The sequence below is a fragment of the Faecalicatena orotica genome, assembly GCF_003149245.1.
GTDB lineage: Bacteria > Bacillota > Clostridia > Lachnospirales > Lachnospiraceae > Faecalicatena_A > Faecalicatena_A orotica.
The window spans coordinates 288,357-346,027 of record NZ_QGDL01000002.1 but is presented as its reverse complement, the minus strand read 5'-3'; the positions used below and the strand labels follow the sequence as shown (position 1 = coordinate 346,027).

Annotated in this window: 48 protein-coding genes, 1 pseudogene and 1 riboswitch (2 of these 50 cut by a window edge); of the genes and pseudogenes, 12 read left to right on the top strand and 37 right to left on the bottom strand. The window is 43.8% G+C overall.

What is annotated here, in order from left to right; all coding sequences use genetic code 11:
* From A8806_RS05395 to thiS, 6 genes are all read right to left on the bottom strand, one after another.
* Positions 1-370: the 5' end (the start) of an alanine/glycine:cation symporter family protein gene (locus A8806_RS05395; RefSeq protein WP_109730150.1), read on the bottom strand. It extends 1,013 nt beyond the left edge of the window; the window shows 370 of its 1,383 coding nt (coding positions 1-370); its start codon is at positions 368-370; its stop codon lies off the left edge, out of view.
* A 242-nt stretch (positions 371-612) separates the two neighbouring features.
* The gene (locus tag A8806_RS05390) at positions 613-1,212 is read right to left on the bottom strand and encodes a thiamine phosphate synthase (RefSeq protein WP_109730149.1); all 600 of its coding nucleotides are present in this window, start codon (positions 1,210-1,212) and stop codon (positions 613-615) included.
* A complete protein-coding gene (gene thiH / locus A8806_RS05385) occupies positions 1,205-2,422 on the bottom strand; it encodes a 2-iminoacetate synthase ThiH (protein WP_109730148.1) in 1,218 nt (405 codons plus the stop codon). Before thiH ends, A8806_RS05390 begins: the two co-directional genes overlap by 8 nt.
* Before the next feature lie 8 nt (positions 2,423-2,430).
* Positions 2,431-3,204, bottom strand: coding sequence for a thiazole synthase (locus tag A8806_RS05380; RefSeq protein ID WP_109730147.1), 774 nt, complete (start codon positions 3,202-3,204; stop codon positions 2,431-2,433).
* Entirely contained in the window at positions 3,204-3,833 is a 630-nt protein-coding gene (gene thiF / locus A8806_RS05375; protein ID WP_109730146.1) for a sulfur carrier protein ThiS adenylyltransferase ThiF, read from the bottom strand. The genes A8806_RS05380 and thiF overlap by 1 nt, the downstream gene beginning before the upstream one ends.
* Before the next feature lie 4 nt (positions 3,834-3,837).
* Positions 3,838-4,035: a sulfur carrier protein ThiS gene (thiS, locus tag A8806_RS05370; protein ID WP_109730145.1), complete on the bottom strand. Its 198-nt coding sequence runs from the start codon at positions 4,033-4,035 to the stop codon at positions 3,838-3,840.
* A gap of 176 nt (positions 4,036-4,211) precedes the next feature.
* Positions 4,212-4,318: riboswitch (TPP riboswitch) on the bottom strand.
* Positions 4,319-4,535: 217 nt separating this feature from the next.
* Here thiS and A8806_RS05365 point away from each other — a divergent pair.
* Both A8806_RS05365 and A8806_RS05360 read left to right on the top strand, forming a co-directional pair.
* On the top strand, positions 4,536-5,807 hold the full coding sequence (locus tag A8806_RS05365) for a DNA methyltransferase (RefSeq protein WP_207657850.1): 1,272 nt from the start codon (positions 4,536-4,538) through the stop codon (positions 5,805-5,807).
* Between the two features lie 2 nt (positions 5,808-5,809).
* Positions 5,810-6,679, top strand: coding sequence for a DNA methylase (locus A8806_RS05360; protein WP_109730144.1), 870 nt, complete (start codon positions 5,810-5,812; stop codon positions 6,677-6,679).
* Between the two features lie 6 nt (positions 6,680-6,685).
* Here the strand turns inward: A8806_RS05360 and A8806_RS05355 are convergent, their stop codons facing one another.
* The 11 genes from A8806_RS05355 to A8806_RS05310 form a co-directional block, all read right to left on the bottom strand.
* Entirely contained in the window at positions 6,686-8,059 is a 1,374-nt protein-coding gene (locus A8806_RS05355) for a dicarboxylate/amino acid:cation symporter (protein ID WP_109730143.1), read from the bottom strand.
* Positions 8,060-8,322: 263 nt separating this feature from the next.
* Entirely contained in the window at positions 8,323-9,198 is an 876-nt protein-coding gene (locus A8806_RS05350; protein ID WP_109730142.1) for an AraC family transcriptional regulator, read from the bottom strand.
* Between the two features lie 16 nt (positions 9,199-9,214).
* Positions 9,215-10,753, bottom strand: a complete 1,539-nt coding sequence (asnB, locus tag A8806_RS05345; RefSeq protein ID WP_109730141.1) for an asparagine synthase (glutamine-hydrolyzing) — start codon at positions 10,751-10,753, stop codon at positions 9,215-9,217.
* A 343-nt stretch (positions 10,754-11,096) separates the two neighbouring features.
* Positions 11,097-11,189 carry a putative holin-like toxin gene (locus tag A8806_RS26550; protein ID WP_242995956.1) on the bottom strand — a complete coding sequence of 31 codons (93 nt, stop codon included), beginning with the start codon at positions 11,187-11,189 and terminating at the stop codon, positions 11,097-11,099.
* A gap of 278 nt (positions 11,190-11,467) precedes the next feature.
* Complete coding sequence (locus tag A8806_RS05340) at positions 11,468-12,154, bottom strand: D-lyxose/D-mannose family sugar isomerase (RefSeq protein WP_109730140.1); 687 nt, start codon at positions 12,152-12,154, stop codon at positions 11,468-11,470.
* A 94-nt stretch (positions 12,155-12,248) separates the two neighbouring features.
* Complete coding sequence (locus tag A8806_RS05335; protein WP_242995955.1) at positions 12,249-13,094, bottom strand: MurR/RpiR family transcriptional regulator; 846 nt, start codon at positions 13,092-13,094, stop codon at positions 12,249-12,251.
* Between the two features lie 29 nt (positions 13,095-13,123).
* Positions 13,124-13,987 (bottom strand): ketose-bisphosphate aldolase, encoded by an 864-nt coding sequence (locus A8806_RS05330; protein ID WP_109730139.1) that lies wholly within the window; start codon positions 13,985-13,987, stop codon positions 13,124-13,126.
* A 98-nt stretch (positions 13,988-14,085) separates the two neighbouring features.
* A complete protein-coding gene (locus A8806_RS05325; RefSeq protein ID WP_109730138.1) occupies positions 14,086-15,402 on the bottom strand; it encodes an ADP-dependent glucokinase/phosphofructokinase in 1,317 nt (438 codons plus the stop codon).
* A gap of 28 nt (positions 15,403-15,430) precedes the next feature.
* Positions 15,431-16,267: a carbohydrate ABC transporter permease gene (locus A8806_RS05320; protein WP_109730137.1), complete on the bottom strand. Its 837-nt coding sequence runs from the start codon at positions 16,265-16,267 to the stop codon at positions 15,431-15,433.
* Between the two features lie 2 nt (positions 16,268-16,269).
* Entirely contained in the window at positions 16,270-17,175 is a 906-nt protein-coding gene (locus tag A8806_RS05315) for a carbohydrate ABC transporter permease (protein ID WP_109730136.1), read from the bottom strand.
* 107 nt (positions 17,176-17,282) lie between these two features.
* Positions 17,283-18,581 carry an ABC transporter substrate-binding protein gene (locus tag A8806_RS05310; protein WP_109730135.1) on the bottom strand — a complete coding sequence of 433 codons (1,299 nt, stop codon included), beginning with the start codon at positions 18,579-18,581 and terminating at the stop codon, positions 17,283-17,285.
* Between the two features lie 506 nt (positions 18,582-19,087).
* Here A8806_RS05310 and cas3 point away from each other — a divergent pair.
* Genes cas3 through cas7c form a run of 4 tightly spaced genes read left to right on the top strand, consistent with a single transcriptional unit; the run spans position 19,088 to position 24,724 of the window.
* The gene (cas3, locus tag A8806_RS05305) at positions 19,088-21,358 is read left to right on the top strand and encodes a CRISPR-associated helicase Cas3' (RefSeq protein ID WP_181368592.1); all 2,271 of its coding nucleotides are present in this window, start codon (positions 19,088-19,090) and stop codon (positions 21,356-21,358) included.
* 40 nt (positions 21,359-21,398) lie between these two features.
* Entirely contained in the window at positions 21,399-22,106 is a 708-nt protein-coding gene (cas5c, locus tag A8806_RS05300; protein ID WP_109730133.1) for a type I-C CRISPR-associated protein Cas5c, read from the top strand.
* A complete protein-coding gene (cas8c, locus tag A8806_RS05295; RefSeq protein WP_181368591.1) occupies positions 22,093-23,898 on the top strand; it encodes a type I-C CRISPR-associated protein Cas8c/Csd1 in 1,806 nt (601 codons plus the stop codon). The genes cas5c and cas8c overlap by 14 nt, the downstream gene beginning before the upstream one ends.
* Complete coding sequence (gene cas7c / locus A8806_RS05290) at positions 23,891-24,724, top strand: type I-C CRISPR-associated protein Cas7/Csd2 (protein WP_109730131.1); 834 nt, start codon at positions 23,891-23,893, stop codon at positions 24,722-24,724. The genes cas8c and cas7c overlap by 8 nt, the downstream gene beginning before the upstream one ends.
* A 308-nt stretch (positions 24,725-25,032) precedes the next feature.
* Here the strand turns inward: cas7c and A8806_RS05285 are convergent, their stop codons facing one another.
* The 7 genes and pseudogenes from A8806_RS05285 to A8806_RS05260 all read right to left on the bottom strand — a co-directional run bounded on the left by A8806_RS05285 (position 25,033) and on the right by A8806_RS05260 (position 30,754).
* Positions 25,033-25,953, bottom strand: a complete 921-nt coding sequence (locus A8806_RS05285) for a hypothetical protein (RefSeq protein WP_109730130.1) — start codon at positions 25,951-25,953, stop codon at positions 25,033-25,035.
* Between the two features lie 317 nt (positions 25,954-26,270).
* Positions 26,271-26,858: a hypothetical protein gene (locus tag A8806_RS05280; RefSeq protein ID WP_109730129.1), complete on the bottom strand. Its 588-nt coding sequence runs from the start codon at positions 26,856-26,858 to the stop codon at positions 26,271-26,273.
* On the bottom strand, positions 26,851-28,170 hold the full coding sequence (locus A8806_RS05275) for an AAA family ATPase (RefSeq protein WP_109730128.1): 1,320 nt from the start codon (positions 28,168-28,170) through the stop codon (positions 26,851-26,853). Before A8806_RS05275 ends, A8806_RS05280 begins: the two co-directional genes overlap by 8 nt.
* A gap of 207 nt (positions 28,171-28,377) precedes the next feature.
* A complete protein-coding gene (locus tag A8806_RS05270) occupies positions 28,378-29,517 on the bottom strand; it encodes a penicillin-binding transpeptidase domain-containing protein (protein ID WP_242995954.1) in 1,140 nt (379 codons plus the stop codon).
* 204 nt (positions 29,518-29,721) lie between these two features.
* A complete protein-coding gene (locus A8806_RS27185; protein ID WP_425545543.1) occupies positions 29,722-29,901 on the bottom strand; it encodes a DUF7168 domain-containing protein in 180 nt (59 codons plus the stop codon).
* Positions 29,902-29,924: 23 nt separating this feature from the next.
* Positions 29,925-30,554, bottom strand: a pseudogene (locus tag A8806_RS05265) (tyrosine-type recombinase/integrase); the annotation flags it as partial.
* 20 nt (positions 30,555-30,574) lie between these two features.
* The gene (locus A8806_RS05260; protein ID WP_109730127.1) at positions 30,575-30,754 is read right to left on the bottom strand and encodes a MerR family transcriptional regulator; all 180 of its coding nucleotides are present in this window, start codon (positions 30,752-30,754) and stop codon (positions 30,575-30,577) included.
* A 189-nt stretch (positions 30,755-30,943) separates the two neighbouring features.
* Between A8806_RS05260 and A8806_RS05255 the strand changes: the two genes are divergently transcribed.
* Entirely contained in the window at positions 30,944-31,477 is a 534-nt protein-coding gene (locus A8806_RS05255) for a helix-turn-helix domain-containing protein (protein WP_109730126.1), read from the top strand.
* An 85-nt stretch (positions 31,478-31,562) separates the two neighbouring features.
* Positions 31,563-32,147: a hypothetical protein gene (locus tag A8806_RS05250; RefSeq protein ID WP_109730125.1), complete on the top strand. Its 585-nt coding sequence runs from the start codon at positions 31,563-31,565 to the stop codon at positions 32,145-32,147.
* Between the two features lie 207 nt (positions 32,148-32,354).
* Here A8806_RS05250 and guaA read toward each other — a convergent pair whose 3' ends face one another.
* Entirely contained in the window at positions 32,355-33,647 is a 1,293-nt protein-coding gene (gene guaA, locus A8806_RS05245; RefSeq protein WP_109730124.1) for a glutamine-hydrolyzing GMP synthase, read from the bottom strand.
* A gap of 183 nt (positions 33,648-33,830) precedes the next feature.
* On the opposite strand from guaA, the gene A8806_RS05240 reads away from it, so the two are divergent.
* The 3 genes from A8806_RS05240 to asnB (A8806_RS05230) all read left to right on the top strand — a co-directional run bounded on the left by A8806_RS05240 (position 33,831) and on the right by asnB (A8806_RS05230) (position 37,328).
* A complete protein-coding gene (locus A8806_RS05240) occupies positions 33,831-34,727 on the top strand; it encodes a dipicolinate synthase subunit DpsA (protein WP_109730123.1) in 897 nt (298 codons plus the stop codon).
* A gap of 13 nt (positions 34,728-34,740) precedes the next feature.
* Positions 34,741-35,319, top strand: coding sequence for a dipicolinate synthase subunit B (locus A8806_RS05235; RefSeq protein ID WP_109730122.1), 579 nt, complete (start codon positions 34,741-34,743; stop codon positions 35,317-35,319).
* Positions 35,320-35,477: 158 nt separating this feature from the next.
* Positions 35,478-37,328, top strand: coding sequence for an asparagine synthase (glutamine-hydrolyzing) (gene asnB / locus A8806_RS05230; protein ID WP_109730121.1), 1,851 nt, complete (start codon positions 35,478-35,480; stop codon positions 37,326-37,328).
* 104 nt (positions 37,329-37,432) lie between these two features.
* On the opposite strand, the gene A8806_RS05225 is transcribed toward asnB (A8806_RS05230), so the two are convergent.
* The 12 genes from A8806_RS05225 to A8806_RS05170 all read right to left on the bottom strand — a co-directional run bounded on the left by A8806_RS05225 (position 37,433) and on the right by A8806_RS05170 (position 56,503).
* Entirely contained in the window at positions 37,433-38,116 is a 684-nt protein-coding gene (locus A8806_RS05225) for a YoaK family protein (RefSeq protein WP_109730120.1), read from the bottom strand.
* A 169-nt stretch (positions 38,117-38,285) separates the two neighbouring features.
* Positions 38,286-40,643 (bottom strand): alpha-xylosidase, encoded by a 2,358-nt coding sequence (gene yicI / locus A8806_RS05220; RefSeq protein ID WP_109730119.1) that lies wholly within the window; start codon positions 40,641-40,643, stop codon positions 38,286-38,288.
* Between the two features lie 23 nt (positions 40,644-40,666).
* Entirely contained in the window at positions 40,667-42,022 is a 1,356-nt protein-coding gene (locus tag A8806_RS05215; RefSeq protein WP_109730118.1) for an MFS transporter, read from the bottom strand.
* A 111-nt stretch (positions 42,023-42,133) separates the two neighbouring features.
* A complete protein-coding gene (locus tag A8806_RS05210) occupies positions 42,134-42,985 on the bottom strand; it encodes an AraC family transcriptional regulator (RefSeq protein WP_109730117.1) in 852 nt (283 codons plus the stop codon).
* A gap of 15 nt (positions 42,986-43,000) precedes the next feature.
* Positions 43,001-45,667, bottom strand: a complete 2,667-nt coding sequence (locus tag A8806_RS05205; RefSeq protein ID WP_109730116.1) for an ABC transporter permease — start codon at positions 45,665-45,667, stop codon at positions 43,001-43,003.
* Positions 45,668-45,669: 2 nt separating this feature from the next.
* A complete protein-coding gene (locus tag A8806_RS05200) occupies positions 45,670-46,371 on the bottom strand; it encodes an ABC transporter ATP-binding protein (protein ID WP_109730115.1) in 702 nt (233 codons plus the stop codon).
* Between the two features lie 127 nt (positions 46,372-46,498).
* Positions 46,499-47,458 (bottom strand): sensor histidine kinase, encoded by a 960-nt coding sequence (locus tag A8806_RS05195; RefSeq protein WP_109730114.1) that lies wholly within the window; start codon positions 47,456-47,458, stop codon positions 46,499-46,501.
* A gap of 10 nt (positions 47,459-47,468) precedes the next feature.
* Positions 47,469-48,140, bottom strand: a complete 672-nt coding sequence (locus A8806_RS05190; RefSeq protein ID WP_109730113.1) for a response regulator transcription factor — start codon at positions 48,138-48,140, stop codon at positions 47,469-47,471.
* Positions 48,141-48,293: 153 nt separating this feature from the next.
* Positions 48,294-50,834 carry an FAD-dependent oxidoreductase gene (locus tag A8806_RS05185; protein ID WP_109730112.1) on the bottom strand — a complete coding sequence of 847 codons (2,541 nt, stop codon included), beginning with the start codon at positions 50,832-50,834 and terminating at the stop codon, positions 48,294-48,296.
* A gap of 148 nt (positions 50,835-50,982) precedes the next feature.
* Positions 50,983-51,501 (bottom strand): nitroreductase family protein, encoded by a 519-nt coding sequence (locus tag A8806_RS05180; protein WP_109730111.1) that lies wholly within the window; start codon positions 51,499-51,501, stop codon positions 50,983-50,985.
* Between the two features lie 451 nt (positions 51,502-51,952).
* Positions 51,953-55,021 carry a beta-galactosidase subunit alpha gene (gene ebgA / locus A8806_RS05175; RefSeq protein ID WP_109730110.1) on the bottom strand — a complete coding sequence of 1,023 codons (3,069 nt, stop codon included), beginning with the start codon at positions 55,019-55,021 and terminating at the stop codon, positions 51,953-51,955.
* An 18-nt stretch (positions 55,022-55,039) separates the two neighbouring features.
* The gene (locus A8806_RS05170; protein WP_109730109.1) at positions 55,040-56,503 is read right to left on the bottom strand and encodes an amino acid permease; all 1,464 of its coding nucleotides are present in this window, start codon (positions 56,501-56,503) and stop codon (positions 55,040-55,042) included.
* A gap of 402 nt (positions 56,504-56,905) precedes the next feature.
* Here A8806_RS05170 and A8806_RS05165 point away from each other — a divergent pair, with 402 nt between their 5' ends.
* Positions 56,906-57,671, top strand: partial view of an AraC family transcriptional regulator gene (locus A8806_RS05165; protein WP_109730108.1) — the 5' portion only. Its footprint extends 101 nt past the window's final position; 766 of the gene's 867 nt are visible here — the first part of the coding sequence; it begins with the start codon at positions 56,906-56,908; its stop codon lies off the right edge, out of view.

The following is a 57,671-nucleotide window of genomic DNA, read 5'->3' as shown; positions in this document are numbered from 1 at the left end:
ACTTCTGTGCCATCATGGCCTCTGCATAGATCGTTGCCATTCCAAAGAATGCGCTGACCCACATCCAGAAGATCGCTCCCGGACCTCCGACTGCAATTGCTGTTGCCGCTCCTGCCAGGTTACCTGTACCTACCTGTGCAGCAATTGCTGTTGCCAGTGCCTGGAAAGATGACATACCGTCTGCCCCGGCTGCTCCCTGCTTTTTGAACAGGCCCCCAAATGTCCGGTTCCAGCCCTCTTTGAACCCTCTGATCTGAACAAATCCCAGTCTGACTGTAAACCAGACTCCTGCTCCGACGAGTACTACGATCAATAAATAGCTCGTCAGAAAATCATTCACCTTTACAACAATTTCTCCCAATGCTTCCAATGGCTGATCCCCCTGTTCTTAGATTATAGTGTGATTCTATAAATCTATTTATTTTACCTATTCACTAAAATAATATAGTATATTTGCCAACAATTCAATATGTGGAATTGCACAGAATTTATAAAAATTTAATAGAAATTTTATTAGTGAAATTTTTAACGGAGTCCTTTGATTTTACGGGGGTTTCCAACATTTTTGACATTTTTTTGTCTAATAATTACAAAAATAAATTTTGTGCACTTTTACCATTGCATACATTCTGACATCACACATATGCCTGCTGCGCCGCATAAAACCATACTTTCCACGCATTTTTCCGACGCGCTCATCCCGCCGATCGCGTAGACCGGAATCTTCACGGCTGTGCAGACGGAACGTAAAAAATCTTTCCCACGGGGTGCTGCTCCCGGTTTGCATCCGGTCTCAAAAATATGTCCTGCCGTAAGGTAATCTGCTCCCAGCGCTTCTGCCAGAAGTGCCTCTTCAACGGAATGTACCGAAGCTCCCTTCTTCCTTATATGAACTATTTTTTTCTTAGATACGTGGTGAAGCATCTCATCCTGCAGAAGATTCAGGGGATAATGAATCACATCAATTCCGCATTGTACAGCCGCATATGTATAAGTATGTGCAATGCATTGCACGCCATATCTGAGACAGATTTCCTGCACCTGTGCCAGAAGCCGGGCATACTCATCCACAGGCAAATCTTTTTCTCTGACCAGCACCGCTTTCGGATGCCTGGAGCAGATTCTTTCGATTTGCTCCATGTAAGGGCGGTTACATAAATTTCTGTTTGTAACCGCGATGATATTTTTATAACAATCTTCCCCCCTACACATACAGATAATCCTTCATGACCGGCTGCAGATCCAGATCAAGCAGATCCTGATAGACCTCCTCCACCGAACGCCCGTCCGATATTTCAAACTGGTCATCGCCCTTCTCTTCGATGTCTTCCACGTGTTCGCCGATTCCCGTGCTGACGCCGGCGGAAATCTTCGTGGCCGCAATATTGACAAGATTGTTCCTTACCCGTGCACATTCCCTTGTCGAAACCGTTATGCTCGAATATGGCATAAACAGTCTGTAGGCCGTAACTACCTGAAGGAGCTGCGGTTCATGGACATCCATCGGATTGATCTTCTCGTTATTGATAATCGGGCGCAGCCGCGGGCAGGAAAATGCGATTTCGGCGTGCGGATATTTTCTCTGGAGCAGGCAGGCATGCATTCCCGTCGCAAATGCGTCTTTGCGGAAATCGTCCAGTCCGAGCAGCGCCGCAAAACCAACGCCCCGCATCCCGCCTCTGAGTGCACGCTCCTGTGCATTCAGCCTGTACGGGAAGATTCTCTTATGCCCGGCCAGGTGGAGTGTCTCATATTTTTCTGCATTGTAGGTTTCCTGAAATACTGTCACGTAATCAGCACCGCATTTGTGGAGATAAGCGTATTCATCCGAATTCACGGGATATATCTCCAGACCGATGACGTTAAAATATTTTCGTGCAATTTCACAGGCCTTTCCGATATATTCCACACTGGATTTTGCCCTGCTCTCCCCTGTCAGGATCAGGACTTCCTCAAGCCCGCTTTCTGCAACCGCCTTCATCTCCTTCTCGATCTCTTCCTCGCCAAGCTGTGCCCGGTTAATCTTGTTATGACAGTTAAACCCGCAGTAAATGCAGAAATTTTCACAGTAATTGGCTATGTAGACAGGGGTAAACATATTTACACCGTTTCCGAAATGCTTCCTCGTCTCTATTCTTGCACACTGTGCGAGTTCCTCCAAAAGGGGCAGCGCCGCAGGGGATAGAAGCGCCGCAAAATCCTCCGGTGTGCGGCTGTCGCGTGCCAATGCACGCCGGACATCCGCTTCTGTATACTTGTTGTAATCGTATGTATTCATGGCAGATAATACCTGTTCCTGAATTTCCGATTCGATTACTTCCATCCCCGGGAGATAGGTCATATGGTCGATCCGGTTTTTCTTCTGCCACTCCTTGATTTCAGCATTTAAAATACTTTCATTTACATGATTCTCTTTGCTCATTTCTCCTCCTATTCTGCCAGAAACCCGGTAAGCGGTGATGAGGCGCTTGCCCCCTGGTCCAGTACACGGCCCAGCCCTGAAAGATATGCACTGCGCCCGGCTTCCACTGCCTTTTTAAAGGCTTCGGCCATTGCAGGGATATCTCCGGCAGTCGCGATCGCCGTATTCGCCATGACCGCTGCCGCGCCCATTTCCATTGCTTCACAGGCCTGTGAAGGTTTTCCTATGCCGGCATCCACGATGACCGGAAGGTCAATTTCATTGATCAGAATCTGGATAAACTCTTTTGTACAGAGCCCCTTGTTAGAACCGATCGGTGAACCCAGAGGCATGATACAGGCCGCACCGGCATTTACGAGGTCCCTCGCCGCATTCAGATCCGGGTACATATAAGGCATTACAATAAACCCTTCCTTTGCCAGGATTCCCGTCGCCTTGATTGTCTCGTAATTGTCGGGAAGCAGATACTTGGAATCATGGATCACTTCTATCTTCACGAAATCTCCGCACCCGATTTCTCTGGACAGACGGGCTATCCGCACTGCCTCCTCAGCATTCCGGGCTCCTGAAGTATTCGGAAGGAGCGTTACATTTTCCGGTATGTAATCCAGAATATTTGCCATTCCTCCCTCATTTGCCCGGCGCAGGGCCAGTGTAATAATCTGTGCCCCGGCCTTTTCCACAGCCGCCTGTATCAGTTCCAGTGAATATTTGCCCGAACCTAAGATAAAACGTGATTCAAAACTATGTCCCCCGATGACCAGTGTGTCTTTTCGTTCCATTATTCTTTTCCTCCTATAATCAATTCTGTGATCAGATTTGCTTCATGGGCGGCGCAGAGTGCCACTCTGGGCGCCATCAGCCCATTTCCGGGCGCGGATTCTGCGGTCTCATCCCCGCACAGGTAAAAATGTTCTGTAATCTTCCTCGTATGAATCGCATTGCTGCCGCCATATCCCGCCATGCCGGATGCCGCTACGAGAAACTTGTCCGGAAAATGCTCCAGAATCCCGTTGACCAGCATTGCTTTTGCCTCCGGTTCATCGAACGCCTCACAGACAATATCTTCCTCCTGAAACAGCTCTGTCAGATTCTCCGGCGTCACTTTCACACAATCTGTCCTAATATCCAGATACGGATTGATTTCCTCCAGCTCCTGTTTTAATGCCTCTGTTTTGAACAGGCCGATATGCCGGATAAAATACTGCTGCCGGTTAAGATTGGTGATATCCACCCGGTCAAAATCAATCAGGTGCAGGTGCCCGGCGCCGATCCTTGCCAGCGCAAAGGCCACATTGGAGCCGAGTCCGCCAAGCCCGGCCACCGCCACTTTCGCAGTCTTCAGTTTTTTCTGTATTTCCTCTGTATGCCGCTGGATAAGCGCCGCTTCTATTTCTTCGAATGTCAGCATATAATCAGCCCCCTCCCACAAAACTTACAACCTCGATCGTATCCCCGTCCACCAGACAGACCTCGGAAAAACATCTCTTCGGCACGATATCCCCGTTTCTTTCAACGGCTACACGTTCCGCCGGGTATTCCATTTCCCTAAGCAGGTCCATCACGGTTATTCCGGCCGTAAACATCCTGTCCTTTCCGTTTACTTTCAGCATATCATTTCCTCCTCTCGATCATTTTCATATTTCTTTTATAATGGAAAAAGAGTTCACAAAAGAAATACACCCGCGGTGGTGCACCCCTTCATGAACTCTCATTCACTCTCGTCGGTACTGCTTATGTAATTTAAAGCCAAAAACGCAAAAACGGGAAATGCCTCAGGCACTTCCCGTAATATTACTTACTTCCGTTCCTACGTTGGCATTATCCAAATCAGGTATATGGGTCGAAGTTCACAACTTCCTCTCAGCCTATCTATAAGCTCCCCTGTTCAATTTATGTGTATAAATATACATGATCACAAAATTTTTGTCAAGCTTGAAAAAAGCAAATTCTGTACTTTTTTGCGATTATTTGTTACAATATAGGTCGATAACATAAAGTAGGCGTCCTCCATGAAAAGATTAAAAAAATGCTGGAAATTCTATCAGGAACCCTTCGGGATTAAATTTTGTGTTATACTGTAATTTCAGACCAAAAATGAAAGGAAACAACGATGGCTAACAGCATTCAAAAAGACAGCACTTCAACTTTCATCGATAATATGTCCCTTCCGCTCCACAGGTGGTACCGCTATTCAGCCGGTTTCTCAGCAGAGTGGGTTGAAAGTATGATTCATGAATATCTGGCCTCCAGCCAGCTTTCGAAAGATGCCGTCACCGTTATGGACCCGTTTGCCGGTTCCGGAACAACACTATTAGTATGTGATAAAATGGGGATCTCTTCCATTGGATATGAAGGACACCCGTTTGTTTATAAAGTAGCAAAAGCCAAGCTATCATGGCCTGCCGACACGGATCTGTTCATCCGCGAGGCCGATAAGATACTGGATTGTGCGAAGCATTTAAAGACCAAGATGTATACTTATCCTGATATCGTTTATAAGAGCTATGATATCGATAATCTGAAAAAAATAAATTATTTGAGAAAAGCACTGGAAATCAATAAGGATGATACAGATGAATATCTTCTGGCATGGATGAATTTTATTTCAATCCTGCGCAGCGCTTCTCATGCCGGAACCGCCACATGGCAGTATGTGCTACCCAATAAAACAAAGGCAAGGGTCGCGGATGCATATGAAGCCTTTCAGAAACAGACAGACATCATGTGCGGGGACATGCAGTATATGCAGGCCCATTCCCATGAATCCAAAGCAAATCTGTTATTTCAGGATGCAAGGGAGGATTCTGACGTCCCTGCTGACAGCGTAGATCTGATTATCACTTCTCCCCCGTATGCGAATAATTATGATTATGCCGACGCGACCCGTCTGGAGCTGTCCGTACTCGGGGAAATCAAGGGCTGGGGGGATTTGCAGAAGAAGATACGGCCAAATCTCGTCCGCTCCTGTTCACAGATGGTTTCCCGCGAGCGCAAAGATACTTATGAATTTTTGAAGTCACCGCTGCTTAAACCGATCTATGAGGAAATACTGGACGTCTGCAGGCAGTTAGACGCCGAGAAGGAGCTCCACGGCGGCAAAAAGAACTATCATACCATGATCGCGCTTTATTTTCTGGATCTCGCTAAAATCTGGAAGAACCTCCGCCGCGTCTGCAAGGATGGTTCCCTGACCTGCTTTGTAATCGGTGATTCCGCACCTTACGGGATTTATGTCCCGGTCGATGAATGGCTGGGGAGACTGGCTATTTCCGCAGGTTTTAAAGAATACTGGTTTGAAAAGACACGTGATCGAAATGTAAAATGGAAAAACAGAAAGCACAGCGTTCCCTTAAAAGAAGGGCGCCTGTGGGTGAGGGGGTAAAAATGGCAAAATCACCGGCACATCGTTTCGGGCAGATTATCGGCGACCTGCTGGAACTGACTATCATTAATTACTGCAGGCCGATTGCAGAAGAATACGGAATGTATCTGGACTATAAGCATAAAAGACCCGCCAGAAACGGGCGAAAAGAGGTCATATGGGCCGATGTCAACGAGAATAAGCACAAACTGGACATCGTGATTGAGGAAAAAGGCAGCGAGTTTGTCATGGGCCATCCCCGCGCTTTCATCGAGATGGCATGGAGACGGTATACAAAACATTCAAAAAACAAGGCCCAGGAAATATCCGGGGCCATCAAACCGTTAATCAGCAGATACAATATTTATTTACCGTTCTTTGGCGCGGTGCTTGCAGGAGATTTTACGGATAATTCGCTGAGACAGTTGAAATCGGAAGGTTTCCGCATCTTATACTTCTCAATGGCGGAAATCGAAAAGGCATTTGCCACTCAGGGAATCGACGCCCACTGGGAGGAAGATACTCCCGAAGAAGAACTTCAGAAACGGGTGGAACAGTACGAAGCGCTGACTCAGGAGCAGACTGACGTGATCGCCAAAGCCCTCCTTGACAATAACCAGAGCCAGCTGACTGCGTTCTGCGATGGTTTAAGAGATGCCCTCCAGAGTAAAGTCACCGGGATTGATGTCGTGACATTGTACGGCAGTTCCAATGAATGTTCCAACGCCGCCGATGCATGTGCACATATTTCTAAGGGAATATCCACACAGACACTCGGCGCAGAACATTTTTACCAGTATGAGATTGTAATTAAATATTCAAATGGTGAGAAGATCCCCCTGCCCTTTCAGTCTCAGGAAGATGCGGTCAGGGCTTTAAATAAGTTATTCTAAATATTTTTATTTGTTCCCCTGCTTTTCTGTAAGAAATATCTCGTCATCGAGAAGGTCTGTGCCCCGTGCAACGACTGCGGCCGCAACATTTGCGGTCGTAACATTTACCAGTGTGCGGGCCATGTCTGAAATATTGTTGATCGGCATCAGGAGCACAACGGCTGCGACCGGGAGGTTCATTGCACTGAACAGTGCAACCGCTGAGACGACTCCTATGCCCGGCACTCCGGCCCCGCCGAGAGACAGTACCAGTGTCATGAATGCCAGAATAACATATTCTCCCACTCCCCAGTCCAGTCCCGCCGCATTGACATAAAACAGAACCAGAAGCACCGGCCAGATGCAGGTGCAGCCCGGCATGCCAATCGTCGTTCCCAGCGGCGCGGTAAAGTTTGCCACTTCTTCATCTACCCCGGCTTTCTTCGTCAGCCCCTCGATTGTCACAGGAAGCGACCCGACACTGCTCTGCGTCGTAAAGGCAACGGCCTGTGCATCAAAAATTTTCCGATAAAATCTGACCGGACTTACCTTTGCATAAAACTTCAATAGAATGGCATTAAAACCATAGGTATGCAGGAAGCTTACAAAATAGATCAGTGCAACGAGCAGAACCAGCTGGATCAATGCAGCCCTGTCGCTGAATAATTTCCCCGCCGATCCCGCTACAAGGCAGAGCACTGCGTAAGGAGTCAGGTCAATCACATATGCCAGAATACGGTATATAATCTTCTTGACCGCCTCTATTAAATCCCGGAATCCTTTTACTTTCTCCTCCCCTTCCTCAGATGCCACAGCGACATAAGAAACTGCCACGGCAATCGCAATGATGATGATGGCGGTCACATTGTTTGATGCCATATCCCCGATCACATTCGCCGGGAACAGGGACAGCAAAACCTGGTCAAACGATGTTTTCATTCCCTCATAGGAAGACAGCGTGCTGTCTGTTACCGAAGAAATATCGGAAAACACGGCGCCCCCGCTTTTACCAATCCCTGTTACAATTCCAAAGAACATACTCAGGGCAATAGCGGCCGCCGCTGAAAGCAAAAGCCAGAAAACGGATTTTAGTCCGATGCTTTTCATCTTTTCTTTATTATTCAGTGAAATAAAACCGGATATCACAGAAACGAGGACGACCGGGGCAACCAGAGCCGTGATGATATTCACATAGATCTTACCGATCAGTTCCAGCCAGATGAGCGATGCATTATCCTTTGATGAAAATAAGATACCCAATACAGCCCCCATCACAAGACTGCTCAGTATCACGAGTGTCCAGTTTACTTTGTAAGCGATATAATTCAATACTTTAAACAGAAGCAATGCAATGGCCAGCACCAGCAGCGCCGTCCAGTTTATACTTAACAAAAGGTCCATATAAAAATCTCCTTTTCTTTCCGCTATGACAATGATGCCTTTTTAGATATACTTCTATAGTTTATTACCTTGTAGCTTATCCATCAAATAGAAATTTATCATGTATTTATTGGCGATTTCTATAAAGTGGCTGTAATTTCCAGTACTTTTTATTCAATAACTCTAAAAAACGCACAGCAGACGTTCAGTACAGTCCTGCTGTGCGTTTTAAGATTCCGGCAAAATCATACCGGAAACAAAACTTTTATTCTCTTGTCAAAACCTTATTTTTCTTCTACTGTAATCCAGATCTCGCAATGATAGTCCGGGTCATCCACTTCTGCACTCGGATACACTTCAATGCACACGCCTCCGGCCGGCTGGTATTTACTCGCAGGGAAAAATTCTGTATATATTTTCTTCCAAAGCTCCGTGAATGCATCTGGCATGGCCCCGGTGCACGGAAAAATCACCCATGTTGCAGCCGGTATCTCTTCTACTGTCAGGCCTTCTTCAACTTCACCCTCTGTATATGCTGCCCCAATCGCATAATCAAAATCTTTACTACTCATTTCCCCCATGCTGATTCCCACAATGGCATCGCCGAATATATTTTCCGGACGCAGGTATCTGCATATAGTGTCGATCGTACCATTCTCTATACACTCCGCCCATGTGGCCTGTATCGTTTTCTGCGTGATCTCCTCTTCGCCGCCTCCATACCTTTCCTTCTTTGCAATCACCCGGAAGGCTTCTCTCTTCTCAATTCTGTAATCCATTGCCGTTCCACCTTCTAGTATCAGTTTTACAGAAACTCTGGAAAAGGATTTGAGATTCACATTCCCGGTTTTCGCCTGCTGGGGCGTAATCCCGTGGAATCTGGTGAATGCCCTGCTGAAACTCTCCGGATTGTTATAGCCGTACCTCAGTGCAACATCAATCACTTTACTGCCGCCCGCGGATAATTCCGTCCCCGCAAGTGACAGCCTCCGGTTCCGGATATACTCTCCTAAGGAATATCCACAGATAATATGGAAGACCCTCTGGAAATGAAAGTTCGATGAATAAGCCTGCGCTGCAACCTCCGCGTAGTCTATCTCTTCCCCAATATGGTCCTCTATAAAATCGACCGCATTCTGCAAGCCCTGCATCCAGTCCATCTTTGCATCCTCCTGTTTAGCGTTTTACAAAGTATTCTTCATACCAGACAAGGAATGTATAGATAGTCCATATTTTTCTCCAGTTGTCAGAATTACCGCCAATGTAGTCGTCGAAAATCGCATTGATCTCGTCTACATTGAAGAACTTCTCAGCCATCTCACTGTGGAATTTCTCCCTCACATCCTGATTGTATCTGTCGTCTGCCATCCAAATACGAATTGGCACAATGAATCCCAGTTTTTTACGGAAAGCAATTTCTTCCGGCAGTACTTTTGCCGCAGCCGTGCGGAACGCCACCTTATTCTGTTCTTCGTTTACTTTATATTTTGAAGGCATCCTTGACGCAATATCAAAGATTCTTGTGTCCGTAAGCGGCATCCTGATCTCCAACCCGGCAGCCGTACTCATCTTATCGACATTCAGGTAAATATCTCCCTCAAGCCAGATCTGGATATCTACATCTGACATCTTGGAAAGCGGATCAAGCCCTTCCGTTTCCTCATAAATCCGTTCCGCCAGTTCGATCGGAAGAACATCCGGATCGTATTTTTTCAAAATCCGTTTCTTCTCGTCTTCCTTCATGATGTTTGTATTGCCGACATAAAACGTTTTTAGATTTTCCCCATAGCGTTCTGCATTGCGGTACATATTATATCCGCCGAAGAACTCGTCTGCGCCCTCCCCGGAATAGCAGATCTTCGTATGGTCGGCCGCAGCCTTACAGCCGATGGCAAACACGATGGCCGAAGCATCCCCGAGCGGCTGCTCCATATTGTACATCACATAAGGAACTGTTGCGAAATATTCTTCCGGAGTAATGACACGTCTGAAAAACTTACGCCCGAGAATATCTGCCGTCTGCTGTGCTAATTTCGATTCATCAAACCGTTCTTCCTCGTAGCCGCAGGAATCCGCCATCTTTACATCAGACATCGCCAGTACATAAGAAGAATCCACCCCGCCTGACAGGAATGACTGTGCAGTCTCATCAGCAGACTTCACCTCCGTCATAATCTCCTGAAGCGTTGTATGGATCTCATCCGCCCACTCATCAAGAGACTTACTTTCGTCCGGATGAAATTCCGGCGCCCAGTATCGATGAATCCTCAGTTCCCTTCTCTGCCATGTCAGATAATGCCCCGGCATAAGCTTCTTCATGCCGCGGAAGAAAGTATTCTCCCCCGCCGGGTATGTAAACGTCAGATATAACTGCAGCATTTCTTCGTTCAGTTCTTTCACAAATCCCGGCTGCTCCATAAGCTTGCGGACAGAGGTGCCATACAAGAGCTTCCCGTCCGCCGTCTCATAATAATAGAACGGCTTCGTACCAAACTGATCCCTCAGACAGAAAAGTTTCTTCTCCTCGTCATCCCAAAGGGCAAATGCAAACATCCCATGCATGTGATTGGCCATGTCAGCTCCCCATGCTTCATATGCCTTCACTAAAATTGCCTGCTCACGCTCTTCCCTCGATAAAGAAGAGCCAATCTTAAGCTCCCTGCAAAGCGCTTCCCAATTTCGAATATGTCCACTGTATTCCTGAATTTTTATCATGTGTGTGTTCCTTTCGTATAAATGTATTTTCTTATAATTAGTTTGACTTCTTCAGTTGATTTACTTGTCCATTTTAGCATAATATTAAATATTGGGCAACAAATGGGGTGGGATATGGGGTGGGCTTTCCAAAACTTTGTTACTGTTAACAGGCAACCTGTAGACAGTAACAAAATCTCAATCACTATAACGAGACCAGATATCACGCCCTTGCAAAATCTTCGTTTCTGGTATATACTAAACACATAAATAGAGCATCCGCCCTCAAGGTGGAAGCCCTCAAGTTAAGGTTTTACGTCTTTTCAGACGCGCCTATCCTGTTGGCCGACAGGGTAGGCATTTTTTATTTTCGCTTATTCCTATCTATATAGGTCAGCAATGCTATCAGGAACGAGCCGCCCAAAAGCAGAAGGCTTAAAACCTCGTATGTATCCATCTGCACCACCTCCCCTCTTCAGTAAAGTATGGGAGGCTTCCACCCTGTACACGGTGCTCATAGGGAAATCTTATTATAAGATTGAGAAAGAATCAATCTCACCATCTTTCATTGATAATATTAAAAAATTAGCACAAATATAGTTTCCATATATCAGACTCTGATATTATTATTCTTGTTCGTAATTTTATTACACAAGAAACTGCTGTAAAATTCAACTTAAAATTTTACAGCAGTTTAGTTTTCCGCAAAATGTTACTCTATACCATATCCCCTCTCTATTCTACATCAGGATACTCATTGCATAAACGCCGGTACGGCTTTTCATCCTCCTCCACTGCCGGAAAACGACCTACCGCTTTATCATAGAAGTAATTATCATTGTCATCATCATTGCACATAGAAACTTCCCCGAGAAGTACCGGTCCCCCCGTTTCCGGGACAATAAAATCATGGTACATATATGGCGTGATCGTAATGCTCTGACCAGGTCTTAACCGCACTTTTGTCCCTGCAGAAACCATCTCCCTCTTCCCATCAGAACATACCTCCACCTCTGTATCCAGCATGGTTTCTTCTTTAGTTCCATTATATACGGTGATATATACATCATTCCCGCCCCGGTTTATGATGTCTTCCATTTTACTCACATGATAATGCATTGCGGCTGTCTGACCTTCGTAAAGCATCAGAAGCTTTTCTGCATAAGGCTTTTTATATTTCTCCTTCATCTTTTGGTTTCCGTTCCGGATTGTAAATAAGGAAAAACCTACCTCTTCAAATTTTCCAAGGCCAAAGTCTGTGATGTCCCATCCCAGCTTGTTATCCCTTATCTCATCGTACTCATGCCCCGCCTTCCCCCAATCTTCTGTTGTCCATGATGCAAACGGGGGCATCTCAAAACCATGCTTTTTGATTAATTGTTCCATATCTTTTATGACTTGATTGATTTTTGAACGCTTCATTCTTTTTCCTCCTTAATCTTAGAAAAGAACAGCGGTACACCAGTCATGCACATCGACACGAAAGGTAAAACCGCTGTTCCAGCAAGAGTCAGAATTACATCTTATATTCTGACAAAATAATCTCCGGCTTATCAGCCTGTTTATTTTTAATCAGCTCTTCATTCATAACAAAATTCAAGAGTGCATCAATCACTGCCGTTTCATTCAGATGTGCATATCCTTTATAGTAATTAAAAGGCTCTTCCTTGCCGGCAGAAAGCAGCACATAGTCTGCCAGCGCAGCCACCGGTGATTGTGCAAATGCGGTGATTGCAATAATTTTAAGTCCCTTTTCCTTACCCAGTTCCATACCCTGTACGACCTGTCTGGATGTTCCCGACTGTGAAATAGCTATCAGAATATCATCCGGATCAGCCAGATTCACATGATTCAAAAAATATTCTGCTGCCACATTATATGTACTCTTAATTCCAAGCCTTCCCAAACGAAATCCCATATACTGAGTCAGCGGACATGTATTTCCTACTGCCATAAGGTGTGCCTGCCTGCATGTCTTCAATAGGTTAACGCACTTCCACATAACATCCACGTCGATTCTTTCACCTATTGCTATCATTGCTTCTGCATAATCGTGGAATACCTTTCCCACCTCATCCTTATTCTGCAAACGCGATGATGTTGCATACTGCTTTCTTCCTAATTCCCGGCTCAGGGCTATCCTGAACTGGTAATATCCTGTATACCCTATGTGATGGCACATTCTGACAACAGTCGCATCACTCACACCACTTTGCTTTGCCAGCTCTGAAACATTAGAGTCTACCGCCTTCTGAGGATTCTGCAGCACAAAGTCTGCAACCTTCTTTTCTGCTGAAAATATAGAATCATAATTTTCCTTAATCACTTCTAATGCTTCTTTTTCAAATATCGTATTGTCCACTTTCTCTTTCTCCTATATTAAGTATCCCCTTAATATAATGAGGCCTTTCCTATCGTCTGAAATAATTCTAGTTTTTGTTTTGCACACGCTTTCATAGCTTCCATACAAACCGGCTCGATTACATTAGGTTCTCTTAAGCTCTCATCTTTCAGTACTTCTCTCATTTTCTGGAAATATGCAACTTTGATATCAGATGAAATATTAATCTTATTAATGCCCAATGTCACAGCTTCCCCAATCTCTTTATCCGGGTTATTCGAACCACCATGAAGTACCAGCGGTATATCCACCTTTGCTTCGATTTCTTTTAAGATATCAAGCTTAAGTTCTGGATTCATTCCTGCCGGATACAGGCCATGACACGTTCCGATTGCTATAGCAAGTGTATCCACGCCCGTTGCAGCAACAAACTTAGCAGCATCCTCCGGATCTGTGTAGATAATCTTAGCTGTTCCCCCTTCAAAATCAGCCGGGTCCGTAGATCCAATCGTTCCGAGCTCTGCTTCAACAGATACATTCGCCGGGTGAGCAGCTTCCACTACTTTCTTAGTATTCTCGATATTGTCTTCAAATGAAAGCTCCGCTCCGTCAAACATAACAGATGTAAATCCTGCCTGAATCGCATAAATGATTTTCCCGAAATCACCACAGTGATCCAGATGAATACATACCGGGACCGGTGATTTATACGCCCTTTCCCTGATAGCTGTTACCATTTCCGGCCCTGTAAAACTCAACTCATCCGGATGGATCTCGATAATTACTGGAGAATCTGTCTCTTCACAAATATCCATTATCCCAAGAAACATTGAATAATCGGAAATATTGAATGCAGGAATCGCAAATTTATTTTCCTTTGCAACAGATAAGATTTCTTTCATGTTCATTAACATAGCTATTTCCTCCGCATATCTTCTATTATTTTAGTTCAGACATTGAATAATGTCAATCATTGTATGAAATAAAATTTCATTCACATATTTAATTTTACTCAGAAGCACATCTGCACTCCCCCCACAAAGGAATCCCCCAATCCAATCGTATATCTGGGCTTATCTATATATTTGGAAGGAACCAGTATGACTTCTTTTTGATATTCACTCTCTTTAATTTTCTGATAGTTCTCTGCCCCTTTCGGGCTTAATTCAAATCCCAGCACCTCTTTGACCTGCTCTTTTGTCCCATACCAGCCATTCTGTGCCTTTGCTGTTGCCAGCATATTTCCATACATCAGGCCTTTTTCTATATCTGCTTTCAGCGTATCCCCTACATACATGGAATAATCTTTCGTATGAACAATGACCCCCTTATGTATCCCAAACTTTTTACGAATAAATTTTGCGCCTTGTACACAGGAAATAATATTCTCAGTATCTACATCAAAATCATACATTTCTTTCAGTGTATATTTCAATTCGTCCTCATTCAGGCTTACAATGTCTACACACGAATAGACGGTTTCCAGACACAGCCTTTTCACCTCACTATTATGGTAGTGGGCATCTTCAAAGAAAACGATTCCTTCCGGATTATTCCTGCGGTATTTTTCCACATGCTGTTTCACAAAATCAAGACGTGCCTTTAAAACCTCCGGATCTAAAAGCGCATTAAAGCTTGACAATACATTACTGCTTACATTTTCTGCATTCTTCTCTATCCACTCAAAATATGGTATTGAAAATGGTACAAATTCATTTACGGTAATCTTAGTAATAATCAGACGGTTGGAACAGGGGATGGTCACCTCCTGACTCCCCAGCCTGATCATATCTCCTTTTTTAAACTGGATGATGCAATGAACTTCCTGACTCTGGGTCTGGGACAATTTGTCCGCATGCACCAGCTGCCCTTCCTGAGAAACTGTATAGACAGATGGCGTTTTTAGTAAATCACACACCTCTTTTGAATCGTCTGTCAAATGCACCAGAGACGGACATCCGATTTCCGCCAGAGCAAGCGCTGCCTGAACCGCAGTTCCTCCCATCCCGTATTGAAATGGAAAGCACTCTTCTACGAGCCTCGTATCTTCAATATCCGCTTCACCACCTATTCCCCGTGAACAATAGTATACAATCGTCGATAACAGTTCTTCCATCGTATGTATACTGTCTACGATCCCCATCTCCGCCAGCCTCCCGTCCGGAAGGTATTCTTCAAGCATCTGATTCAAAAGCTCTGCCCGGAAATCACACAGAAGATCTAAGTTGCTCGTATATCCCATTGCCGTGTAGCGTTTTTTCTCCACCCGTGTCTGTACAATTTCCCCCAGTTCTTCAAAAGCATGTTCATATTTCTGTTCTATTTCCACATTCTCACCTCTTTTCTGGCAATGCTTATTAGTTCTTTACGGATCCTGCTGTCATGCCTGCAATGAAATATTTCTGGAAGAAGAGGAAGAGCACCAGAATCGGCAGCGATCCAAGTACACTCATAGCCATCATCTGGTTCCATTCATATGCATGCTGCCCCATCAAGAGGTTGATACCAACCGGCACTGTACGCATATCATTTGTCTTAGTCAGGGCTAATGCAAACAAATATTCATTCCATGCCTGCATAAAGGTGTACATTCCAACTGAAACCAGTCCCGGTATTGCAGTAGGAACAAGTATTTTCCACAATGCTTTCCAGCGGGAACCTCCGTCAATCATAACAGCCTCATCCAGTTCCTTAGGAAGCGTATTGAAATATCCCGTTGTCATCAAAATGCAGTACGGAAGCGTAAATACTAAATATGTAAGAATCAGCGCCCCGTATGTGTTATACAATCTGAGAGTCACGATCAGGCTGATATAAGGTATCAATAACGTAATCGGCGGAACTGCCTGTACACTTACGATAATTGTATTGATCAGCCCTTTCCCCGGAAAATTAAAACGGCTGAAGGCATACGATGCCATAATTCCTACGATCAAAGTTACTATTACAACCAGCCCTGCAATCACGTAACTATTTACAAAGAACCTTACCTGCTCCGGATTGGAAAATATCGCCTTATACGCGTCAAAGCTGAAATTCTCAGAGATCCAGGTCGGAGGCCATGCAAAAATTTCCGCATTAGGCTTAAAGGAGTTCAGGAACATCCACAAAATAGGGAACCCTGCCCATATGACACCCAGAATTAAGATAATAACAATTAAAATCTGAACCGATACTTTTTTCTTTCCTATCATACCTAATCCCCCGATCTCTGCTGTCTGACATAGAAGATTCCAATAATTGTACATACAATAAGAAGAATTACAGCCCCTGTCGATGCCATCGAATACTGATATTTCGTGAATCCCTGCTTATATATATAAGTACTGATCGTCTCTGTCGCATTGACCGGTCCACCACCAGTCGTCATCCATATCAAAGCAAACTGTTGTAATGTCCATACAAAATCCAACATCAGAAGACTGATAAGAATTGGCTTTAGCTGTGGCACTGTAATCCTGAAATATGTCTGGACTGCGTTCGCCCCATCCAAAGCGGAGGCTTCATACAAATCTGTGGAAATGCCTTGCAGGCCTGCCAAAATACTAATCATATAAAACGGATATCCAGACCAGATATTAATAAGAGTAACCGCTTTCAGAGCGATATCCCTGGAAGCCAGAAATGATATATTATCATTCACAAGATTCATTGATGTAATCAGATAATTGATCACACCATTGGGATTCAGCATCATTCTCCACAGAATCGCAATGACTGATGCTGTAAACATCCACGGCAGTGCATAAATCACTCTGAAAATACCTTTCGTTTTGTCTCCAAGATATCTGGTATTCAGAACTAGGGCAAACACCATCCCTATGATAAGATGAGCTATAATACTGACAATTACAAAGAACAGTGTATTCCTTATCGCAACAAGAAAATTCGGATCGGATAATACTGCCTTATAGTTCTGCAATCCCACAAATACCGGATTCTTATTAATAATCACATTATCATAAAATGAATATCTGATGACCATAAGAATCGGTATCACCAGCAATATAAACATTAAGACGACCGTGGGTAATAAATATACATACGGTGTAGCCTGTCTTTTTAAGATATCCTTCTTGCCTTTCCCTGCTGTTTGGTTCATGAACCTACCGCCTTTTGCCAATTCATCTCACTCCCTTCGTTTTTTGTTCGGGCTGCACGCGTACGCACAGCCCGTATTGTTCTTCTTTGAAAATATATTCTTCCTAATTATTCAAATGCCGGCTCCCAGGCTTTCTGGGCTGCTCCTAACATTTCATCTACAGATGCTGTATCTCCATCCAGATATAACACTAACTGCTCATTGAAACTTCTCATGAGATCTTCTGATGTCGGAAGGCCTGTAAACTCATTTGTTGCATATCCACTCTGGAAAATCTCAAATGCTTTTTTGAATAATTCATCGTTCTGGGAATAATCCGGGTTGGCATTCGCATTGCCAGGGAATGCATTTGCAAGCTGTGCTAACTCTGCATTTACTTCTGGGCTCATAAGATATTCTACAAACTGCATAGCCTCTTTTTTGTTCTCACAATTCTCAGCAATTCCAATTCCCCAGTTTGCAACATCCATTCCACTCTCGCCTTCGTATCCGTCCATGACAGGCATCTTTGCATAGTCAAAATTCAAATCCGGGCTTTCTTCTTTAATCAGTGTCAGATGTGAAATTCCATCTACCATGAATGCAAGACGTCCATTTTCAAATTCATTTACCATATCCTGCTCCTTCATAGCCTCTGCCCCATCAGCGATATAGCCTTTATCTTTCATTTCTTTCACAAAATCAACCACCTTGGCAAGGTCTTTATTACCTTCTAAGTTCGGCGCGCCATCCTTCAGCATTGAACCGCCTGAAGCCCATAACCATGTCATAAACTGATTCTGAATGCCATTTGGTGCCTCCGTGGATAATGGAATAGAAAATCCGGCCGCATCTGTATTATTTTTAATCTTATCCAGTGCCGCCAAAAATTCTGACCAGGTGGCTGGAATCTCAGAAACCCCTGCTTTTTCAAGAATATCCATATTTACATACAATGGATATGCAAAATTCACAACTGGGATCATGTATGTATTTCCTTCGTATTTGATCTGGTCTGACAACTGCGAGTCATCATAGCCGTCTTCTTTCATCAGTTCTGTTAAATTTGAAATGGAACCCTGTTTTGCAAAATCATATACCCACGCACCATCAAGCCCAACTACATCCGCCATTGTGCCTGCCGCTGCACCGGCTGCAATCTGTGTCTTCGTGTCGGCATATGGATTGCTCAAAAGTTCAATTTGGATTCCCGTATCTTTCGTAAAGTCATCACAAATCTTCTGCAGCGCACCATCCGGAAGCTCTACACCCCACCACTGTTGGAATTCAAGTGTCACACCACTGCTGTCACCTTCCTGTTTCTTTTCGTCCTCTTTTTTTTCGGAGCCACAAGCCGCTAAGGAAAGTACCATAGCACTTGCCAGGCCAATAGAAAGCACCTTCTTCATAACCGTTTTCTTTTTCATAACTTCTCCTCCTTAAATTAAATTTTTTTTCAGCATTTTGAGTTCAGAATCTTTATTTTCTTATTAAAGGCGCATATTTTGTCTTTATTTGACAATTTTTCCGGCCTTTAACCCCAATTAATTATGCTTTTTGTATAAGTCCATTATAAAATAAAATTTCATATTGTCAATGCTTTTTTATGGGTTATATGCATAAACATAAATATGCACTAATATACCATCTTCGTTTTGTGCAAAATCACGGTTAAAAAGCTGTGATAAGTAATTTTATTTCATATGTTTCAGGTGACCAAGTAGCTTTAGATTTAGGGGGGATTTATTTTATATAAGATGTTGGCAGGGTCGGTTTTCGGATATAAAATCGTAAAACATCTTTATAGATTAATTTCCTATTAAACAAAATGGTATGGTACAATGTTCTTGGCATACAATTTGAAAAAGTGTTATGCCTCTCTGGGCAGGTGCGCTGCCTTCGTTACGCGTCAATATATAAAGAGGTTGATAAAATGAACGGACAAATAGATTTATTAGCATTATATAATCAGGATAAGGAAGAGTTTAAACATAAATTATCAGGTCCAGAAATGTGGAATATGGCATTGGCTCGTCGTAATCAGCTTCTGAAAACACATTTGTCAAATGTTTCAAAGTTGGCCCGGAAATTTGGAAGCAGATTTGGCATGGAGGAAATCTTATGGGTCGCCGGATATTTACATGATTATGGAAAAGGTTCACCACAATGGCAGGAATATCTTATAAAAAGATTAATGTATGAAGATGTTTCAATGGTTCCTCATAGCATATATGGTGCAAAATATTGTTTTACGAAAGCTAATTTTTTTCAGCATATCGCTGAAATGCTGGGAAACATTATCATGTCGCATCATGGTTCATTATATGACAATATTTCACCCGATGGTGAAACAGTACTCAAAGATGTTTTAACAAATGAAACAGAGGTTAAGATACCTGCAGAATTTTCTATAGATTTCGAGTTACTTAATAATGAATTTATGAATATAATAAATTCAGACAAGCAGGCCGATAAACCATTTTATATGTCCATGCTTATAAAGCTTGCCTATTCATGCCTTGTTGATGCTGACAGACTAGATGCTTTGGGGGTTGAAAATAGTGAACTGTATTCACCTGCAGCGCCGGAATGGGATGTTTTGATATCAAATCTTGAAAAGAAAATTTCAAAATTACAAGCAAAAGAACAATCGGAAATGTCAATATTAAGAAAAAGGGGTTCGGAAGATTGTAAAACTGCGGGTTTACGTGATATAGGTATATACAAACTTGAAGTTGCTACAGGCGGGGGGAAGACTTTTGCAAGCTTGCGTTTCGCGCTGGAACATGCAAGGCATCATAAATTAGATAGAATTATCTATGTCATTCCATACCTGTCAATTATAAGCCAAACGGCAAAAGAAATTCGTAATGCCCTGAATTTAGATGACAATATGGTTCTGGAGCATCATTCCGGTTTTTTGCCCGATAATGAGCAGTATTATAAGTTGCACACTGACCGTTGGGATGCAACAATAATTATAACCACACAAGTTCAATTTTTAGAAAGCATTTTTTCTGCAAAGGGTTCCGATTTACGAAAGTTTCATAATATGGGAAATAGTGTTTTGATTTTTGATGAAGCGCAAAGCATACCCATAAAAGTTATTCATTTGTTTAATTCTGCCATAAACTTTATAAATAAGATTTGTAAAAGCACTGTTTTATTATGCACTGCTACTCAGCCGCCATTTGAAAGTGCTCTGCGGAAGCTGAGGTTTTCCAATCATCCGTCACTAACGAAATATAGGGAGCCTCCTAAAAGATATGAAATTAGAAACCAACTAAAGACAGGCGGGTATACTTATTCCGAATTAGCAGAATTTGTTTTGAAAAAAGCTCAAAAATCAACCCTTGTCATACTCAATACGAAAAAGGCTGTTAAATTATTGTATAAAGAGTTACATAATAAAGGGATACCTGTTTTTCATTTGAGTAATAATATGTGTTCCACCCATCTTAATAATGAAATTGAAAAAATCACAAAACGATTAGAAAAAGATATGCCCGTTCTTTGTATATCCAGTCAGCTTATTGAGGCAGGTGTTGATATTTCGTTTGATTGTGTCATTCGTGATTTAGCTGGTCTTGACAGTATTTTTCAGGCGGCAGGCAGATGTAACCGTCATGGTAAACCTGAAATAGGAAATGTATATGTGATAAATATAAGAGATGAGAATTTAAGTAAATTACCCGATATCAAAAAAGGAGCAGCAATAACCAGACGGCTTTTTAATGAAGATAAGATTTATGATATAAATTTATATTATAATCATTATTTCTATACGCAGCAAAGTGAAATGGATTATAATATTGATGGTGGCTCGGTTTATGATTTGCTATCTTGCAATAAACAGGGACAAGGGGCTTACCTAAAGCGAAAAGACAAGCAGGGTATGAAGCCACCTGGAATATGGTCAGCTATACGTTCCGCTGCAGATGAATTCTATGTTATTGATAAAGGGCGTATGGATATTATTGTTCATTATGGAGAAAGCACGGAACTTTTAGAAAAGTATAATATTGCAACGGATATTGTAGATAAACGTAATATATTAAAAAAGCTTGGCGGATTTAGCATTTCTTTATACCAATATCAACTTGATGCATTGAAAAGAAATGGTGCGGTAGACGATCAGAATTATAAAGGCTTAACGGTTCTTAAAAATGACTTTTATGATAAAATCATAGGATTAAATGTTTAAAGAGATCAGCGGTTTAGTGATTTTTGAGGGAGGAAACGAAATGGGAATACGAAATACTGTACAATTTAAGGTTTACGGGAAATATGCATTATTTTCCGATCCGGTCACTCGCCCTGGCGGTGAAAAGTTCAGCTACCAGACGCCGACCTATCAAGCGGTTAAAGGCATTGTTGAAAGCGTATATTGGAAGCCGACACTTATTTGGTACATTGATAAAGTGCGTGTTATGAAACGGATTCAAACTGAAAGCAAAGGAGTCCGTCCTATAAAAATGAATGGCGGAAACGAGCTGGCTTATTATACTTATCTTAAGGATGTGGAATATCAGGTATCCGCGCATTTTGAGTGGAACGAACAGCGTCCAGAATTGGAGGCAGACCGTAACGAAAACAAACATTATAGTAGTGCCAGGCGTTGGATAGAGAGAGGAGGACGGCGTGATGTGTTTCTTGGAACACGCGAATGCCAGGCATATGTGGAACCATGTGTTTTTGGTGAAGGTGAAGGCGATTATGACGATTATGGTGAATTAGATTTTGGCATTATGTTTCATGGCTTTGATTATCCAGATGAAACGGGGAAAAATGAATTGGGAGTTCGGCTTTGTCATCAAAGGATGGAAAATGGAGTAATAAAATTTACGGACCCCAGAAAAATCAGGCTTCGTCGTGTTGTCAGCACATATGACAAGCAATATTCTTATAAAGATTTTAAAGAGGGGGTTAATTTTAAAATTGAGTTGGTTTAAAAATTTAGCCGATACATATGATCGTGTTTCAGAGATTGCCGGTATCCCCGATGAGAAAGGAAACGTTCTGTTGCCGTTGAATCATACAACAAAAAGCAACTCAGATGTGTGTATCACAGTTAACAGCGAAGGGATGTTCCGTGATGCTGATCAAAGCAAGCTGACGATTCCCATTCCCTGTACTGAGGACTCAGAGTCACGTTCAGGAGGAGGAATTTTTCCCCACCCGTTACATGATGAAGTTGCATATCTTTCAACAGATGAAAAAAAGCGTGAAAAATATCTTTTACAGCTTAGCAGGTGGAGCAGATTTCATCCAAAAGTCGAAGCGGTACGTAAATATATTATAAAAAACACGCTCATTGAGGATTTACAAAGTTGTAACATCAAAATATCCGATAAATTGTTTATCCGATTTTCCGTTGAAATGCCAGAAGACAGTGTACCAAATCTGTGGGAAGATAAAACAGTTGCGGAAGCGTGGCAAACATATATAAAACAAGAGAAATCGGAAGAAACAGCATTGTGCTATATTACAGGTCTGTTTTTACCGATTGCCAACAAACATCCGAAAAATATAAATACTTCGACCAGTAATGCAAAGCTTGTAAGTTGTAACGATGATATAAATTTTACATATCGGGGGAGATTCAGCAAATCCGAACCCGCAAATATGATCAGTATGGAATCGAGCCAAAAAGCACATGCGATGCTGAAATATTTAATTGCCACACAAGCATATAGATGTGATTCACAAGCGATAATTGCATGGGCTATTGACAGCGGAGAGGTACCGTTAGGATTATTTGAAGATAGTTTAGGCATATATGGAAATGCAATAAAGACAGAAAGAGATAGATTAATAGAAGCACAAAACGAAATTGATCTGGATTATGCCAATAAGCTGAGTTCAGCAATCAGAGGATACGGTAATTCTGAAAATCTTAAAAATGATAACAGACAAATTGCCGTTATTGCTGTAGATGCCGCAACAACGGGTAGGATGGCAGTGGCATTCTACAAAGAACTTAAGGAGAACGAGTATATTGAGCGCATTATAAACTGGCACGAATCCTGTTGCTGGCATTTTAGAAGCCGGGGAAAAACGTATATATCTGCGCCAAACGCCGATCGTATAATCGCAGCCGTACACGGTGAACCCAAAGGAGAAGGCTATTCCAAAATAAAAAAGCAGTCAAGGGAACGTATATTAAGCTTTATCATAAACGGAGAAAAGTTCAGTCAGGCTTGGTTAACCGCGGCAGTAAATCGTATTTCTAATCCGTTTTCTTATAACAAGGCTGATGGTGGCTGGGATTTTTATAAATGGGAATCAGCAGTAAATACTACATGCGCTATAGCTAGAAAGTTTTATTTCGATAATAAGGAGGTATTTGATTTGGAACTTGAAAGAACGCGAAAAGACCGGGATTATCTCTATGGCAGAATGCTGGCAATTGCCGATAGGATTGAAAGCCATGCAAGATATTTACAAGACAAGAACAGCGAAAATGAAAAACGACCTACAAATGCAGTAAGATATATGTCGGCATTTGCCACGAAGCCATTTACCACCTGGATAGTTATTTATCATCAATTGAATCCTTATATTCAGCGGCTTAATAGCTATGAGGTGTATCAGAGGGAACTTGACGAAATTATGTCTCTTTTTGAAAAGGGTGAGTATGAAAATGACAAGCCTTTAAATGGTAAATATCTTATGGGATATTCCCTGCAGCGCAGAGCCTTTATAAATAGCAAAAATAATGAGGAGGAGACAGAACATGATTAATAAGAAAATTGATTTTGCAATTATAATTGGGGTGAAAAATGCGAATCCAAACGGAGACCCGCTGAATGGCAATCGTCCCAGAGTAAATTATGATGGATTTGGGGAAATAAGTGACGTTTGCTTAAAACGCAAAATTAGAAATAGGCTTATGGATGATGGAGAAAACATATTAGTACAGTCAGATGATTACCGCAACGATAGCTGGCGCAGCATTAAGGATAGATTTGACAACAATAAAAATATCGCCTCTCTTGGCAAGAAAGCCTCAAGTGATGATATTGCCGAAACTGCCTGCAAAGAATGGTTGGATGTCAGAGCATTTGGTCAGGTGCTGGCATTTAAAGGGAAAAGTAAAAAAGAAACAGGAGTATCAATTGCAATAAGAGGTCCTGTAAGTATTCAAAGTGCATTCAGTGTTGATGCAGTAAATGTTGAAAGCCTGCAGATTACAAAAAGCGTCAACCTCGAAACCAACGAAAGCAATCCATCTAAAAAAGCCGGTGATACAATTGGACAAAAACACCGTATCAGCAGAGGTGTTTATGTTACTTACGGAAGCATTAACAGGCAGCTTGCTGAAAAAACACACTTCTCAGATGAGGATGCGGAGAAGTTGAAAAAAGCGATTTTAAAATTATTTGAGAACGATGAATCTTCCGCGCGTCCAAGCGGAAGTATGGAAGTGATAAAAGTTATCTGGTGGACTCATGCCGATCAGGTAGTTTCCTCTGCCAAAGTACATCGAAGTCTAAAAGTCAATAGTGACGGGACGTATACACTGACCGGTATCACCGGAGTAAAAGTGGAAGAACTTGATGGGCAATAAGATTAATTAATTTTTTACTCTTAGGCGACAAAGAAGCTGGGAAAAAAATACTATGTTGATTGGGTAATGGTATAATTACACGGACTCTAAATATTGCAAGTACAATCCCGGAAGTCCTGTTCACAGTTTGGACTTCCGGGTTTTTTACACTATTCGAACTCGGCGTGTCCTTTATCACCATTAACTATATTTGTTTAAGTTGTGCATAGATACACGTCTTTTTTTACTTTAATTACATCATTTATTCTGGCTTACTGATTTTCTGTTGCCAAAATGTTGCCACGCCATCTAAGCAAATTGAATTGTTACTATGCTGTTTGCTCAATAGGATACCCATAAATAAACTCGTCTAATTCTTCGTTTTCCATAGAATAACCATTCTCGGCATAAAAATGAGGCAGTTTTTGATGATATTCATTCAAAGCGTCATTATTCTTTTTGGTATAAGAGAGGGATTCATCATACTGCCAATGTTCTCCAGAAAAACGCTTTGCCTTTACAACATCCTTTTTAGGAATAAGTTTATCACCGTTCATATAGCCTCCTTCTTCACGTATACGCTCAAGTATAATCCTATTAAAATATTGTCCTGTACTAAATAAATAATTTTTCCTGACAATATACTTAGGCACAACAAGCAGCTCCTGACCATTAATGCAGTATGACGGTCTTTCTATTTCTTTCCAGCATTTTTCTATACTATCCCATGTCCAAAACGGCAACGAGGCATTACTTTCCACCCCATATTTCTCCATTTTCTGTAGTGTAAATCTATTTAATTGATCATGGAGAACATTCGTCAATAAATCTGACAAACCATCCTCTGCAAAGTCTGGAATCAACAAGGGCAAGTCTTCTGCTTTTTCCATAGTAGAAATTTCTTGAAGCAGTTGGTCTAAAGGAGCAAAGATTTCAAGCAGCCCGTTTACCGTATTGCCCTTTCCATTATTACCACATCCATAACCAAGACGTGTCCCGTTTTGTTCGCCAGCATGTGATAATAGCGCTTTCTTTTTCATAGTATCTTTTTTCCTGTAGGATTTATAGAAGGCATCAAAAAACGATTTAACTGTTGCATTTGCCTCCTTAGACCATTCACCGTCCACAATTTCTAGCAACATCGGATCAATGAACAACTTATTATCATCATTCACAACCACATCCACAAAATCGTAGTTCGAATGCCCTTTTATCCCATTGTTCCAATAATCTGATACATGTTTTTTCATATAACATATCCTTTCTCCCATATGGGAAACACTTTATCATTTAATCTTATTTTAGGTTACAAACAATAAACCCACAAACATTATTTTGAGAAAATTTATATAAACAAAGAATGACCCACTTTGGAATTTATTTTAAGCATTTTATCGAACAGCAGTTTAGGGATTGTAATATCGAATGATTAATGATAAAGTAGATATAGTTAATTATCTAATGTTCAGTATGGTCATTAACAACTAGCTGAAGTTGCCGCTTCAGCTTTTTTGTTGCCGCATTCGCTTGTAATCCCGCCATTATCACCTTCTTTTCTATTATTATTTTAATATATTCCAAGTTCCTTGTATAAAGATTTTAACTCAGACTGTACGCCTTGTACGATTTTATCAATATCCAGCCGTTCAACCATACCATTGCTTTTCACCCCCTTATAATACATCTTGTTTGCTTGTTTAAAAAGCTTTTTCAACCTATCGTATCCATTTCCCCCAGAAATTTTTGTTTTCTTTGGCAGACGAAGAAAAGATATTATTCCCTCTACATCAAGCAAAAACCAATCTTCGATAGAGTGCTTCGCTTCTATATGGATAATCTTTTGAACCCCATTCTCATTAAAAGCATATTCTACCTCATCCCACTTTATAGGAGGCTTTGGAGATAATTCAAAAACATCTGTATCTCTACATAAAGCAATACTATATTCGCATTCCTCGCCATACTTAGGCTTTATTTCTTTCATAAACTTACGCAAAGCAATATTTTTAAATCCACCAATGCCTTTAACATTTTTACATTCGATACTAATATCAAGTCTTCCATCTACCCTTTTTTGTCTGGCGTTCGCTATTACACGTTTATAAAACTCAACCTCGGTATCTCCTTCAACAAACAGCACAAGACATTTATTCATGTACATCACACTCCAGATAATCTTCCCAATTACTCTCTTCATCAGCTAACATTGAGAACAGATAATCCCCTATACTCATCTTAAAGTCAGTAGCATCTTGTTGCAATAATCGTTGCCCTGCTTTTTTCAATGTATAAAATCCGGCAATTCCCGATTGTCTACTTACACCCACATGTATCCAAGAGGGATCTAAATAACTCACGACATACGGAGAATGACTTGTTATGATTATCTTACAATCATCCAACAACTGGCTAATTATTTGAATATAGGCCTGAAATAAGCTTGGATGTACCGAATTTTCCGGTTCCTCGATTGCGATCAAAGACACATTTCCCTCATTTGCCAAAATAATTCTCGCCAAAATCATAAATACTCTTTTTGCACCATCTGACATCATCGCAAAATCAATTGGATGCATCAAATTTTTATCTTTAACAAATAGGACGTGTATTGCATTTGCTATTATAAATGGAGCATCATCTGGTAATTTTTCACTATCTCCACCATTAAATTTATATTGTTTTACAATAATATCCTCTACATTCGGGAACAAATCTTTATATACTTCTTTCAGCAAGGCAAATTTATTTGGATTTTTCTCTTGTAATTGATATATTACACGTGGAAGACTTTCCGCATCAACAGCCATATCTTCTAATCCTTTACGGATAATTGGATCTGGCTGATAAAAACTTTTTGCATCCAGATTATTCTCCATGTAAAATCTCATGCTATTCATCTTTTTTATAATTTCAGCATAAAAAATTTCATCATATGCTCGAAGCTTATTTACCACAAGTTCTGCTAATTCAACATTTATTTTCGACGAACATCTACCAGTTTCTGAACTTTTGTATAATGCCTTTTGAGCATCTCTATTAATTAACTGCGTATACTTTTGCCCTTTATCTTCCGGTCTAATTTTCAAATACTCCGATACGATATAAGGTTCCGCACTTTCATCGCATTTCCAAGCAAACTCATAGCCATAAAGCACACGATATTCTATAGCATCCAGTTCAGTCAACATTTCCATTTCAAATTTATAATTTCTACCAAACATATGACTATTAATTGGTATTAAATTTGAATTGGCCATCATATCAGCCTTATCTTCCATTGTAGCTTTAATAAATGCCAATCCAAAATCAATCGCAGCTAGTACATTCGATTTGCCAAAATTGTTCAATGCTACTAATGCTGTAATGTTATCAAACCCAATTTTTACATTTGAAAGATTCTTAAACCCATCTATCAAAACTGCTTGTATTTTCATAACAATGCACCCTTCCTTTTGTAGTGTACCCATATCATACCACCTTTCACCGCAAAACGCAATAATTTTTTTCATTTTATATTAATTATATCTATTTAAACGCATTTTTATTCTCAAAACGCAAACTTTATTTGTGTTTTATTTCCACTTCACACCTTTTAAGGCAAACAAAAACCTTGCTGACCTCTAGTTTTTTCATCTAAAGATCAGTAAGGTTCTGTTATATCTTACAATATTATTTTATTTCATAATCTGCAGAGCTATTTCTTTAGCTTTTTCACCAGAAATCTGTTCCCTTTGCGTACTATCCTCCAAATATATCGCAAAATATTTTCGTTCTCCACTCAATTCCGAAAATCCAACAAACCATGCTTCTCCGTTTGCCCCTGTTCCGGTCTTACCATAAATTTTCTGCGTATCACTTTCGTCCAACAACATAATGCTTTTTAAAATCTCTACATTACTACTATCATAATTACTCTGTCCCTCAAAAATCTTTTCTAAAACTTTTACCTGTTCCAAAGGCGAAATTTTCAGCGAAGAATCCAGCCAAAAACCGTTTAAATTTTTCATTGGATTGATATTACTGCCATCCCATTCTGAAATATCGCAATTACCATACTGCAAATTATTTATTTCCTCTTGTAGCTCACTTTTACCAACAGAATCTATTACCTCCCGAAAATACCATATACAAGACTTTTGAAAGGCTTCTTTTAAAGTTAAATCTCCGTTCCATTCTAAATTCCCATAATCTGTTCCGTCATACCCCATTGTAGATGATTCATCAACAATAACACCATTTTGCAATCCTGATAAGGCTGAAACGATTTTAAAAGTAGAATATGGCGATTCTTCTTGTCTACACATCTCCTCATTAAAAAATGAATATTGTTCTTGCGCTGGCGAGTAAATCACAACACAGCCATTAACACTCTGAAATGCTTCGCTTAAATCAATCGTTCTTTCATTTACTTCTTGTTGCACTTCTTTCTGTGCGTCTTTCTCTCCAGCGACTTTCTCAAAGCTTACACTGCCTTTCGCTTCTTCCCCCGTAACTGTAATCTTATATGTGCCACTCTCTTGAACCTCAACATCAAAATTTTCAGAGGTTACTATGTTCTCACTTTCATAAATTGGCGTATCGCTATCTTTTTGAATTTTTATTGACAATTTTCCACCGTCAACTACAACTTCCGCCCTAATCATGTCTCCTGATTCCAAGAGCAAGGATTGCCCATCCGTAGTATTGAAAATTTTATACTCCATAACAAACTGGCTATCATTCCCTGTTCTGCTACCATCAAATGATGATTTTCCACATGCACTCAAAGAAAACACAATAATTAAAATACAAATTATACCTAAAGACTTTTTCATGTCGCCCTCCCATATCTAGCCATAAAGTAATTAGTTTCATTATATCTCTCCGTCATTTTACTGTAAAGCAAAACTAGCAAATCCCCACCAGCTAGTTAAGAGCAAACTGAACAACTACGACGCTCTTGACTAGCTGGCAGGAATTCTCTTCATGGCAGCTCAGAGGACTTTAATCACCCCTCCCCCTGTCATCGTGCTTCCCGGTTATGCATTCTCCTTCTCTTTCTTAATTCGCTTAATCTCCGAAAGTATGCAATCCACCGCATATTTGAAAACTGCAACGCATATCTCTACGTCGTCCTCAAGTCCAATAAAGCCAATATACTGTGTCTGTTCGCCGTATCCGTGATTTCTATATCCCCTGCAGCAATAGTTCTCTCCGATAACCGCTGAAAGGTTAATTATCCAAGGATTTCTCCGTAATCTGCCTTTGCCATGCCAAACCAGTAGAGCATTTCGAAAGCATAGTAGGAACGGGGCTTATCCATCATGGCTTCTGAAAATTTCAGATATTCTTCTTTTGTCCAGAAATCCATTTCCTTAGGAATCTCGTTTCCCATTGTGCCCGCCTGTCTTGCCGGATTGTAAGGCAGGTTGTAAAAGTTCACAGCGTGGTTGAAAATTGCTGTAAGCTGAGCGTGTATAGTTTTCAGATAATCCGCCGGATAGGACTTTCCTTTCTCGTCATGGTACGCCATAAGTTCATTCTGCCATGCAATGACATCCTTCGCTTCAATCTCCGCTATCTTCCGATTCCCGAAATACGGTAAAATCTTTGTGCGTATCACATGGCTTTTGGATTCCCATGTGCTTTCCTTGACACGCTGCTTCTTGTCAGCTTCGTAAACCTCAAAGAAACTGGCGAAAGTCATATCCAGCTTTGCGCCCTGTTTCAGCATCGCTTCATGCTCCCAGACTAGCGCCTCCCGCTTTGTAGCAAATCCTCGCTTCTGTGTCTGCTTCCGCTCCCCTTTCCAATTCGTGAAGCAATAGATTACCCGCCAGATTCCCGTAGCATTGTCTTTGTATACAACCATTCAGATCATCTCCTTTCCGCTTAATCGCTGTAACACATCTTTTTATGAAAAAATGCAGCATTCACACGACCGGCCACCGTCAAATATTTCTGTTTCTGTAATTCTGCGTTCATTTCCCGCACAATCTGATAGGCTTTCGACTTTGACACCCGCAATTCCGCTGCCACTTCTTCCACAGTCAAAAATGATTTTTCTGTCATCTCATTATCCACCCCTCTCCGTTTAACTCTTTTTGTTTAAGTTCCGTGTTTATGATACTAAATAAATTCCGTTAAGTCAAGCGGTTTTCAAAAAAATACTAACTTTTTTTATTTAAGTTTTTCTTGCTATTTCTATTTCTCTGTGTTACACTAAATTCAACAAATTTGTTTAGTATCGGAGGTTTTATTATGGCAATCGGCAAACGTATCAAGTTCTTTCGCAACCGTAAGGGCATGACGCAAAAACAGTTAGGTGAAATCCTCGGCTTCCTCGGGAAAACCTCTGACGTCCGTATGGCACAGTACGAATCAGAAGCCAGAGTTCCCAAAAGCGACCTTGTAGAAAAAATGGCACTGGTTTTTGATATCAGTTCCAACGCACTCACTGTGCCGGATATTGATTCTTACATCGGCCTTATGCACACACTATTTGCTCTTGAAGATATGTACGGTCTGAAAATCAGCGAGGTTGACGGTGAACCTTGCCTCCGACTGGATAAATCGGACTATTCAACCTTCACATCCATGTTTGATATGTTCCGTGCATGGCAGCAAGAAGCCGCCAAACTAGAACGTGGTGAAATCACAAAAGAAGAATATGGCCAATGGCGTTATAACTACCCCAAATTTGATGCCTCACAGCATTGGGTGCATCTTTCTTCTCAGGAACTTAGTGATATGCTCGTAGAAGAATTTGAAAAGGAAAACAAAAAGAAAAATTAGTCACAAAAAATCTTGCCATACAAACATAGGCTGTAGCCTATATTTGTACTGTTGCATATTTCATTAACATTAAAGGAGGACTAATATGACATCTGCAGAATGGCACTCTACCTTATTCCAGTTTATAGGCACAATCTTAACGCTTGCCACATTTATTGGCTCGATAGTTGCTATATATTTTACTTACCAAAATCTTAAAGAGATGAAAAAACAACTAACAGAGCAACGGATTCAATATTTTGAGCAAAACAGAGGCAATCTTATTTTTTATATCGAGAAAAACCAAGTGGATTTTTTACATTCATTAATAATAAAAAACTTTGGAAATTCACCTGCAAAATTACTTTCATTAAAAATCACCCCCTCTTTAGATTGGGGAAAAGCTGGTCAAACAGATATTGATGAATTTAATATAGCAAATATTCAAAATGTATTTTTAGCACCTCAACAACATATTAGCTCAATTTTTGACTTCAGGAATTATCCTGATAAGAAATTTGAAATAGAAATCTGCTATCAAACCTGTAAGAAAAACATATCCGAAAAATATTCTATTGATATTGATTTTTTAGATAGGGTTCTTACCACAAGATCTGAAATCAAGGATGAACTTTCAGCACTAAAAAAAATATCCGCCTCACTTGAGTCTTTATCAAATAAGCTAATATAATATTCTTCCAATCATAATAAAAAACAATATTTACGAAAAAAACCTTACCGACTTTCAGCTTCATTTCTGAAAATCAGTAAGGTTTTTCTATGTTATTGAAGTATTTTATTCAGCCGGTGATAACACAAGTGTTGCCAAATCGTTGCCACGTACTAAACAAATTTGCTTGCAACCTGCATAAACACTGGCTTTCTAAGAGCTGCTTTATCACTCGAATTCTATCGTCGCCGGCGGCTTCGGTGACATATCATAGCACACTCTATTGACATTCTCCACCTCTGCCAGTATCCTTCCGGTTATCTTCTCCAACACTTCCCAGTCTACCTTTTCGATGGTGGCTGTCATTGCATCTACTGTATTGATTGCCCTCAGGATGACCATGTATTCAAAGCATCTCTCATGGTTTTTCATTCCGACTGATTTGAAGTCCGGCACTACTGTGAAATACTGCCATACTTTTTTATCCAGTCCTGCTTTCTCGAATTCTTCTCGCAGAATCGCATCGGATTCTCTGACAGCTTCCAGTCTGTCTCTGGTGATCGCTCCGAGGCAGCGTACACCTAATCCCGGCCCTGGAAATGGCTGGCGGTATACCATGTGTGGCGGCAGTCCGAGTTCGATTCCGCATGCACGCACTTCATCTTTGAATAGTTGCTTCAGAGGCTCAACCAGTTCGAACTGCAGGTCTTCCGGCAGACCGCCTACATTATGATGAGACTTCACCATTTTAGCTGTCTTTGTTCCGCTTTCAATAATATCGGGGTAAATCGTCCCCTGTCCAAGGAAGTCGATCCCGTCCAGTTTGCGTGCTTCTTCCTCGAATACACGGATGAATTCTCCACCGATAATTTTACGTTTTTCCTCCGGGTCTGCAACGTTTTCCAGTTTGCCGAGGAAACGTTCTGTGGCATCTACATAGATCAGGTTCGCGTGCAGCTGGTTCTTGAATACCTCTACAACACTTTCTGATTCATTTTTACGCATCAGGCCATGATTGACATGAACGCACACTAACTGCTGGCCGATCGCTTTCAACAGAAGTGCAGCGACTACGGATGAATCTACACCGCCTGAAAGGGCAAGCAATACTTTACGGTCTCCGACCTGACGTTTGATCAGCTCGGTCTGGTCCTCGACGAAATTCTTCATGTTCCAGTTAGCTTCTGCTTTGCACTCATCGAATACAAAGGACTTTAATGTATCCGTATCCGGCAGTTCCGTGTATTGTTTTTCACACTTTGATCCCGGATAATCTACGGAAATGATCGGATATCCGCAGTCATAAACTGCCGGATTGACCTCGACTGCCTGTCCGTCTACAACACGGTTTTCTCCACCGTTTAAAATGATTCCTTTGACATTATCCAATGCATTCAGTTCTTCCACGGTGATGTCGTGAGGGTGAATCTCGCTGTATACGCCAAGATCGCGGATTTCACGGGCAAGCACTGTGTTATTCGTACTCCCCAGGTCCAGAATAACTATCATGTCCTGTTTCATTTGTTTTCCTCTCTTTCGTTCGATCATTTATAATCCTCACATCTGTTCATTACTATGAACAATTGCGAATCTTCTTCTATTATAACTGAACACTCTATGTTTTTCCATCCATGAAATAGAAATATCACATATTTTATTCTCTGCATATAATAAATAAAATTGTATTTTGTCAGGAGTTTCACAATGGAGTATCCACAATACGATTACGCGGTCATTGGCGGAGATATGCGGCAGGTATATCTGGCTGAAGAGCTGGCACACCATCAGAACCGCGTCATTTACTATTCCCTGATGGCTGCGCCGGATGAAGGCAGATGCTCAGACGCTTCTTATGTTGCCCCGGCCTCATCTCTTGAAGAAGCAATAAGCTCCTCCGACTGTATTATCTGTCCGATTCCTTTCAGTAAAAACGGCGTCCATCTGAATCAGAACGCTCTGGATAAAGACCTTACGCTTTCTTCCCTGCTGGGTTTACTCAAAGAAGGCCAGACATTTTTTGCCGGCTGTATTTCCGGGGAATTTAGGGATACGGTCCGCAAGGCGGGAGTTTCTGTACATGACCTTATGCAGGATGAATCTCTTGCGGTTTATAATACGATCGCCACGGCAGAAGGTGCCATCTGCGAAGCCATTCAGAGGAGCCCGCAGAATCTTCACCGCAGCCAGTGTGCCGTGCTCGGTTATGGGAAATGCGGAAGTACGCTTGTTTCTTATCTGCGGGGCATGTTTTGCTATGTATATGCCAGTTCCGACCAGCCGAAGGAACGAGCACTCGCGGGAACGGTTAGTGACCGGACCGGAAGTCTGGAAGAATTTGCGGCATGTGCGGGGGAATTTGATTTTATATTCAATACAATTCCGGCAAAGGTACTGACCGCAGAAATTTTGAATCATATGAAGTCTTCCGTAACAATCATTGATATTGCCTCTGCTCCCGGCGGAGTAGATTACGCAGAAGCCCGGCATTTGGGACGAAACGCCGTGTTATGTCCGGGGCTTCCCGGAAAATACGCCCCCTCATCTTCGGCCAAAGCGGTAAAAAGAGTCATCGAAGCTGCAATGCTTTCAAATAATGAATAAGGAGTGATGCAAATTGTCTTTAAAAGGAAAAACGATTGGAGTAGCCTTTACAGGTTCCTTCTGTACCTACGAAAAAGCATTTACAGAACTACAGAAACTGGTGGATGAAGGTGCCCTCGTACAGACGATTTTTTCCGATGCAGCAGGAAGCATCGACAGCCGTTTCGGAAGGGCGGAAACCTTCATCGAAAAGGCGGAGGAAATCACGGGTGTAAAACCGATGCTGACTATATCACAGGCTGAACCGATTGGCCCCGGAAGCCTGCTGGATATTCTTGTTCTCTTCCCCTGCACCGGAAACACCCTGGCAAAGCTTGCCAACGGGATCACCGATACTCCCGCACTGATGGCTGCAAAGGCTCATCTGCGGAACAACAAGCCTCTTCTGATTTCCGTCTCAACAAACGATGCCCTTGGAATGAATATGAAAAATATCGGCCTTCTGATGAATGCTAAAAATATATATTTTATCCCATTTGGTCAGGATAATCCGAAGAAAAAGCCGAATTCCATGATCGCGCATACAGAGCTTCTAATTCCTTCTATTGAGGCTGCTTTAGAAGGAAGGCAGTATCAGCCGGTCATCCAGTAAATATTCCCCGGAGGGCACATCCCGTACCCCAGTCCCTCCGGGCAGATTGCAGCACAGCTGCAATATAAAGTATACCCAAAAGGGCATCCCGTAACTCACGCCCTTCGGGCGGATTGCAGCATCGCTGCATTACAAAGTATGAAAAAGGAGAAGAAAAAATGTGCGGAATTGCTGGATTTTTTAATCCCTACAGGGATTATAAGACAGAAGAAACGAAGTGGCTCGGCATCTTGAACGGTATGAATCATGCGCAGAAACAAAGGGGGCCGGATGATGAAGGTACTTATTTGAGCCCCATCTGTGGCCTTGCACATGTCCGTCTGGAAATCATTGATCTGGTGACCGGACACCAGCCGCTTGTAAAAGAGCGGCACGGCAGGGAGTGTGCGATTGTTTTCAACGGTGAAATCTATAACATGGATGAACTGAAAACAGAACTGCTGCTGGAAGGGGTGAAGTTCCGGACGACAAGCGATACGGAAGTGATTCTGGAAGGTTATATGCTGCATGGCAGGGATTACATCAAAAAGTTAAACGGAATTTTTGCAATCGCCTTATGGGATTCTGCGTCGGAAGAACTATTTCTCTTCCGGGACCGGCTCGGTATTAAGCCGCTGTTTTATACGATGACCGGCGAGACTCTCGTATTTTCATCTGAGATAAAGGGGCTGTTTGCCTATCCGGGGGTAGAGCCGGTTCTTGACAGAGACGGACTGTGTGAAATCTTTGCCCTCGGTCCGGCAAAATCTTACGGGAAAGGTGTTTTTAAAGATGTTCTGGAAGTTCTGCCCGGCCAATGTATCACCTTTGACAGGACCTCCTGTACAGAAGACTTTTACTGGAAACTGGAGAGTCATCCCCATGAGGACTCTCTTGAAAAAACAGTCGAAAAGACCGCATGGCTGGTGGAAGATGCCGTGAAAAAGCAAATGCTTTCTGATATTCCGATCAGCACATTCCTCTCAGGCGGAGTGGACAGCAGTCTTGTTACTGCAATTTGTGCAAAGGAGCTGAAAAAGCAGGGAAAAGTATTGAACACCTTTTCTTTTGACTTCACAGATAATAACAAATACTTCAAATCCAACTCCTTCCAGCCGAGTCAGGACCGCCCTTTTGTGGAGCAGATGGTCCAGTTTGCCGGAACAAACCACCGTTTTCTTGAGTGCAGCAATCAGGATCAGCTGGACTGTCTCTTTAAGGCAGTTGATGCCAGAGACCTGCCCTGCATGGCGGATGTAGAATCTTCTATGCTGTATTTCTGTTCTCAGGTGAAAGAATATAACAAGGTAACCTTGACAGGGGAATGTGCAGACGAAATCTTCGGGGGATATCCCTGGTTCCACAGTGAAGAGGCCTTCCGGACGGACGCGTTCCCGTGGTCCATGAGTATGCAGCCACGGCAGGCGCTTTTGGATGAAAGCGTCATCCATGAACTGCATATGGAAGATTATGCACGTGCCGCTTATGAAAAGACGATTCACGAAACTCCCCTTCTCGCCGGAGATACACCAGAAGAAAAACGGCGTCGGGAGATTGCATACCTGAATCTGCGCTGGTTCATGGTGACCCTGCTGGACCGGATGGACCGCACCAGTATGTATAACGGTCTGGAGGCAAGAGTCCCTCTGGCTGATCACCGGATCGTGGAATACATCTTCAGCGTCCCGTGGGAAATGAAGTGCCCGGACGGAATCGTGAAAGGACTGCTAAGGCACGCCGGTGAGGGTCTGCTGCCGAAAGAAATCCTGTGGCGCAGGAAGAGTCCTTATCCCAAAACTTACGACCCCACATATGAAAAGCTGCTCGGAGATCAGCTGAAAGAAGTACTCGCGGATGCAAGCGCCCCGGTCCGAACCCTGCTGGATACAAAAAAAGTCCACGCATTCTTGAACAGTCCGTCCGACTACGGGAAACCCTGGTACGGACAGCTGATGGCCGGGCCCCAGATGCTGGCCTATATGCTTCAGGTAAATTACTGGCTGGAAAAATACAAGATCAGGATCATATAGATGGATCAAACAGATTATCCATTCCTAATGAAAGACAGGGCGGAAATGTACACACTCACATTTCCGCCCACATTCATTCTGAAACAACCCGGTTATCAGTCATTTTAAGATCTTTTTCCTATATCTTCTTTGATAAACATCAGTACAAATCCGACAAACAGCAGCGCCGCCGCAATCCAGATGACACGCAGTCCAATATGAATGCTCATCACTGCCCCAACCGCCGCTCCGACAGCGAAAACCAAAATCACAAAATAATAATGCAAGCTTTTTCTTCTTAATTCCTTATCCTTCGTGATATGGTACCTGCAAAGCATTTCCGTCGCACTCCTCATATTTCCGATGCACATAGTTGTCGCACACGGAATTCCCCTAAACTTGCGGAAGCTGTTGACCTGCATGGCGCACGCAAAGGACATCAGCACATTTGCCAGTACATCCATCGAATGCGGCAGGAGTCCCACTATGACCAACAATACCACCTCGACAAGCAGTACTATCTGCCGCCAGTGTATTTTCTGATGCTCTTTATATAAATGATGCACCCATTCTGTTACATATACCCCGCCGATAAATGCTGCCAGCGGCATCAGGTAGTGGAGCGCTGTCCCGTAATTTCCCTGTGCCAGGTTCTGCCCCAGCAGTACAATATTCCCGGTCTGTGCATTCGCAAAGACTTTTCCCCTGCAATTATAAGAATACGCATCCTGAAAACCCCCGGCCAGCGTCAGGAATACCGCTAGCACCATAGATTCCGACATCTGCCGGCCAGCCTTACATTTCATCATCTGTCATACCTCCCGCCCGTAATAAATATATTAAGAATTAACTGCTCCGTTTATTTTATTCCTCCACCATTATACGGCGTGCTGGGAGAATGTAAAGTTTTTTCTAAAAAGTTTCGGGCTTTCTGCAGATGGATATTGTTCATCTGCAGAAAGCCCTCTTAATATGTCATCACAATTCTATCGTCACTTCGTGTGCCGCAGGAATCAGAATCACTCCCTGTTCGGTGATTTCTTTGATTTCCGCCCCGCTCACCTGTTTCACTTCCTTCATATTTCTGAGCAGATATGACATCTCCTCCACTTTAGACGTTTTAAGTATGATTCTGTTTCCGGTTCTGGTTCCGCTTACTGTAAGGCTTGTCCTGCCCTCCCGGTCAGGAACATGGCAGACTGCTTCTTTTTCCTCCTGCAGTTCAAACACCTGAATCTGCACATTTTTCGCGAACTCATAATCCGCCGTCTGCTCATTTGCCCCGACAGGCAGGAGCGTATTCTCCCTGACAAACAGCGGCAGTGACAGGAAATCATAGGTCTCCTTGTACCATGCCCCGCCTTCCTTCGTCTCTCCCGTAAGCAGGTGCGTCCACGTTCCTTTCGGCAGGTAATACTCAACACTTCCATCTGATGAGAATACAGGCGCCACAAGGATGCTGTCTCCGAGCATGTACTGCATATCCAGATATTTTACCGCCGGATCGTTTTCAAATTCCATAACCATTGCCCTCATGGACGGGATTCCTGACTGGTGGGAAAGGACGGCCATCTGATAAATATAAGGCATCAGTCTTAGTTTCAGTTTTGTAAACCTGCGGCATACCTCGACTGCCTCGTCATCAAACAGCCACGGTACCCTGTAACTCTTGGAACCATGCAGGCGGCTGTGGGTGGACAGCAGGCCGAACTGGAGCCATCTCTTGTACACGTCCGGGCTCGCTGTCAGCTCAAACCCTCCGATATCATGGCTCCAGAAGGAGAATCCTGACAGGGTAAATGACAATCCGCCCCTCAGGCTTTCCGCCATTGACTGATAGGTCGCTGAACAATCCCCGCCCCAGTGAACCGGGAACTGTTGTCCGCCCGCTGTTGCGCTTCTGGCAAAAAGAACTGCCTCACCTTCTCCTTTTTCCTTCTTCAGAAGTTCAAAAACCTCTGTATTGTACAGGTTTGTATAATAATTATGCATACCCCACGGATCGGAACCGTCAAAATATTCCACATCCACCGGGATCCGCTCACCGAAATCAGTCTTGAAACAGTCGACTCCCATATCCAGCAGTTTTTTTAATTTTGCGGTGTACCACTTCACCGCCTCCGGGTTCGTAAAGTCCACAAGCCCCATACCCGGCTGCCAGTTGTCCACCTGCCGTATTCCTTTTCCATCAGCGCGTTTCAGGAGATAACCGTTTTTTAGTCCCTCCCGGAAAAACTTCGTCCCCTGGGCAATATACGGATTAATCCACACACAGATCTTCAGTCCCTTTTCCTTATACCGTTTCAGCATACCTTCTACATCCGGGAAAATTCTGCTGTCCCACTCAAAATCGCACCAGTGGAATTCCTTCATCCAGAAACAGTCGAAATGAAAAACATCCAACGGAAGGTCCCGGTCCTCCATCCCCTGTATGAAAGAGCTGACCGTCTCCTCATCATAGCTTGTCGTAAAGGAAGTGGACAGCCATAACCCGAAGGACCAGGCCGGGGGGAGCGCAGGCTTTCCGGTCAAATCTGTGTAATGAACCAGTACATCCTTGATATCATCCCCGTAAATAAGGTTGTAGCGTATTTCTTCCCCCTTTACGGAAAATCCGACGGCCTCCACCTTTTCACTCGCCACCTCGAATGACACATGGTCACTGTGGTCCGCAAAGACTCCGTAATGTTTGTTCGTCACATAAAACGGGATATTCTTGTAGGCGATCTGTGACGCCGTTCCTCCGTCTTCGTTCCAGCAGTCAACTACCTGCCCGTTTTTTACAAAGGCAGTAAAACGTTCTCCCAGACCATACACACATTCCCCCGGTGCTAAAGACAATTCTGTCATCATGTATGGCTGATAATCCGCGGCCATATAATTTTCCTCTGGAAACTTAGTCAGATGTTTCCGGTCATACTGCATATATCCGAGATTATGGAATCCGCAGGAAGTCAGAAGTTTTCCATCCGCTTCAAAGGAAATCAGGAAATCCTGACGGTTTACACGCACCGTCATCCTTCCCGCAGTCATGACCGCTTCGTCTTCCGTGATTTCCACCGAAACATCCTGCATCTCCCTGTTCAGTTCAAATCTTGGTTCCCGTTTTTCATAGCCCTCAAAATGATAGCTCCGCACACTGATAATATCTTTCCTAACCGCGGTAAACTCTGTCGTGATCGTTCCCACATCCAATGCCCCGGAACGATCGCTGATCACACGGAGAGGCGCCGTCACACGCATTCCATTTTCGATTTCTTCCACAGCAAATGCCTGTGCCGCATACTGTGCATTTGCCCGCTCATTCTTTTCCCAGTAACCTTCTGTAAATTTCATACCTGATCTCCTCCTCAATCCGTTTATACAGCTTCTGTCTTCCCGTTGCTTAAGTCTTCCACGATAGAATCATATTCCTTGTCCAGGTGGTAGAACAGCATGATAATAATCTGGATAACTGCGATTGCGGCCGGTATATAGATGAACAGCGCTTTAATCGCCATCACAGAGGACGCACTCTGGGCCACGGAATTTTCTGCATAGTTCCCCAGTGCAAGTATCCATCCGAGCATGGCGGATCCCAGTCCGTTTCCGACTTTAAATCCAAAACTGGATGCACTGTTAACCAGACCTTCCGTACGGTATCCGGTCTTCCATTCGCCGTACTCGATCGTGTCAGAGACTATTGCAAACATACAGGAAGAAATACATGCATTTCCGATTCCTTTCAGTGCAGATGCAAACATGACGCCTGCATAGCTCATTCCCACAAAAGCAAACATTCCGAATCCGAGTCCATAGATTACCGCACCGACAATCATCATGTTTCGTTTTCCGATCCGCTTTACAAAGAAGGCCATCGTAAACATTGCCACGATCTGGACAACGCTGGCAACGAGGTTCATCGGTCCTACCATTTTCGCATCGTGCAGGACGACCTTTGCATAGTAAACTGCCGCGCCGCCATTGAGTGAATACTGGATAAAGATGAATACAAGAGTCAGTGTAATCATGATCCAGTACTTATTTTTAAAGAGAATTCCGATCCCCTTGAAAAATGGAACCTTCTCCTGCTTGGTTGTCCTCGAAGGTTTTACCCTTTCTTTTGTTCCCGCAAATGTGATCACAAAGATGATGACCGCAAAGATTCCAAATACTGCAAATGTCTTCGTCCATGCAGACAGATTATCCCCGAAGAATTCCACCAGCGGCAGTGTCAGATTTGTAATCAGCAGTGTCCCGGTTGTAGCCAGCGTCATTCTGAAAATACTTAAGACGGACCGTTCATACTGGTCCTGAGTAATCAATGCGTTTAATGTTGCATATGGCACATTGATTGCCGTGTATACAACGGATGAAACAAGATTGTATGTAATAAAGATATAAATGATTTTTGACGTTTCGCCCAGTCCCGACGGCACGGAAAACAGCAGTATTCCCGCAATGGCAAATGGGACTGCCATCCTTAAAATCCAGGGGCGGCATTTTCCGAACCTTGATTTTGTGCGGTCTACAATGACTCCCATGACCAGGTCCGTCACCCCGTCAAAAAGTCTTGAAACAAGCATGATTGTGCCAATCGTAAGGGCGCTTACTTTTACATAGTCCGTGTAATAGAACAAAACAAATGCTGACATGGCCGAATAAATAATATTGCACCCCAGATCTCCGAAGCCATACGCCAGCCGTTCCTTTACACCTATTTTTGTACCTTCCATTTTTCATTCTCCCTTCCTGAACTGTTACCTCAGATCAAGATGAAGTATATCACAGGTTTTTCAGCCGCATTAGGAGTAAAAACGACTCAAAAATAGTACATTTCCGACTTTTCACAATTTTTCCCGTTCCATTATACGCTTTTCTTTCGGTGTACAGCCAAATCTCTTTTTAAACCACCGCATCGTCACCCGGTAGTTGGTACAGCCATGCCGCTCAAATATCTCATTGATAAAATCAGCTGTGTTCATCAGATCATAATATATGTAATTAATCCGGATTTCATATAAGTATTCACTGACCGTCATCCCGATCTGCCGTTTCATAATCCGGGATAAATAATCCGGGTGATAATTAAAGTGCTCCGCCACGGACTGCACCGTCAGCTGTTCTTCATGGTGCTTGTCCAGAAAGGTCAGAATCTCCTTCATTTTCTCCCTGTTTTTCTGGTTCCGGCTGACCTCTTTCTCCACCAATTTTATGGAATATGAGTGGACCAGTGAAAACAGCAGGTCATACAAAAGGCTGTTGAACTTCAGCAGATACCCGTCCGGGCGCACCTCATAGATTACATACATATCATGGCAGATTTTCTTCAGCCGCTCCATCTTCGTCGCTTCGGCCGGACTCATCGGTCCGGGCACCGCCTGAAACTGGAGGAGTTCGTAATCCGGCACATATTTTTCCAGAATTTTATCAGAAACCTGAAGCACAAGGGCCTGATTCTTTGTACTCCAGATCGAATGGATTTCTTTAGAATTCAGGACAATCAGTTCGCCTGCCTTTACATGGATTTCTCTTGTCTCACAATGAATCTGGATTTCCCCCTCGAGCATATAGATCATTTCGATATGGTCATGCCAATGCGGGGGAACATATCCCCCGTCATCCGCAGATAAATAAAACCTGACATCAATGTCCGCATTACTGAAAACAATTTCGTGCCGCACTTCTTTACTCTCCATAAAGCCCCCTGTTTCTTATTCTCTTATTTCTTCTATAATCTGCTCTTTTAACACAGCCTGCCCGGATATGAGCACCGCCGCAATACAGATCCCTATATTCACCGCCGCCATAAGCAGTATCGGGAATGCCGGCAGTGATGCCTTCGGATGCAGATAGAGATAAACATGTATGATAAAGTAATATAAAAATTTCTGCAGAACCAGATATGCCGCAGCCATGACCAGACTGGAATAAATGCCGTACCTCAGTCCTTCTTTCACGAGCATCTTCCGAAAGCCGGCATCTGTGATTCCCATCGCCCGCATGATTCCAAACTCGTGTTTTCTCGCTGTCACAAGGTACTGCATGCTGTTCATAATATGCAGAAGGCTGATGACCAGCAGAATCAGCGCGACGCCATAGAAAAACAGCATCTTCCTCGCCAGAAACAGGTTCTGTGTCTCAATTTGCTGTGTATAATCCTTTACGATACATTTCCGTATCCCGGATGTTACCTTCTGGATTTCGGCCGACACATGTTCCGCATCTGCGCCTTCCTCCAGACGGATACTCATGGTCTGGTACCCCTCCACGCCAAAATTCTCTTTCATCTGCTCATTCGTCATGATGATGTCAACACGGTTTGTGCCGTCATCTCCGATATAGGTATCCACCTTTGCAAGCGGCCTGCTCGCGAGCGCGGATATCTTAAAATTCTTTTCCCGGTACTGGTTTTCTTCCGCCAGAAACTTCAGGACTTCCTGTGAAACTTCTGTATTTACCGGGGTCTTTAACTGTATTGAGTCTCCCAATGAGAGGCTGATCCCTTCATAGGTTCCCTGTCCGCCCATGAGTGTTTTCAGAATGACGGTATTCTCCTTACGCATTTTTTCGGGATCGATGGACCCTTCCAGTAGATACTCGTTCATTTCCTCAAGCATCCCGTCATCATATCCATAGATGTTGACTTTCAGCTTATAATCATCTTCACCTGTCTGGACGGCTATGCCATTGTATTTCTCCATCAGAACCGGATCGGGGTCAAAACCTTCCTCCACGGCGATTTCCGGATAATAACTCGTCCACTTCAGCATACCGTCCGGCAGAGAGATCTCCCCGGGCATATAGCGCACCGCATAGGCGGATTTGATGCCTTTTATATCACGCAGGCGGGCGGCTGTATCTTCCGGCATGACGTCCGATAAGACATCGGAATCTTCCAATACCTGCATATCCGATCCAAGGCCGTCGTCCGCCTTAAATTTCAGTTCATTGTTAATCCTCGTGTTCTCTGTCACATAAGCCGTCCCGAGGAAAATGAGGCTCCCGGCCGACAGTGAAATCAGGACACCTGCAAATGCCCCTTTTCTTGCAAACATAAACTTTCTGGTCAGTACTCCCGTCAGGCTCTGGGTCTTTGTACTGTAAATTTTCCGGTTCTTCCTTTTTCCACTGTCTTTTGCGAGCAGCTCCCGGGCCGTCATCTTACGCATTTTCCTGACTAAAATCCATGCTAGAAAAAGAAGCACCAGAAACAGGAATGCAGCTCCCCCCGCTGCCACGCTGCGTGAAAAATGGAATGCTCCCGGGTCCGGCATATTCATCATCTGGGCTGCCTGCTCCTTAGCGGCGCCTGAGTGTACTATAAAATCCTCCGGCTGTACAAAGATCTTTCCTGCCTTCTGATATAAAAGTGCAGCCACACCGTTTCCCAGAAGACACCCCGCCGGATATCCTGCAAGGAAAATCATGCCCAGCTCTGCTGCAAGGATACCAAAAGTTGCCCCTTCTCCGAGGCCCGTTACCTGCATGATACTGTACTGCGACATTCTTTTAATGACGGATACCTGAAATAAACTATAAATAATGAAGATCCCAAACAGGCCAAGTGCTGCGAGGACTGCTTTTTCCGTCAGGTTCCAATACATATTCAGCACCGCCCATATATACGGGAACCCGGTTCCTTCCATAGAAATGCCCGACTTGACAGTCTCCCACAACGCTGCTTTTGCTTCCCCGCCTGCATATCTTGCAACCTTATCATTCATATATATACTCGTTTTATCGGTCTGGAACGTATTTGCGAAATTCACCATCTGACGGTAAACCCTTCTAGATTCATCAAACTTCAGATATAAAAATTTCCCGTTAGTCCCGTAATCCAGTCCTTCATTAACAAAAACCTGCATACCTTCCGAATCAGGCATATCCGATATGATTCCGCTTAAAATGAATTCCTCCCCGTCCAGTTCGAACCTTGCCCCCGGTTCAGCCTCAATCTGCAGATTTTTCAGTGTGTAGGTATCTGCGGCTGCTTCGTTATTCTCCCGCGGATAATGTCCTGCCTCTAACTGGCGCCCCATGAGGGTCATGTAACCGGCGTCTGCATAGCATAATTTTATCTCGAAAGGTTCTTCTATGATCTTGCGGACGGTCAGGACCCCTGCCTTCTCCACTTCATAGCCTTTCCCTTTTGTATGCTCCTGAAAGTCTGAATACCACGGATAATCACAGCGGAGAGAATAATGCCAGTCTCCGTATTTCTCCCTCGCATTTTCCTGAGAGGCAGTCCTGCCGCTGTCAAGCAGGGACCCGATCCCGGTCAGCAGCGACGCCGAAAGTACAATTCCCAGAAACAATGCAAGTGTTTGTTTCTTATAGTATTTTAAATAGGCAAATGCCAGGCGGATGCTGTTTTTCATTTTCACTCACCGCCTCTTGTATAAAATTCCAGTTCCCCGTCATAGAGTTTCCCGTCTTCGATCCGGATCGTCCTGTCACAGGTCTGGGCAATCGCTTCATTATGTGTCACCATTAAAATCGTCTGATTATACTTTTTACTGCTGGCTTTTAACAATCCCATGACCTCGATTGTTGTATGTGAGTCAAGATTCCCGGTCGGCTCATCCGCCAAAATCAGAGCCGGTTTGTTGGCAAGCGCACGTGCAAGGGCCACTCTCTGCTGCTGGCCGCCGGACAGCTCATTTGGATAGTTCTTCCTCTTTTCCCAGAGTCCCAGTTCTGTCAGCAGGTCCCTGATGTATTCGTGATCCACATATTTCCCCTTGTCAAATGTTACCGGGAGCGCTACATTGTCATACACATTCAGCACCGGCATCAGGCTGTAGTTCTGGAATACAAAACCAATGTTCCTGCGCCTGAAAATCGTCAGTTCCTTCCGGTTCAGTTTTGCCACATCATGGCCGCGGACCACAACCTTTCCCTTCGTCGGCACATCCAGTCCGCCGATCAGGTTCAAAAGCGTACTCTTTCCGCTCCCGCTCGCCCCCACAATCGCCGAAAACTCGCCTAACTCCACGTCAAAACTTACATCACGCAGTGCATGGACCTTGTTTTCACCGGAGCCGTATATCTTTTCCACATTCTGTACTTCTAATACTTTCATTATTCACACACACCCTTTCTTTTTCACATGCTCCTTTACATATTTATCTTAACAAGGTCCTCTTACAGTGATCCTACAAATAAAAAAGAAAATCTTACAAAACTGTCAGAATCTATACCTCTCGGTCCTAATTCCGGCAGTTCTGTAAGAAAACAGAAAAGCAGCTTCCTTCCCCTTTCACGGAAGCCACATTCATATACCCTTTTTCCTTTTCTAATATCAGTTTGCCCAAATACAGCCCGATTCCTGATCCTTCCACATTTTCCACGTCCGGGCTCCTGTAAAACCGTTTGAAAATCGAGTTCAGTTCCCCCTTATCGATTCCCCGTCCCGTGTCCCGGATCCAGATTTCTGTATACATCTCCATCCTTCTCATACCGATTGTAATCTTTCCGTACTCCGGCGTATATTTTACCGCATTCTCCAGAATATTCGCAAATACCTCCGTCGTCCATTTGGGATTGTGATACAAGAGGCAGTCAGGGAAATACTCGGTCCCAATCTCAATCTGTTTCTTCTGGGCCTTTTCATACACCAGATTCACGGCATCAAGCAGCGTCTTTCGAATCAGGCCGGGGCCAGCCTCGAAGACTATCGCATTTTCTTCCAGTTTTACCATCTTAAACAGAGAATTCAATATCCAGTTCACTTTCTCAGACTGCACATGCATTTTGTCCAGAAAATGTTTCCGCTCTTCCTCCGAAAGACTTTTCCCGCCTTTTCCGTCCGCACTCAGGATCTCCTCATACATCATGATATTCGCAAGCGGGGTCTTCAGCTGGTGGGACATGTTAGAGATCAGGCTCTTAACCTGCTCCTTTTCCCCTGCTGCCTGACCGATCTCTGCGCGCAGCTTTTCCTGTATCCGCTCTGCCTTTCCTGACAGGACCGCTGCCTCCCCCTCTTTCAGTCCGGAAGGCGTAACAGCCTTATCATCGAGCAGCTCATCCATCATCTTACATGCCATCCGGTATATCCGGTTCTTTTCCCTGTAAAAAAACAGTGCCGCGGCAGCGCATATGACAGCCGCCATCACCGCACAGACCACGATGACCGGACCTGTGTTTTCCGCCCACATCCATTCCATTTCGTCTCTCCTATGATTCCTTCCAGACATATCCCAGCCCATGCACCGTCTTAATGCATGCCGGTTCTGCCGGATTCTCTTCTACCTTCTGCCGCAGCCTCCGTACATTTACCGAGACAATATTCTCATCCACGAATCTTCCCTCACTGTCCCAGATGCGCTCCAGAATCTGCTCCTTGGAGAGTACCTGGTTCTGATTCTCCATGAAAAACAAAAGAAGCTTATACTCCACCTTCGTCAGGGAAATCTCTTCTTCGCCTTTATAAACCCGGCATTCCTTCGGGTCCAGACGGATTCCGTGCGAGAGCAGGCACTGCCCTTCATCGTTCCTGCCAAGGAGCCGTTTCAGTCTGGCCTTGAGCACTGCAATGGAAAAAGGCTTTGTCATATAATCGTCCGCGCCAAGCTCCAGCGCCTTCACTTCATCCAGTTCCGTGTCCCTTGCCGTCAGCATCAGGATACAGATATTGCTGGTCTTCCTGATCTCCCTGCAGAACTGGAACCCGCTGCCGTCCGGCAGGTTGCAGTCCAAAATCATACCGTCAAAACAGTTCCCAGACATCACATGAACCGCTTCCTGAATACTTCCTGCTGTATATGTATCATATCCGTCCGTTCGCAGAGAAAAAGCCAGCCCCTCCTGCAAATCCGTGTCGTCTTCAATAATCAGAATCTTCTTCATCTCTTACCTCGATATCGTCATTATCATTGCTATACAGAATTATAATATGTCCGGACAGGAAACGTCAATGGCTCCCGGGCCTGTCATCTCATTGACAGGCTGGGAGCCAAAGTTTTTTTATGTCGTTTATAACTGCTGTTCTTCCCTTATTTCTCAGACCCCTGTCTTTGTCATGAGTTCTTTATAGCTCTTCCGCTTTTCAACGGCCTCCATCATTTCCCCCATCTCCGAAACGTCCCCGATCAGGATGACTCCACAGAGCCGGTTATTCAGGAAATAGTACTTTTTATACTGTCTTCTTCCCATATCTTTTAATTCTACCGTCTTATATATGAGATTCGTATTCTTTCCGGTATCTCCGACTGCATAAAGGGCCGTGTTCATTCCGTGGAAGGTCAGCGCTGCCGGAACCGGCGTGTACTCCTTATCGTCCCCTGTGGCATTTGCTCCGGCCGTCCTGCCCTGGTCTGCTGCCTCCGGCCAGATTGCATAATTGATCTGGTTATACTGTGCGCAGTCCCCGCATGCATAGATATCAGGGATACTGGTTTCCATCCTGCTGTTCACGACCACGCCTTTATCCGTCTTGAGCCCCATCTTTTCCGCAAGTCCGATGTTTGCACGTACCCCGCTCGAAATGATGACCAGCTCGGCCGGGATGACTTCCCCGTCTTTTAGTTTTACCCCTGTCACTTTCTCTGTTCCCTGTATGCTCTCTACCTGCACACCGACCCTGATTCCAATGCCGCATCCCTCAATGATGGACTGCAGAAGTGCCCCCGCAGGATAATCAAGCTGGCGCCCCATCAGCATAGGCGCAATTTCCACTACCGTCACTTGGCACTTTGCCTTCTTCATCTCCCATGCTGCTTCCAGTCCCAGAACTCCGCCTCCGATTACGACCACATTCTTCACTTCCGGCAGGAGCGCGGCAATCTTTCTTGTATCCTCCAGCCTGCGTATCGCAACGACAGACTTTTTCTCACTTCCCGGTATCGGCGGTATAAAACATTCTGCCCCCAGTGCATAGATCAGCTTCGTATATTTCAGCCTGCTGCCATCGTCCAGTGCAGCCTCCTTTTCTTCCGTATCAACCGATACCACCCGCCTTCCGAGGATCTGCACGATCTTTTGTTCCTCATACCAGCTTTCATTCTGTATCGCGATCTGGTCTTCATCTAATTCCGCCATGATAGACTTTGTCAGCATCGGCCTGTTGTAGGAACGGTAAGGTTCATCGGAAACGATGACGATCGATCCCGTCGCATCCCGCTCCCTGATCGCTTGTGCGGCATAAAATCCGGCGGCACCGTTTCCCAGAATCAGGTAAAAATCACTGGTGTCATGATGCCATGTGACTTCTTCTGCCTCAACCGGGACAAAGTTCTCCGGTCCGACTCCGCAGACCGGGCAGATTTCCAGGGATGAATCGAAGATTTCACCGCAGACCAGACACTTCACCAGCGTACTTCTGCCCGACTTTTTCTTCGTGTTCGGTTTCTCCAGAAGGACACAGCCAAAATTATAACCATAGTCAAAAGCATCCTGATGGTCTGCCTGATTCGGCTTGAACCGTACCCGGAATCCTTCCACGACCTGCATGCGAAGCTGTTTTAAACGCTCCTCGATATGCGGCACTCCTTCCCCGCTCCAGCCATAGCTTCCGAATGCTCCGGCCAGTTTGCCGCCATGTGTCACAGGAGTCATCGCAAGAGTCAGGTCCCATATCGGTTTCAGCGCCTCCCCTACGATCGTCGGGGTCCCGAACAGGATTCCGTCTGCAAATCCCAGTTCCGCGATTACTTTATCCGTGTCAGAGGTTACCATATCATAAAGCTTAACATCAATATCACCGCATTCCTGAATCCCTTCCGCAATATCCTGTGCCATCTGTTCGGTATATCCATAGGCACTGACATATGGAATCACCACCGTCTTGCGCTGGTTCGGGTTGATAACCGTGCACCATTCTTCATACCACCTGTACATCTGGTCAATCTTGTCATCCAGAACAGGCCCATGCCCGGTGCAGATCATGGTGACATCCATCTGCTTTACCCGCTCCAGGGCCCGCTGCATATACGATTTAAACGGTCCGATAATACAGTCGAAATAGTATTTAGCCGCCTTTTTATAATCCTCCTGATTTCTGACCTTGCTGACAAGGACGTCACTGAAGGCGTAGTGCGATCCAAAAGAATCACAGGTAACCAGTATCTGTTCCTCTTCGATATAGGTGTACATCGTATCCGGCCAGTGCAGATTTGGAACTGCCATAAAATACAGCGTTTTGTCTCCAATTGTCATGCGCTGAGCGTCCTTAATCACGATTCCGGTAAAATCCCGGTTCACGATCTCCTTCAGAAACGTATTTGCCGTTCCCGTGGAAATAATCTTCAGGTGCGGACAAAGATCCAACAGACGTTCCACACTTCCCGCATGATCCGGCTCCGTGTGGCTGACCACCAGATAATCAATCTCACTGACCGTCGTGAGTTCCTCCAGTTTTTCAAGATAATCATCCCAGAACTTTACCTTTGCCGTTTCAAATAAAATGGTCTTGTCTCCGGCTTTCATTACATACGAATTGTATGTAGTTCCGAATTCCGTATACATAATAATATCAAACACACGCAGATCACTATCTATAACTCCTGTCCAGTAAAAACCTTTCCTTAGCTCCAGACTCTTCATATGCTCCTCCGTTTCATAATAATTTTCCGTTTCGGTTAGCATTCCACAAAATGGATATTTTAAACATGGAACGTTCATCAGGATCGCTGTGGTCTTATATATATGTTACATTTTTTCGATTTGTGTAATTCCCCGGGCGATCGAGTCCTTATACACGGATAACATATCCCTCTTTTCTCGGCTTTGCCTTTCCCTGTTCTGCTGCATAGCCTAAAATGCAGTGTCCGACGCCGATATATTTTTCAGGGTCGAGTCCCCACGTTTTCATAAGCTCTTTGCCCTCATTCCCTGCAAACACCTCTCTCGCACGGTGAATCCAGCAAGAACCTATCCCAAGAGAAGCCGCCGCATTCATCAGGTTCCCCATCACCAAAGAACCGTCTTCGACACAAGTTCCCCGCTCCTTGTCCGCCAGCACCACAATAACCGTAGGAGCCCCGTAAAACGGATCACTGTCAGTCCCCATCACCGCTGCATTCAGTGCAGACAACTTCCCGATCATCCCCCGCTCCTGCACAACCACCATAACAGGAGACTGCATCCCCATCCCCGTCGGAGCATACATCCCCGCCCGCAGAATCTCCTCCAAAACATCTTCCGGCACCTGCTCACTCCTATAACTCCGAATACTCCTGCGCGTCTCCAACGTGTTCAAAGTCTCATTCATCAAAAACCACTCCTTCACCATATATTTCTTCCATTTTAACACGTAAAAAAAATATGGTAAATAATAATTGCTGCCTCCGTCACAAGCCCTCCTTAGCTGGCATACTTTTCTTACCTGATGAACCAGCGAAATGAAGGGATAGCCTCCGGTCTGGCAAGGGCACGCATGCCGTTCTGAATCGCTAAAGCAGCCCCTAGAAATTCTTAGAAGGAGACAGCCGGAAAAATGGGGAGCTTTTATGATTCCGAATCATAAAAGCAGATGGCCCAGCGCGGGAAATCATCAGATTTCCCGTGATGTGCCATCTGTGCCCCATTTTCCCGGCTGGATGCTTCTTAGAATTTCTCAGGTCTGCGTCCGCAATTCAAAACGGCATGCGTGCCCTTGTCAGGCCGGAGGCTATCCCTTCATTTCGCGTCCCTCATCCGCCACCAATACTAAAGCTTGCCTGCTAAACTCGAACCCTCTCATGCGCTACGTGTTTGTCGCTTATTTCTTTATTGTTAAACGGTGTGATTCTGAATGACAGTTTGAATGGTTCAAATTTTGCACGGTATCTGTCCAGCTGCCACTCACCGCAGGCATATGTCCCGAGTGCATTTTGTTTGTAGTCTATGTTGAATACAACATAATCCCGTTTTTTCAGATCGCATGTGTGTTTTGCATCGTCCAGATCTTTTTCCTCAAAGCGTGATGCACTGAAGTTAAAGCTGTCTTCGGTTGACGCTACAAGGCCCATGCCTCTGTCGTTTGTCAAAGATACCCATTTGCAGTCCATGTGGTTTCCGTTTGCCTGTGGAACAACATAGTTGGTAAATAATCCGTCCACTGTATTTTCGTATACTCCCATCATGGCGGCTTCTCTGGAATCTGCATAATTCTCCCCCGGTCCCATTCCGAAGTACCGTACCTGATCCATTGACTGGTCCAGATGCATCGTCACCCCGATCCGCGGGAACATATCCGGCGCCAGATCTGTCCTTCCGGACGGCGTTCCTTCTACCTGAATCAGAACATCTCCTGTCGGGCATACCACATAGGAATACCTTGTCTTGAAATGCCATGCGCTGTTTGTGGTGCTGTTGATCGTATCAACCTGTACCCTGAGGAAGTTATTTTCTTCCTGATATTGCACCTCTGTTACCACTTCGTGTTCCAAATGAAGGAAATGTACCTTCTTCATCTGGTCGATAATTTCCATATCGTTACTGATCGGTGCCCTCCAGAGTGTCAGGCGTGGGCCTTTGCTCATCACTTCCATGCCGTCTCTGACAATACTGGTGATATTACCGCGTACCAGATCGAAGTCTACATGGAAATTTGCGCCTTCCGCATGAAGGACCGTGTGTTCTTTTGTCACCTTCAGCATTCCCTCAGGAACTACTTCGATTCCTTCTTTATAAACCGGAAGCTTGAACTGTGCCGTTGCAAGCTCATGTCCGGCGGGTGCATACGCTGTATGTTCCTTTAACTGGTAAGACAGATTCAGGTAGTATTCTGCCCCCGGCTTTGCCTTTACTGATGCGAAGTCATACGGGATCTTCACTTCTTTCTCTGACCTTGCCGGAATAGATGGCAGTTCCATACTTCCGCCCTGAATCATCACATCATCTTCCATTATGCTGTATACAAGACGGAACTGAACCAGATCCGCAAAATCATAACGGCTTATCAGGTGGATGATTCCCTGTTCCAGATTTACCGCTGATGTTGTTACCGGTTCTACAACTTTCTTATATTCATAGAGGCCCGGTGAAGGGGTGCGGTCAGGCATCAGCATTCCATCGATACAGAAATCTTTGTTGCTCGGGTCATCGCCAAAGTCTCCCCCGTAACGGTAGTATTTTTCACCGTCTTCGGTGTATGACTCGATACCGTGGTCAAACCATTCCCAGATAAATCCGCCCTGAAGTTTGTCATGTGCGTAGAACAAATCCTGATACTCCTTCAGGTTGCCCGGCCCATTTCCCATTGCATGGCAGTATTCACAGAGAATATGCGGTTTCTCGGATTTTTCTATGATATCCTTCATGAGGAATGGTTTATCCGGGTTTTCCAGCCAGGTATACATCGTCGAATATACATCTGCGGATTCCACATCAAAGTCACCCTCATAATGAACCAGTCTGGAAGAATCCATCTCGTGTGCCACTTCGGTCATCCTGCGGAAGTTGCAGCCGAAAGCAGATTCATTTCCCAGAGACCACATGATGATAGACGGGTGGTTTTTGTCACGCTCAATCATGCGTGTCATTCTGGATACATATGCCGTCTCCCATGTCGGATCGTCCGTGATCCATTTGTAGTCTCCGGTCAGTTCGAAGCCGTGGCACTCCAGATCTGTCTCATCAATCAGGTACATTCCGTATTCATCGCAAAGGTCGTACAGATAATAGGAATCCGGGTAGTGGCACGTACGGATTGCATTGACATTGAACTGTTTCATGAGGATAATATCTTTTTCGATCTCCTCTTTTGCCACAACACGCCCGTTTCTCGGATTATAGTCATGGCGGTTCATTCCCTTGAATATGATGGCAACGCCGTTCACGAGGAAGGTATCGCCATTCATGCGGATATTTCTGAATCCGACATTCTGCGGAATCACCTCAATTACCTGTCCGTCTTTTTCCACGGTCATAAGCAGCTTATAGAGATAAGGAATCTCTGCACTCCAATGTTCTGCGTTTTCTACAACAGCCTCCATGCAGACTTTTTCGCCGTGATTGCCAGCCGTCTCTGTCAGGACTGTATTCCCCTGTGCATCCATAAGTTCAAATGTTACCTGTACGTTTTCTTCTGTCCGCAGTGCCGCCTCAACACGCAGAAGCCCATTTGTATATGTTTCATCCAGATCCGCTGTTACTTTAAAATCACGGATTCCGTCCTTCGGAACGCCGAGCAGTTCCACATCACGGAAGATGCCGCTCTCCCACCACATATCCTGATCCTCAAGGTAGGTCCCGTCAGACCACTGGTACACACGGACTGTCACATCGTTCTTCTGGCCAACCTTTACCATATCCGTAATGTCAAACTCTGATTCATTTCTGGCAGCCTTGCTGTAGCCTGCTTCCTGCCCGTTGACCCAGAGGTGGTATGCGGAATCCACTCCGCAGAATCTTAAGATGATCTGTTTTCCCCTGAAGCTCTCCTCTATAAAGAATGTACGCTTATAGATGCCTGTCGGGTTCTCTGTCGGTACAAACGGAGGGTTGATCGGGAAATTATACCACAGGTCGGAGTAGTGCATTTTCCCATATCCCTGCAGCTGCCAGTTTCCCGGAACTGTGATGTCATCCATAGTGGATGTATCATATTCACTTGCAAAAAATCCTTCCGGGCTGTATTCCGGTGCATCCAGAAACATGAATTTCCATACCCCGTTCAGATTTTTGAATGCATGTGTGTATTTGTTGTCATTAAGAAGTGCCTTTTCCCTCGTCGGAAATGTTAAAAAATGTGCTCTTGCTGGCATCCTGTTGATACCGTCTATTTGATGGTTTTCCCAGATTTTCATTTTGAATCCTCCAATATATTATTTGATAGTTTTCTGTTTTTTCTCATAACGGTTCCAGCAGATCCATGCAACACCTACGAATATAACCAGACCTACAATATTGTAAGCAAGTGTTCCGATCGGGTTTGCCGTTCCAGCCGGAAGTGTCCCGTCAATCGCCTGTTTCATGAGTGTCGGCTCCGGTACTGTTGACATGAAGAATACAAACAGGAATACAACCATCAGGAAAATACCTGCCACGATACCGAATGTTCTGCTGCCGAATTTGAAGTCCCGCTGCATCTTATCTTTCTTCCAGCGCAGTCCAATATATGCCGCAATCAGGAATAAGACAGGAAGCAGTGAAGTCGCCGCGGTCATGTTGATCAGCATCTCCAGAAAACTGTCCATATTACCGATTCCGAGTGCCGGAATCACTAACAGGATTGTTACAACGATTCCCTGTACAAATAATGCGTTTGTCGGATTACCTTCCTCGTTCGTCTTAACAAGCCATTTCCCGAATACACCTTCCGGTATCTCGGAGAAAAATACTTTTACAGGGGCTGCCGTCCACAGTGCCAGTGAACCAAGGCTTCCGAGAAACAGAATCAGTCCTACCAGCCTGACAATCACACCGTTTGGAATTCCGAACTTGCCTGCCAGTATCTTGAAGATATCGAAGATACCGTTTGAGAAGTTGCCGGAGAGCACTTCTGATGGTACGACAAGACCTACCGCTACTGCGCCCAGCACATACATCACACCAACTACGATTGTGGAGAGCACCATGATCTTAACAAATGTCTTATTACCGCCCTTTACGTCCTTAATATAGACGCCAATACTCTCTCCACCTCCGACTGCCTGTAATACCCAGGCCATTGTCATGAAGAAGGTCCAGTTAAACTTCGGTGTAATGGATTCCATTGTAAATTCCTGTGCCGGAGCCTCACCGAATCCGAATACGACGATAAACGCCAGAATAACAAATACCACACCCATTAATAAACGTGCACTTCCTGCAAATCCTGTAACTTTTGAAATCCAGCTGACTCCCTTTACACATACATAGGTTGCAAGCCAGAAGAGTACAACAGAGATGATTGCGATGATTCTTGTTCCGTTGTCACCCGTAAATACGTTTCTTCCGACAAAAGCATAAGACCCATAGATCAGTGTCTGCGGAAGAAGGGAGCAGAAGAAGAATAAGTTTACGAAGAAATATGTCCAGGCACCAAGGAATGCCCATTTCGGACCTAAAACACATTCCAGCCAGCTGTGTACTCCTGATTCTTTTCCTGAGTTTGCAGATGCAAATTCCGCGATCATCAGTATGAACGGAAGGAAATAAAATACAGAACCGAATATATACGCCGGGATTGTTGCAAGACCTATCTGGATGCTGTTATTGATGATACTAGGGAATGCAAAAACAGCAGAGAAGGTCATCATCATCAGGGCAGCTGCCCCCAGTCTTTCTCTTGAATTTGATTTTTCCATGAGAGTTTCTCCTTATCGTTTTCCTTTTTTTAGCATTTGCGCACCTGCTTTGTGATTATTATTGTAGCACCCTGATATTCTGAATTCTATCAGATATGTTGAAGTGTTTTATACTTATGTTGACAGTTTTATATCTTTTATTTTAAAATCCCTTTTTCGTATATGGTAACATCCCCTCACATTTCAGCGTGTTTCCCGCTGTGATTTGATACAAAAATAACAATCCAGCCATTTTACGGCATCCACAGGATTTTATACGATTATCATTTATGTTGAATAGTTATACATATGTTGACTCGCTCTTTTTTCCTGCTTGAACAATCCCCTTACCGGAAGTATACTTTAGTAAATAGAACAATCTGCGTTCTTCAGCTGCAGACCGTAAATACAGGAGGGCATTTCATGGGAAAAATATTTAAAGACGATGCCAGCGTACTGGTTAACGACGATCCGATCGGCAACGAATTCCACCTTTGCGAATGCGGCTATGAGGAATGCCGTCCGACTAAACCTTATGAATTCATCCCGATCGACTACTGGGTCATACATTACTGTATCTCAGGCGAAGGATTCTTTCAGATATTAGATAAACAGAACCATATTCACCCGGGAGATATCTTTATGATCCCTCCACATACAAGAAATAAATATTACCCTGATGCCAAAAATCCGTGGAGCTACCGCTGGATCGGCCTGCGCGGCACAAATGTGAAAAAGGTGCTTGCAAGATGCGGCCTGTCACCGGAACACTATGTCATCCATCATAAAGTGGATCCGCAGCTGGAATCTCTATTTGAAAAAGTCTATGATCACTTCCAGAAGGACCATGAGCTAATGGCACTCGGAAGCGCATACTACCTGCTGGATTACCTCAGCAATAATGTACGCAATGCCCGGCTGGACCATCTTTCACCCGGAGAATTGTATTTTCATTCGGTACTGAATTACATACATAAAAACTATTTTAATAATATCACAGTCTCTGATATCGCTGCTGCCGCTAATATCGACCGGACCTATGTCTTTAAGCTCTTCCAGAAGTATATGGATATGAGTCCCAGCCAGTATCTGCAGCACTACCGGCTCGACAAGGCATGTGTCCTGCTCCGGAAAAGCTCCTTAAGCATAACCGATATCGGGTATGCAGTGGGGTTTCAGCATTCCCCTT

Bases quoted from the DNA above. Each gene is read 5' to 3' on its own strand.
- A8806_RS05330 (WP_109730139.1), bottom strand. From the start codon at position 13,987: ATGTTAATGAACATGAAAGAAATCTTATCTGTTGCAAAGGAAAATAAA.
- A8806_RS05360 (WP_109730144.1), top strand. From the start codon at position 5,810: ATGGCAAAATCACCGGCACATCGTTTCGGGCAGATTATCGGCGACCTG.
- A8806_RS05170 (WP_109730109.1), bottom strand. From the start codon at position 56,503: ATGGAAAAATCAAATTCAAGAGAAAGACTGGGGGCAGCTGCCCTGATG.
- cas7c (WP_109730131.1), top strand. From the start codon at position 23,891: ATGATTAATAAGAAAATTGATTTTGCAATTATAATTGGGGTGAAAAAT.
- yicI (WP_109730119.1), bottom strand. From the start codon at position 40,643: ATGAAATTTACAGAAGGTTACTGGGAAAAGAATGAGCGGGCAAATGCA.
- A8806_RS05225 (WP_109730120.1), bottom strand. From the start codon at position 38,116: ATGATGAAATGTAAGGCTGGCCGGCAGATGTCGGAATCTATGGTGCTA.
- A8806_RS05380 (WP_109730147.1), bottom strand. From the start codon at position 3,204: ATGGAACGAAAAGACACACTGGTCATCGGGGGACATAGTTTTGAATCA.
- A8806_RS05270 (WP_242995954.1), bottom strand. From the start codon at position 29,517: ATGAAAAAGTCTTTAGGTATAATTTGTATTTTAATTATTGTGTTTTCT.
- A8806_RS05215 (WP_109730118.1), bottom strand. From the start codon at position 42,022: ATGGAAGGTACAAAAATAGGTGTAAAGGAACGGCTGGCGTATGGCTTC.
- thiS (WP_109730145.1), bottom strand. From the start codon at position 4,035: ATGCTGAAAGTAAACGGAAAGGACAGGATGTTTACGGCCGGAATAACC.
- A8806_RS05210 (WP_109730117.1), bottom strand. From the start codon at position 42,985: ATGGAGAGTAAAGAAGTGCGGCACGAAATTGTTTTCAGTAATGCGGAC.
- cas5c (WP_109730133.1), top strand. From the start codon at position 21,399: ATGGGAATACGAAATACTGTACAATTTAAGGTTTACGGGAAATATGCA.
- A8806_RS05185 (WP_109730112.1), bottom strand. From the start codon at position 50,834: ATGAAGAGTCTGGAGCTAAGGAAAGGTTTTTACTGGACAGGAGTTATA.
- asnB (WP_109730121.1), top strand. From the start codon at position 35,478: ATGTGCGGAATTGCTGGATTTTTTAATCCCTACAGGGATTATAAGACA.
- A8806_RS05190 (WP_109730113.1), bottom strand. From the start codon at position 48,140: ATGAAGAAGATTCTGATTATTGAAGACGACACGGATTTGCAGGAGGGG.
- A8806_RS05260 (WP_109730127.1), bottom strand. From the start codon at position 30,754: ATGACAGAAAAATCATTTTTGACTGTGGAAGAAGTGGCAGCGGAATTG.
- A8806_RS05200 (WP_109730115.1), bottom strand. From the start codon at position 46,371: ATGAAAGTATTAGAAGTACAGAATGTGGAAAAGATATACGGCTCCGGT.
- A8806_RS05310 (WP_109730135.1), bottom strand. From the start codon at position 18,581: ATGAAAAAGAAAACGGTTATGAAGAAGGTGCTTTCTATTGGCCTGGCA.
- A8806_RS05205 (WP_109730116.1), bottom strand. From the start codon at position 45,667: ATGAAAAACAGCATCCGCCTGGCATTTGCCTATTTAAAATACTATAAG.
- A8806_RS05180 (WP_109730111.1), bottom strand. From the start codon at position 51,501: ATGAATGAGACTTTGAACACGTTGGAGACGCGCAGGAGTATTCGGAGT.
- A8806_RS05365 (WP_207657850.1), top strand. From the start codon at position 4,536: ATGGCTAACAGCATTCAAAAAGACAGCACTTCAACTTTCATCGATAAT.
- A8806_RS05320 (WP_109730137.1), bottom strand. From the start codon at position 16,267: ATGATAGGAAAGAAAAAAGTATCGGTTCAGATTTTAATTGTTATTATC.
- cas3 (WP_181368592.1), top strand. From the start codon at position 19,088: ATGAACGGACAAATAGATTTATTAGCATTATATAATCAGGATAAGGAA.
- A8806_RS05340 (WP_109730140.1), bottom strand. From the start codon at position 12,154: ATGAAGCGTTCAAAAATCAATCAAGTCATAAAAGATATGGAACAATTA.
- A8806_RS05390 (WP_109730149.1), bottom strand. From the start codon at position 1,212: ATGTGTAGGGGGGAAGATTGTTATAAAAATATCATCGCGGTTACAAAC.
- A8806_RS05285 (WP_109730130.1), bottom strand. From the start codon at position 25,953: ATGAAAAAACATGTATCAGATTATTGGAACAATGGGATAAAAGGGCAT.
- thiF (WP_109730146.1), bottom strand. From the start codon at position 3,833: ATGCTGACATTCGAAGAAATAGAAGCGGCGCTTATCCAGCGGCATACA.
- A8806_RS05240 (WP_109730123.1), top strand. From the start codon at position 33,831: ATGGAGTATCCACAATACGATTACGCGGTCATTGGCGGAGATATGCGG.
- A8806_RS05355 (WP_109730143.1), bottom strand. From the start codon at position 8,059: ATGGACCTTTTGTTAAGTATAAACTGGACGGCGCTGCTGGTGCTGGCC.
- thiH (WP_109730148.1), bottom strand. From the start codon at position 2,422: ATGAGCAAAGAGAATCATGTAAATGAAAGTATTTTAAATGCTGAAATC.
- A8806_RS26550 (WP_242995956.1), bottom strand. From the start codon at position 11,189: ATGGATACATACGAGGTTTTAAGCCTTCTGCTTTTGGGCGGCTCGTTC.
- A8806_RS05195 (WP_109730114.1), bottom strand. From the start codon at position 47,458: ATGGAATGGATGTGGGCGGAAAACACAGGTCCGGTCATCGTGGTCTGT.
- asnB (WP_109730141.1), bottom strand. From the start codon at position 10,753: ATGATAAAAATTCAGGAATACAGTGGACATATTCGAAATTGGGAAGCG.
- guaA (WP_109730124.1), bottom strand. From the start codon at position 33,647: ATGAAACAGGACATGATAGTTATTCTGGACCTGGGGAGTACGAATAAC.
- A8806_RS05280 (WP_109730129.1), bottom strand. From the start codon at position 26,858: ATGAATAAATGTCTTGTGCTGTTTGTTGAAGGAGATACCGAGGTTGAG.
- A8806_RS05350 (WP_109730142.1), bottom strand. From the start codon at position 9,198: ATGGACTGGATGCAGGGCTTGCAGAATGCGGTCGATTTTATAGAGGAC.
- A8806_RS05275 (WP_109730128.1), bottom strand. From the start codon at position 28,170: ATGGGTACACTACAAAAGGAAGGGTGCATTGTTATGAAAATACAAGCA.
- A8806_RS05255 (WP_109730126.1), top strand. From the start codon at position 30,944: ATGGCAATCGGCAAACGTATCAAGTTCTTTCGCAACCGTAAGGGCATG.
- A8806_RS05250 (WP_109730125.1), top strand. From the start codon at position 31,563: ATGACATCTGCAGAATGGCACTCTACCTTATTCCAGTTTATAGGCACA.
- A8806_RS05315 (WP_109730136.1), bottom strand. From the start codon at position 17,175: ATGAACCAAACAGCAGGGAAAGGCAAGAAGGATATCTTAAAAAGACAG.
- ebgA (WP_109730110.1), bottom strand. From the start codon at position 55,021: ATGAAAATCTGGGAAAACCATCAAATAGACGGTATCAACAGGATGCCA.